Annotated in this window: 52 protein-coding genes and 1 tRNA gene; 23 read left to right on the top strand and 30 right to left on the bottom strand. The window is 73.7% G+C overall.

Annotated elements, in window-relative coordinates:
* Nucleotides 1-25: 25 nt before the first annotated feature.
* The 3 genes from hutI to ACZDWJ_RS12650 form a co-directional block, all read right to left on the bottom strand.
* The gene (hutI, locus tag ACZDWJ_RS12660; RefSeq protein ID WP_463521319.1) at nucleotides 26-1216 is read right to left on the bottom strand and encodes an imidazolonepropionase; all 1191 of its coding nucleotides are present in this window, start codon (nucleotides 1214-1216) and stop codon (nucleotides 26-28) included.
* On the bottom strand, nucleotides 1213-2502 hold the full coding sequence (locus ACZDWJ_RS12655; RefSeq protein ID WP_463521323.1) for a formimidoylglutamate deiminase: 1290 nt from the start codon (nucleotides 2500-2502) through the stop codon (nucleotides 1213-1215). The genes hutI and ACZDWJ_RS12655 overlap by 4 nt, the downstream gene beginning before the upstream one ends.
* Nucleotides 2503-2642: 140 nt before the next feature.
* Entirely contained in the window at nucleotides 2643-3833 is a 1191-nt protein-coding gene (locus ACZDWJ_RS12650) for an allantoate amidohydrolase (protein WP_463521318.1), read from the bottom strand.
* A 10-nt stretch (nucleotides 3834-3843) separates the two neighbouring features.
* Between ACZDWJ_RS12650 and ACZDWJ_RS12645 the strand changes: the two genes are divergently transcribed.
* From ACZDWJ_RS12645 to ACZDWJ_RS12625, 5 genes are all read left to right on the top strand, one after another.
* A complete protein-coding gene (locus tag ACZDWJ_RS12645; RefSeq protein WP_463521317.1) occupies nucleotides 3844-4476 on the top strand; it encodes a nitroreductase family protein in 633 nt (210 codons plus the stop codon).
* 91 nt (nucleotides 4477-4567) lie between these two features.
* Nucleotides 4568-5119, top strand: coding sequence for a DnaJ family domain-containing protein (locus ACZDWJ_RS12640; RefSeq protein WP_463521316.1), 552 nt, complete (start codon nucleotides 4568-4570; stop codon nucleotides 5117-5119).
* Between the two features lie 225 nt (nucleotides 5120-5344).
* Nucleotides 5345-6418, top strand: coding sequence for an HpcH/HpaI aldolase/citrate lyase family protein (locus tag ACZDWJ_RS12635; protein WP_463521315.1), 1074 nt, complete (start codon nucleotides 5345-5347; stop codon nucleotides 6416-6418).
* Nucleotides 6418-7281 carry an HpcH/HpaI aldolase/citrate lyase family protein gene (locus ACZDWJ_RS12630; RefSeq protein ID WP_463521314.1) on the top strand — a complete coding sequence of 288 codons (864 nt, stop codon included), beginning with the start codon at nucleotides 6418-6420 and terminating at the stop codon, nucleotides 7279-7281. Before ACZDWJ_RS12635 ends, ACZDWJ_RS12630 begins: the two co-directional genes overlap by 1 nt.
* Before the next feature lie 12 nt (nucleotides 7282-7293).
* Nucleotides 7294-8079 (top strand): GNAT family N-acetyltransferase, encoded by a 786-nt coding sequence (locus ACZDWJ_RS12625; RefSeq protein WP_463521313.1) that lies wholly within the window; start codon nucleotides 7294-7296, stop codon nucleotides 8077-8079.
* A gap of 37 nt (nucleotides 8080-8116) precedes the next feature.
* Here ACZDWJ_RS12625 and ACZDWJ_RS12620 read toward each other — a convergent pair whose 3' ends face one another.
* Complete coding sequence (locus tag ACZDWJ_RS12620; RefSeq protein WP_463521312.1) at nucleotides 8117-8515, bottom strand: MmcQ/YjbR family DNA-binding protein; 399 nt, start codon at nucleotides 8513-8515, stop codon at nucleotides 8117-8119.
* 62 nt (nucleotides 8516-8577) lie between these two features.
* Here ACZDWJ_RS12620 and dtd point away from each other — a divergent pair, with 62 nt between their 5' ends.
* Nucleotides 8578-9009, top strand: a complete 432-nt coding sequence (dtd, locus tag ACZDWJ_RS12615; protein WP_463521311.1) for a D-aminoacyl-tRNA deacylase — start codon at nucleotides 8578-8580, stop codon at nucleotides 9007-9009.
* 7 nt (nucleotides 9010-9016) lie between these two features.
* On the opposite strand, the gene ACZDWJ_RS12610 is transcribed toward dtd, so the two are convergent.
* The 4 genes from ACZDWJ_RS12610 to hutH form a co-directional block, all read right to left on the bottom strand.
* The gene (locus ACZDWJ_RS12610; RefSeq protein WP_463521310.1) at nucleotides 9017-9754 is read right to left on the bottom strand and encodes a hypothetical protein; all 738 of its coding nucleotides are present in this window, start codon (nucleotides 9752-9754) and stop codon (nucleotides 9017-9019) included.
* 143 nt (nucleotides 9755-9897) lie between these two features.
* The gene (locus ACZDWJ_RS12605; protein WP_463521309.1) at nucleotides 9898-10500 is read right to left on the bottom strand and encodes a hypothetical protein; all 603 of its coding nucleotides are present in this window, start codon (nucleotides 10498-10500) and stop codon (nucleotides 9898-9900) included.
* Nucleotides 10501-10646: 146 nt separating this feature from the next.
* Nucleotides 10647-12305 carry a urocanate hydratase gene (gene hutU / locus ACZDWJ_RS12600; RefSeq protein ID WP_463521308.1) on the bottom strand — a complete coding sequence of 553 codons (1659 nt, stop codon included), beginning with the start codon at nucleotides 12303-12305 and terminating at the stop codon, nucleotides 10647-10649.
* On the bottom strand, nucleotides 12302-13921 hold the full coding sequence (gene hutH / locus ACZDWJ_RS12595; protein ID WP_463521307.1) for a histidine ammonia-lyase: 1620 nt from the start codon (nucleotides 13919-13921) through the stop codon (nucleotides 12302-12304). The genes hutU and hutH overlap by 4 nt, the downstream gene beginning before the upstream one ends.
* Nucleotides 13922-14181: 260 nt before the next feature.
* Here hutH and ACZDWJ_RS12590 point away from each other — a divergent pair, with 260 nt between their 5' ends.
* From ACZDWJ_RS12590 to ACZDWJ_RS12565, 6 genes are all read left to right on the top strand, one after another.
* Nucleotides 14182-15393 carry an MFS transporter gene (locus ACZDWJ_RS12590; protein WP_463521306.1) on the top strand — a complete coding sequence of 404 codons (1212 nt, stop codon included), beginning with the start codon at nucleotides 14182-14184 and terminating at the stop codon, nucleotides 15391-15393.
* Between the two features lie 12 nt (nucleotides 15394-15405).
* Nucleotides 15406-16194: an IclR family transcriptional regulator gene (locus ACZDWJ_RS12585; protein ID WP_463521305.1), complete on the top strand. Its 789-nt coding sequence runs from the start codon at nucleotides 15406-15408 to the stop codon at nucleotides 16192-16194.
* A gap of 41 nt (nucleotides 16195-16235) precedes the next feature.
* Entirely contained in the window at nucleotides 16236-17090 is an 855-nt protein-coding gene (locus tag ACZDWJ_RS12580) for an NAD-dependent epimerase/dehydratase family protein (protein ID WP_463521304.1), read from the top strand.
* A 108-nt stretch (nucleotides 17091-17198) separates the two neighbouring features.
* Nucleotides 17199-19718, top strand: a complete 2520-nt coding sequence (locus tag ACZDWJ_RS12575) for a hypothetical protein (protein ID WP_463521303.1) — start codon at nucleotides 17199-17201, stop codon at nucleotides 19716-19718.
* Nucleotides 19719-19901: 183 nt separating this feature from the next.
* Nucleotides 19902-23204 (top strand): (Fe-S)-binding protein, encoded by a 3303-nt coding sequence (locus ACZDWJ_RS12570; protein WP_463521302.1) that lies wholly within the window; start codon nucleotides 19902-19904, stop codon nucleotides 23202-23204.
* A 141-nt stretch (nucleotides 23205-23345) separates the two neighbouring features.
* Nucleotides 23346-25337, top strand: a complete 1992-nt coding sequence (locus ACZDWJ_RS12565; protein WP_463521301.1) for a CocE/NonD family hydrolase — start codon at nucleotides 23346-23348, stop codon at nucleotides 25335-25337.
* Nucleotides 25338-25400: 63 nt separating this feature from the next.
* Here the strand turns inward: ACZDWJ_RS12565 and ACZDWJ_RS12560 are convergent, their stop codons facing one another.
* The 5 genes from ACZDWJ_RS12560 to dcd all read right to left on the bottom strand — a co-directional run bounded on the left by ACZDWJ_RS12560 (nucleotide 25401) and on the right by dcd (nucleotide 30149).
* Nucleotides 25401-26135 carry an aquaporin gene (locus ACZDWJ_RS12560; protein ID WP_463521300.1) on the bottom strand — a complete coding sequence of 245 codons (735 nt, stop codon included), beginning with the start codon at nucleotides 26133-26135 and terminating at the stop codon, nucleotides 25401-25403.
* Nucleotides 26136-26418: 283 nt separating this feature from the next.
* Nucleotides 26419-26658 carry a hypothetical protein gene (locus ACZDWJ_RS12555; protein ID WP_463521299.1) on the bottom strand — a complete coding sequence of 80 codons (240 nt, stop codon included), beginning with the start codon at nucleotides 26656-26658 and terminating at the stop codon, nucleotides 26419-26421.
* A gap of 27 nt (nucleotides 26659-26685) precedes the next feature.
* Nucleotides 26686-28419, bottom strand: coding sequence for a sodium:solute symporter family protein (locus ACZDWJ_RS12550; protein ID WP_463521322.1), 1734 nt, complete (start codon nucleotides 28417-28419; stop codon nucleotides 26686-26688).
* Between the two features lie 121 nt (nucleotides 28420-28540).
* Nucleotides 28541-29497: a siderophore-interacting protein gene (locus ACZDWJ_RS12545; RefSeq protein WP_463521298.1), complete on the bottom strand. Its 957-nt coding sequence runs from the start codon at nucleotides 29495-29497 to the stop codon at nucleotides 28541-28543.
* A gap of 76 nt (nucleotides 29498-29573) precedes the next feature.
* Nucleotides 29574-30149 carry a dCTP deaminase gene (gene dcd, locus ACZDWJ_RS12540; protein ID WP_463521297.1) on the bottom strand — a complete coding sequence of 192 codons (576 nt, stop codon included), beginning with the start codon at nucleotides 30147-30149 and terminating at the stop codon, nucleotides 29574-29576.
* 68 nt (nucleotides 30150-30217) lie between these two features.
* Here dcd and ACZDWJ_RS12535 point away from each other — a divergent pair, with 68 nt between their 5' ends.
* The gene (locus tag ACZDWJ_RS12535; protein ID WP_463521296.1) at nucleotides 30218-30994 is read left to right on the top strand and encodes an SGNH/GDSL hydrolase family protein; all 777 of its coding nucleotides are present in this window, start codon (nucleotides 30218-30220) and stop codon (nucleotides 30992-30994) included.
* A 26-nt stretch (nucleotides 30995-31020) separates the two neighbouring features.
* Nucleotides 31021-31096, top strand: a tRNA-Gly gene (locus ACZDWJ_RS12530).
* Nucleotides 31097-31101: 5 nt separating this feature from the next.
* On the opposite strand, the gene ACZDWJ_RS12525 is transcribed toward ACZDWJ_RS12530, so the two are convergent.
* A complete protein-coding gene (locus tag ACZDWJ_RS12525) occupies nucleotides 31102-31656 on the bottom strand; it encodes a hypothetical protein (protein WP_463521295.1) in 555 nt (184 codons plus the stop codon).
* 149 nt (nucleotides 31657-31805) lie between these two features.
* On the opposite strand from ACZDWJ_RS12525, the gene ACZDWJ_RS12520 reads away from it, so the two are divergent.
* The 4 genes from ACZDWJ_RS12520 to ACZDWJ_RS12505 all read left to right on the top strand — a co-directional run bounded on the left by ACZDWJ_RS12520 (nucleotide 31806) and on the right by ACZDWJ_RS12505 (nucleotide 35590).
* Entirely contained in the window at nucleotides 31806-32102 is a 297-nt protein-coding gene (locus ACZDWJ_RS12520) for an excalibur calcium-binding domain-containing protein (protein WP_463521294.1), read from the top strand.
* 368 nt (nucleotides 32103-32470) lie between these two features.
* Nucleotides 32471-33805 (top strand): C39 family peptidase, encoded by a 1335-nt coding sequence (locus ACZDWJ_RS12515; RefSeq protein WP_463521293.1) that lies wholly within the window; start codon nucleotides 32471-32473, stop codon nucleotides 33803-33805.
* On the top strand, nucleotides 33805-34896 hold the full coding sequence (locus tag ACZDWJ_RS12510; protein ID WP_463521292.1) for a hypothetical protein: 1092 nt from the start codon (nucleotides 33805-33807) through the stop codon (nucleotides 34894-34896). Before ACZDWJ_RS12515 ends, ACZDWJ_RS12510 begins: the two co-directional genes overlap by 1 nt.
* 61 nt (nucleotides 34897-34957) lie before the next feature.
* Nucleotides 34958-35590, top strand: a complete 633-nt coding sequence (locus ACZDWJ_RS12505) for a DUF2461 domain-containing protein (RefSeq protein ID WP_463521291.1) — start codon at nucleotides 34958-34960, stop codon at nucleotides 35588-35590.
* 19 nt (nucleotides 35591-35609) lie between these two features.
* On the opposite strand, the gene ACZDWJ_RS12500 is transcribed toward ACZDWJ_RS12505, so the two are convergent.
* Nucleotides 35610-35798: a hypothetical protein gene (locus ACZDWJ_RS12500; protein ID WP_463521290.1), complete on the bottom strand. Its 189-nt coding sequence runs from the start codon at nucleotides 35796-35798 to the stop codon at nucleotides 35610-35612.
* Nucleotides 35799-35894: 96 nt separating this feature from the next.
* Entirely contained in the window at nucleotides 35895-36398 is a 504-nt protein-coding gene (locus ACZDWJ_RS12495; protein WP_463521289.1) for an FBP domain-containing protein, read from the bottom strand.
* A 61-nt stretch (nucleotides 36399-36459) separates the two neighbouring features.
* Between ACZDWJ_RS12495 and ACZDWJ_RS12490 the strand changes: the two genes are divergently transcribed.
* A complete protein-coding gene (locus ACZDWJ_RS12490) occupies nucleotides 36460-37053 on the top strand; it encodes a TetR/AcrR family transcriptional regulator (RefSeq protein WP_463521288.1) in 594 nt (197 codons plus the stop codon).
* Here ACZDWJ_RS12490 and ACZDWJ_RS12485 read toward each other — a convergent pair.
* Entirely contained in the window at nucleotides 37037-37507 is a 471-nt protein-coding gene (locus tag ACZDWJ_RS12485; RefSeq protein WP_463521287.1) for a nuclear transport factor 2 family protein, read from the bottom strand. The two genes, ACZDWJ_RS12490 and ACZDWJ_RS12485, sit on opposite strands and share 17 nt — an antisense overlap.
* Before the next feature lie 69 nt (nucleotides 37508-37576).
* Nucleotides 37577-38035 carry an RrF2 family transcriptional regulator gene (locus ACZDWJ_RS12480; protein ID WP_463521286.1) on the bottom strand — a complete coding sequence of 153 codons (459 nt, stop codon included), beginning with the start codon at nucleotides 38033-38035 and terminating at the stop codon, nucleotides 37577-37579.
* Between the two features lie 262 nt (nucleotides 38036-38297).
* Here ACZDWJ_RS12480 and ACZDWJ_RS12475 point away from each other — a divergent pair, with 262 nt between their 5' ends.
* Entirely contained in the window at nucleotides 38298-40157 is a 1860-nt protein-coding gene (locus tag ACZDWJ_RS12475; protein WP_463521285.1) for an acyl-CoA dehydrogenase, read from the top strand.
* 265 nt (nucleotides 40158-40422) lie between these two features.
* On the opposite strand, the gene ACZDWJ_RS12470 is transcribed toward ACZDWJ_RS12475, so the two are convergent.
* The 12 genes from ACZDWJ_RS12470 to ACZDWJ_RS12415 form a co-directional block, all read right to left on the bottom strand.
* Entirely contained in the window at nucleotides 40423-41085 is a 663-nt protein-coding gene (locus ACZDWJ_RS12470) for a hypothetical protein (RefSeq protein ID WP_463521284.1), read from the bottom strand.
* A gap of 22 nt (nucleotides 41086-41107) precedes the next feature.
* Nucleotides 41108-41980: an alpha/beta fold hydrolase gene (locus ACZDWJ_RS12465; RefSeq protein ID WP_463521283.1), complete on the bottom strand. Its 873-nt coding sequence runs from the start codon at nucleotides 41978-41980 to the stop codon at nucleotides 41108-41110.
* Between the two features lie 61 nt (nucleotides 41981-42041).
* Nucleotides 42042-43376, bottom strand: coding sequence for a hypothetical protein (locus tag ACZDWJ_RS12460; protein ID WP_463521282.1), 1335 nt, complete (start codon nucleotides 43374-43376; stop codon nucleotides 42042-42044).
* A gap of 181 nt (nucleotides 43377-43557) precedes the next feature.
* On the bottom strand, nucleotides 43558-44505 hold the full coding sequence (locus ACZDWJ_RS12455) for an ABC transporter substrate-binding protein (RefSeq protein WP_463521281.1): 948 nt from the start codon (nucleotides 44503-44505) through the stop codon (nucleotides 43558-43560).
* Entirely contained in the window at nucleotides 44502-45260 is a 759-nt protein-coding gene (locus ACZDWJ_RS12450) for an ABC transporter permease (RefSeq protein ID WP_463521280.1), read from the bottom strand. Before ACZDWJ_RS12450 ends, ACZDWJ_RS12455 begins: the two co-directional genes overlap by 4 nt.
* A 7-nt stretch (nucleotides 45261-45267) precedes the next feature.
* Nucleotides 45268-45933, bottom strand: coding sequence for an ABC transporter permease (locus ACZDWJ_RS12445; RefSeq protein ID WP_463521279.1), 666 nt, complete (start codon nucleotides 45931-45933; stop codon nucleotides 45268-45270).
* Complete coding sequence (locus ACZDWJ_RS12440; protein WP_463521278.1) at nucleotides 45930-46997, bottom strand: ABC transporter ATP-binding protein; 1068 nt, start codon at nucleotides 46995-46997, stop codon at nucleotides 45930-45932. Before ACZDWJ_RS12440 ends, ACZDWJ_RS12445 begins: the two co-directional genes overlap by 4 nt.
* Before the next feature lie 97 nt (nucleotides 46998-47094).
* On the bottom strand, nucleotides 47095-47643 hold the full coding sequence (locus ACZDWJ_RS12435) for a cysteine dioxygenase (protein WP_463521277.1): 549 nt from the start codon (nucleotides 47641-47643) through the stop codon (nucleotides 47095-47097).
* A complete protein-coding gene (locus ACZDWJ_RS12430; protein WP_463521276.1) occupies nucleotides 47640-48551 on the bottom strand; it encodes an amidohydrolase family protein in 912 nt (303 codons plus the stop codon). The genes ACZDWJ_RS12435 and ACZDWJ_RS12430 overlap by 4 nt, the downstream gene beginning before the upstream one ends.
* On the bottom strand, nucleotides 48548-49984 hold the full coding sequence (locus ACZDWJ_RS12425) for an aromatic amino acid lyase (RefSeq protein WP_463521275.1): 1437 nt from the start codon (nucleotides 49982-49984) through the stop codon (nucleotides 48548-48550). Before ACZDWJ_RS12425 ends, ACZDWJ_RS12430 begins: the two co-directional genes overlap by 4 nt.
* Entirely contained in the window at nucleotides 49981-50997 is a 1017-nt protein-coding gene (locus ACZDWJ_RS12420; protein ID WP_463521274.1) for an ornithine cyclodeaminase family protein, read from the bottom strand. Before ACZDWJ_RS12420 ends, ACZDWJ_RS12425 begins: the two co-directional genes overlap by 4 nt.
* On the bottom strand, nucleotides 50997-52769 hold the full coding sequence (locus ACZDWJ_RS12415; protein WP_463521273.1) for a thioredoxin-like domain-containing protein: 1773 nt from the start codon (nucleotides 52767-52769) through the stop codon (nucleotides 50997-50999). The genes ACZDWJ_RS12420 and ACZDWJ_RS12415 overlap by 1 nt, the downstream gene beginning before the upstream one ends.
* Nucleotides 52770-52856: 87 nt before the next feature.
* Here ACZDWJ_RS12415 and ACZDWJ_RS12410 point away from each other — a divergent pair, with 87 nt between their 5' ends.
* The 3 genes from ACZDWJ_RS12410 to ACZDWJ_RS12400 all read left to right on the top strand — a co-directional run bounded on the left by ACZDWJ_RS12410 (nucleotide 52857) and on the right by ACZDWJ_RS12400 (nucleotide 56379).
* Nucleotides 52857-54536 (top strand): PP2C family protein-serine/threonine phosphatase, encoded by a 1680-nt coding sequence (locus tag ACZDWJ_RS12410; RefSeq protein ID WP_463521272.1) that lies wholly within the window; start codon nucleotides 52857-52859, stop codon nucleotides 54534-54536.
* A 107-nt stretch (nucleotides 54537-54643) separates the two neighbouring features.
* Nucleotides 54644-55459, top strand: coding sequence for a maleylpyruvate isomerase family mycothiol-dependent enzyme (locus ACZDWJ_RS12405; RefSeq protein WP_463521271.1), 816 nt, complete (start codon nucleotides 54644-54646; stop codon nucleotides 55457-55459).
* Entirely contained in the window at nucleotides 55456-56379 is a 924-nt protein-coding gene (locus ACZDWJ_RS12400) for an oxidoreductase (RefSeq protein WP_463521270.1), read from the top strand. The genes ACZDWJ_RS12405 and ACZDWJ_RS12400 overlap by 4 nt, the downstream gene beginning before the upstream one ends.
* Nucleotides 56380-56415: the final 36 nt, after the last annotated feature.

The following is a 56415-nucleotide window of genomic DNA, read 5'->3' as shown; positions in this document are numbered from 1 at the left end:
AGGTCCATGGACCGCCTACCTCAGATCACACCGGCACCCCGTCGACGACGACCGGCCGGCCGCCGCGCCAGACCCCGGCCACCAGCGGCACGCCGGGCCGGTAGGCCAGGTGCAGGTGGCTGGGGGCGTCGAGGAGCACGAGGTCGGCGCGGGCGCCGACGGTGAGACGTCCGACGTCGTGCCGGTCGAGGGCGTCGGCGCCGCCGGCGGTGGCGGCCCGGACGGCCTCCGCGGGCGTCAGGCCCATCTCGCGCACCGCCAGCGCGATGGCCAGCGGCAGGCTGGAGGTGAAGCAGGAGCCGGGGTTGCAGTCGCTGGCCAGGGCGATCCGGACGCCGGCGTCGAGCAGGGCGCGGGCGTCGGGGTAGGGCTGCCGGGTGGAGAACTCCACGCCCGGCAGCAGGGTGGCGACGGTGCCCGACTCGCGCAGCGCGTCGACGTCGGCGGGCTCGAGGTGGGTGCAGTGGTCGACCGCGACGAGCCCGAGCTCGCAGGCCAGCCGGACGCCGGGCCCCGGGCCGAGCTGGTTGGCGTGGAGGCGTCCGCGCAGACCGGCCGCGATGCCGGCCTGCAGCACCGCGCGGGCCTGGTCGGCGTCGAAGGCGCCGCGCTCGCAGAAGGCGTCGATCCAGCGGGCGTGCGGGCGGGCGGCCTCGAGCATCGGGCCGGTGACCAGCGCGACGTAGGCGGCGGGGTCGTCGGCATGCTCGGGCGGGACGACGTGCGCGCCGAGGAAGGTCGTCTCCTCGGTGAGGGTGCGGGCGACCGCGAGGCTGCGGGCCTCGTCGCGCACGCTGAGGCCGTAGCCGCTCTTGATCTCGACGGTCGTCGTGCCCTGGCGCAGCATCTCGCGCACCAGCCGGCCGGCGTTCGCGGCGAGCTGCTCGTCGGTGGCGGCACGGGTGGCGCGCACCGTCGTCGCGATGCCGCCGGCGGAGTAGGAGCGGCCGGCCATCCGGGCGGCGAACTCCTCGCCGCGGTCGCCGGCGAAGACGAGGTGGCTGTGGGAGTCGACGAAGCCGGGCAGGACCGCCCGGCCCCCGGCGTCGACGACGACGTCCGCGGCGGGCGCGTGGGCGGCGTCCCCGACCCACGCGACGCGGCCGGCGTCGAGGATGACGGCGGCGTCGCGCCGCAGCGCGAGGGGGTCGGCCGCCGTGGCCCGCTCGGGGTCGTTGGTGGCGAGCTCGCCGATGCCGGTGATCAGGGTGCTCATGCGTGGATCCCGTCCGCGCACAGGCGCTCGATGGTGGCGGCCAGCGCGGCGCCGGTGGCGGCGGGGTCGAGGGTGCGCCAGGTGCCGTCGACCATGACGGCGCGGACGTCGGCGGCTCCCGCGGCGAAGACCGCCATCTGCTCGTCGGCGCCCGCCCCGGCGGTGCGCGGGCTGGCGGGGTCGAGGACGACGAGGTCGGCGCGGCGTCCGACGGCGATGGCGCCGGCGTCGTCCCAGCCGAGGCTGGCGTGCCCGGTGGCGGTGGCGGCGCGCAGCAGCTCGGAGGCCGTCCAGTGCCCGCGGGACTGCGCGGCCAGCCGCTCGTGCATCTCGACCGCGCGCATCTCCTCGAAGAGGTCGACGACCGCGTGGCTGTCCGAGCCGAGCGTCAGCGGGGATCCGGCGTCGTGGAGCCGCCGGGCCGGGCCGATGCCGTCGCCGAGGTCGCGCTCGGTGGTGGGGCACAGGCAGGCGTGGGTGCGGCTCGCGCCGAGCAGGGCGACGTCGTCGTCGGTGAGGTGGGTGGCGTGCACGGCGCTGGTGAGCGGTCCGAGCGCACCCGCCTCGGCCAGCAGCGCGGTGGGCGTGAGCCCGGTGGCCGCCCGGCAGGCGTCGTTCTCGGCGCGCTGCTCGCTGAGATGCACGTGCAGCGGACGCCCGGCCGCGGCCTGCGCCACCGTCGGCAGCTGCGCGCGCGGCACCGCCCGCACCGAGTGCGCCGCCGCCCCGATCCGCGCGTGGGGACGCTCCCGCAGCCCGGCCACCCGCTGCGCCCACGCGTCGGCGTCGCCGTCGTCGTAGCGACGCTGGACGCCCTCGGGCGGCGTCCCGAAGCCCGAGGCGAGGTAGCAGGCGTCGAGCAGCGTGATCCGCAGCCCGGCCTCGGCCGCCGCCGCGATCACCGCCTCCCCCATGGCGTTGGGGTCGTCGTAGGGCCGGCCGTCGGGCCCGTGGTGGAGGTAGTGGAACTCCCCGACGCAGGTGATCCCGGTGCCCACCATCTCCGCGTACGCCGCCCGCGCCAGCGCGAACAGCCCGTCCGGGTCCAGCCGCCCCGCCACCGCGTACATCTGCTCCCGCCACGTCCAGAAGCTCCCGCTCCCACGCTGGGTGCGCCCCCGCAGCGCCCGGTGGAACACGTGGCTGTGGCAGTTGGCGAGGCCGGGGATGGTCAGGCCGGGGACGTCGAGAAGTTCCCCGGCTGACCGGGGAACTTCTGCGTCTCGGGTGTCAGATGACCCCTCTGACGCCCAAGTTCCCCTGACCAATCCCCCCAATCCGTCCACAGGCCGACGGGTCTCTCCACCGGTTCGTCCACCGATCTCGACGCGGGCGAACCGCCCGTCGACGACCTCCACCACGACGTCCTCGGCGACGACAGCGGTCCCCGGCTCGCCCACCAGCGCCCGCTCGAGGCGGTAGCGGCTCACGAGGGCTCCTCGACGAGCCGCTCGAGCGCGTCGGCGAGCGCCACGACGCCGGCCTCGCAGTCGGCCATGCCCGCGTGCTCGAGCGGCGAGTGCGAGACCCCGCTGGGGTTGCGGACGAACAGCATCGCCGTCGGCACGCCGGCCTCGGCCAGCACCCCCGCGTCGTGGCCGGCCTGGGTCGGCAGCGACGGCAGACCGGGGGCGATGCGCGCGGCGAGCGCGGGCGGGAAGTGGATCGCTGGGCTCACCGACTCCGGCGTGACGACGACACTCGTGCCGTCGCGCTCGGCACGTGCCAGGGCCTGCGCGGTGATGGCGTCGACGAGGTGCTCCAAGGCGGCGACGTGCTCGCCGCGGGCGTCGAGCCAGGCCGTGACGCGGGCGGCGATGCCGTTGGTGGCGTTGGGCTCCACCGCCACCCGGCCGAAGGTCGCCCGCTGACCCGCGAGCCGCGCGGCCTTGGCGGCGGCCAGCGCGGTGACGGCGTAGGTGAGCATCGGGTCGGCGCGGTCCTCCATGCGCGTGGTGCCGGCGTGGTCGGGGGTGCCGTCGAAGGCGAAGCGCCAGCGTCCGTGCGGCCAGATGCCGGCCGCGACGCCGACGGGAGCGTCGAGGTCGACGAGCCCGCGGCCCTGCTCGACGTGCAGCTCGACGAACGCCTCCACCCGCTCCAGGCTCAGCCGCGGGGCGTCCAGGCCTGCCAGGCCGGCGGCCTCCAGGACGTCGGGCAGGCGGCGGCCCTCGGCGTCGCGCAGATCGCGAGCACGGACGTCGTCGAGGGCGCCGGTGACCAGGCGCGAGCCCAGGCAGGCAAGCCCGAACCGCGAGCCCTCCTCCTCGACGAACACCGAGATCCCGAGCCGCCGGGCCGGCCGCACCCCGCGCGAGCGCAGGGCGTCGAGCGCCGCGAGCGCGGAGACCACGCCGAGCGGGCCGTCGAAGGCGCCGCCGTCGGGCACGGAGTCCAGGTGCGAGCCGGTGAGCACGGCAGGCGCGTCGGCCGGGCCCCACCAGGCGACGACGTTGCCGAGGCCGTCGATCTCGACGTCGAGGTCGCGGGCGGCGCACTCCTCGACGAACCACGCGGCGAGCTCGCGCTCGGCGGCGTCGAAGGGACGACGCCGGTAGCCGGCGGGCGTCCGTCCGACGGGCTCGAGGGCTCGCCACATCGAGGCGAGGTCAGCCACAGTGACCCCCGTGGAGTTCGCTGAGGTCGTGCGCCGGCGCCGCATGGTGCGCCGCTACGCCGACACCCCCGTCGACCCCGCGATCGTCGACCGCGCGATCCGGAACGCCACCCACGCGCCGAGCGCCGGCTTCAGCCAGGGCTGGGGGTTCCTCGTGCTCGACCAGCCCGACGACGTGCGTCGCTACTGGGCGACGACCACCGACGACGTCGAGCGTCCCGGCGCCTGGCTGTCGGGCCTGATGACCGCGCCGGTGGTGATCCTGCCGTGCAGCAGCCGCGCCGCGTACCTCGAGCGCTACGTCGAGCCCGACAAGGGCTGGGACGACCGCGCGGAGTCGCGCTGGGCCAAGCCGTACTGGGATCTCGACACCGCGATGGCCAGCCTGCTGATCCTGCTGACGGCCGTGGACGAGGGCCTCGGCGCCTGCTTCTTCGGCATTCCGCCGGCCCGCGTCGACGCCGTGCGTGACGCGTTCGGCGTGCCCGACGACCACGAGCCGATCGGTGCGATCACGCTCGGCCACCGCCTGCCGGACCCGCAGGCCACCGGCAGCCCCGGCTCGGCGGCCCGTCGTCGACGCCGTCCGCTCGAGGAGGTGCTGCACCGGGGTCGCTGGCATGGGTCCAGTCCATCGGCCTGAGCCGACCCGGTCAACGAGGTCGGACGCCCGCGGCGTCTGGGATCCCAGACAGCGCGCGGTCTCCGGCTAGACGCCGACGTAGGCTCGGGGCATGGCCGAGGCCTCCCGTCCCGATCCCGACCGGCTCCCCCGCGGGCCGCAGGACGGCCGTGCCGCCGCCCGCGCCCGCATCGAGCAGCAGCACACCTGGGTCGACCAGCAGATCCGCATCGCGATGGCCCGCGGCGACTTCGACGACCTGCCCGGCGCCGGCAAGCCCCTGCAGGGTCTCGACGGCCGCGACGATCCCGACTGGTGGCTGCGGCGCCTCGTCGAGCGCGAGCAGATCACCGGCGTCCTCCCGCCCGCCCTGCAGCTGCGCAAGGACGACGCCGAGCTCGACGCCCGCCTCGACGCCCTCACCGCCGAGAGCGAGGTGCGCCGCGAGGTCGAGGAGTTCAACGCCCGCGTCATCCACGCCCGCTACACCCCCGTCGACGGCCCCCCGCTCATCACGATGCCCCGCGACGTCGAGCCCACCGTCGAGGCCTGGCGCGAGCGTCGCGCCGAGCTCCGCCGCCGGGCCCTGGCCGACGCCCCACCGCCCGCTCCCGCCCCCACTGGCCTGCGCCGACTGACCCGATTCCTGCGCCGGGGTCGGTGACGGCGCGCCGTGCAGCTTCATCGGCTGACCGATGAAGCTGGCGCCTGCACGGTGAAGCCTCATCGTCCAAGCGCCAGTTTCGTGCGCGTGCGGCTCTGAAAGCTTCGGCGGCTGGCCGCCGAACCTTTCATCCCTGACGCCGGACAGCGCCGCGGTCGCGTCCGAGGACCGGACCTGTCGAGTAGGTCATACCGACCAGTAACCGCCCGTTGCTAGGTTGCGCCCATGCGAACCAGCAAGGACTTCTTCCGCCCTCTGGCCGTCGGCGCCCCGGCCCCGCTGCGGGAGGTCCCGGCCCGCCCCAGCCGCGCGATCCACTTCTTCGATCCCAGCAACGAGAAGATGGCCGCGAAGATCCCGGGCATGGTCGGCACCGTCGACGTGCTGCTCGGCAACCTCGAGGACGCCGTCAAGGCCGACAACAAGGTCGCCGCCCGCGAGGGCCTGGTGCGCATCGCGCAGTCCACGGACTTCGGGCCCACCCAGCTGTGGACCCGCATCAACTCCCTCGACAGCCCCTGGGTGCTCGACGACCTGACGACGCTCGTGCCCGCCATCGGCGAGAAGCTCGACGTCATCATGGTCCCGAAGGTGCAGGGCGCCGAGGACATCCACTACGTCGACCGCCTCCTGGCTCAGCTCGAGGCGAAGGCCGGCATCTCCCGCCCGATCCTCATCCACGCGATCCTCGAGACCGCGCGCGGCGTGGCGAACATCGAGGAGATCTGCGGCGCGTCCCCGCGCATGCAGGGCCTCTCGCTCGGCCCGGCCGACCTCGCCGCGGACCGTCGCATGAAGACCACCCGCGTCGGCGGCGGCCACCCGGGCTACCTCGTCCGGCAGGACCCCGCGTCCTCCAGCGAGGAGGACATCAACGCCCCGCGCAGCATCTTCCAGCAGGACCTGTGGCACTACACGATCGCCCGCATGGTCGACGCCTGCGCCATGCACGGCATCTACCCCTACTACGGCCCCTTCGGCGACATCGCCGACGTCGTGGCCTGCGAGGACCAGTTCCGCAACGCCTTCCTGCTCGGCTGCGTCGGCACCTGGAGCCTGCACCCCAAGCAGATCGCGATCGCCAACCGCGTCTTCAGCCCCAGCGTCGAGGACATCAAGCACGCCCGACGCGTCGTCGCGGCCATGGGCGACGGCACCGGCGCGGTGATGATCGACGGCAAGATGGAGGACGACGCCTCCCTCAAGCAGTGCCTGGTCATGGTCGAGCTCGCCGAGCAGCTCGCCGCGATCGACCCGGCCCTCAAGGAGCAGTACGACGCGATCGACGTGGAGGCCTGATGTCCGAGTTCACCCCGCTCCGCTCGGTCCTCTACATGCCGAGCTCCAACGCCAAGGCGCTGGAGAAGGCCAAGACCCTGCCGATCGACGGCGTCATCCTCGATCTCGAGGACGCCGTCGCCCCCGACGCCAAGCCCGCCGCCCGTGAGGCTGCGGCCGCTGCCGCCGCGTCCGGCGAGTACGGCCGCCGGACCCTGACGATCCGCGTCAACGGCATCGGCACTCAGTGGCACGACGACGACATCCGCGCCGCCGCCCAGGCCGGCCCGAACGCCGTCGTCGTCCCGAAGGTCAACAGCGCGGCCGAGGTCGGCCAGCTCGTCGACGCCCTCGAGAAGGCCGGCGCCCCCGACCACACGACGCTGTGGGCGATGGTCGAGACCCCCGTCGCGATCCTCGACGCGCTGTCGATCGCCCGCGCCTCCGAGCGCCTCTCGGTGCTGGTCCTGGGCACCAACGACCTCGTCAAGGAGCTCTACGCCGAGCACGTGCCCGGCCGCGCCCCGATCCTGCCGAGCCTGCACACCGCGCTCCTGGCCGCCCGCGCCGCCGGCATCGCGATCCTCGACGGCGTCTACAACGACGTGAAGGACGTCGACGGCTTCCTCGCCGAGTGCGAGCAGGGCCGCCAGATGGGCTTCGACGGCAAGACGCTCATCCACCCCGGCCAGATCGAGGGCGCCAACGCCGCCTTCGCCCCGTCCGAGCAGGCCGTCGAGAACGCCCGCGGCATCCTCGAGGCGTGGGAGGCCGGCGCCGGCTCCGGCGTCGTCACCTACAACGGCCGCATGGTGGAGAACCTCCACGTCGAGTCCGCCACCCGCACCCTGAGAATCCATGAGGCGATCACGGCCCTGCAGTGATGTGATGCGGGCGTGAGCATCCTCGAGGAGTTCCACGCCCAGATCCGTCTCGCAGGCCGCGAGGACGAGCCGGCCCCCGGCATCGTCCTCGACTCCGACGGCCCGGTGCGTCGCCGCTACCCCGCGACGCCCGGGTCGTCGTACTGCATGGTGGAGTGCCCCGACGGGCTCGGCGACGACCCCGACCACTGGATCGCCCGCCAGGTCGCCTTCTTCACCGAGCGCGGCGAGAAGGTCGAGTGGAAGACCTACTCCTACGACCAGCCGGCCGACCTCACCGCGCGACTGACCGATGCCGGCTTCGTCGCCGAGGACGACGAGACCCTGCTGCTCGGCGACGTCGCGGGCCTGGTGCACGATGTCGCCCTGCCCGACGGCGTCTCCCTGCGTCAGGTCTCCTCCGACGCCGACCTCGCTCGCATCGACGAGCTGATGGTCGCCATCTGGGGCAGCGGGCGCGGCGAGGGGTCGCTGGCCGCGGAGATGCGCGCCAACCCTGACGCCCTCGACGTCGTCGTCGTCGAGGAGTCGCCCGACGGCCCGGCGCTGTGCGCGGCCTGGCTGCGCTACACCTCGGGCAGCGACTTCGCGAGCATGTGGGGCGGCTCGACGCTGCCCGACTGGCGCCGCCGCGGGCTCTACCGCGCCACCGTCTCCTACCGTGCGTCGCTCGCGCAGCAGCGCGGCTACCGGTACATGCGCCTGGACACCAGCGCCGACTCCCGTCCCATCCTGGAGCGACTCGGCCTGCAGGCCGTCGCCACCACGACGCCGTACGTCCTCGACGCGCGGGGCTGACGCCGCCGCTCGACTCTCCGCTGCTCGACTCGGGGGCTCAGCCGTCGAGCAGGCGTACCAGCCGCGCCGGTGCGGTGAGCCGGTAGGAGGTCTCGAGCAGCTCGACGACCTCGACCCAGTCGATCCCGGCGGGGTCGGCTCCGAGGTCCAGCCCGAGCCAGCCGGACGGGCCCAGGTAGGCCGGCACCCACACGCGCGGGTCCTCCAGCAGCGCCGGACGCTCCCCCGGGTCGGGCCGCACCATCATCGCGTGGTCGTGGGAGATCCACTCCCCGTCGACGCGCTGCGATCCGCCGTAGTAGGCGAAGATCTTGGTGGTGAAGAACGCGGGACGCCCGTGCGAGATCTTGAGGTCGGCCTCGGGCAGGGCCAGCGCGCGTTCGCGGACACCGGCGAGCACGGGGTCGTCGTCCTCGAACATCTGCGGATGGGCCACCCGGGCAGCCTCTCCCGGGCGCCGCGTCCGCGTCCAGGGCCGCGGACCTGCAGGATGGGCGCATGCGAGCCGTCGTCCAGCGCACCGTCTCCGCCCGGGTCGTCGTCGACGGTGCCGTGGTCGGGGAGACCACCGAGCCGGGACTGCTGGTCTACCTCGGCGTCACCCATGACGACGGCGACGCCGACGTCGCCTGGATGGCGCGGAAGGTCTGGGAGCTGCGGATCATGCGCCAGGAGCTCAGCGCCAGCGACCTCGCCGCCCCGGTGCTGGTGGTCAGCCAGTTCACGCTCTACGGCGACGCCCGCAAGGGTCGACGCCCCGGCTGGAGCGCCGCCGCCCCCGGCCTCGTCAGCGAGCCGCTGTACGACGCGTTCTGCAGCGAGCTGGAGCGGCTCGGCGCCCGGGTGTCGCGCGGGGTGTTCGGCGCGGACATGGCGGTGGAGGCGATCAACGACGGGCCGATCACGCTGATCCTCGACTCGCCCCGCTGACGCCGACCTAGTCGCCGCCGGTGAGGTGCGGCGTCGCCGTGCGCACCGTCAACGGCGTCACCGGACCGTCGATCGTCCGCGGCTGCGGGATGTCGACCCACGGCCGGTTCCCCACCCGGTACCGACCCGTGTAGACCGTGTCGACGCTCAACCGCATCCCCCGCGACGCCCGCAGGTAGGTGTGCGTGACGTCCCGATACCCCGCTCCCGGGTACGCGTGCCCCGGACTCGACGTCTCCTGCGACGTCCCATCGCCGTGATGCCACACGTACGAGGTCGGCCTCGCCTCGATCGTGATCCGCTGCCCCAGCAACGTGACCACCCGCGTCGACGCCTTCGTGTTCGTCGTCCGCAGGATCGTCGGCAGGTTCACCAACGTCGCCCCGTTCGGCGGCTGCGTCAGCAACCGCGACGCCGGCCAGTCCAGTCGCTCGAACGCCCGCTGCACCATGCCACGCGTCAACACCGGCCGGTTGCGCCGGTCGCGCGCTTGATTGGGAGGAATGCACACCTGGGCTAGAGGAACCGCTACCTCCCAGAACATCTTGTCATCAGGCACCCCGTTTCGGGGCAAGCGAAAGATCGTCGCCCTCACGTAATTCGGCGGCGAATAGCACTCGATCGGCTGGACGCAGAACCCACCGTCTTCGAAGCGACACTGGATGATCGTCTGATACGAGTACTTGGATGATGGGGCGACGACCGTCGTGGTTCCACTACTTTCGTCGTCGACTTCCTCGCTCATACTAATCCCGCTCAGATTGATCTGAGAGCCCTCATCGTCATCTGAGCGGGAAGAGCCAGAGTCAGCTGATGCGGTCAGAGCAAGCGAGCAGACCGACAAGATGATGGCGAGCAGGGCTGCGAGGGACCGAACTGCGAGCCTCATCATTTGACCGACTTCACCAGTCTGGTGATCTCCAAGACCCTCCATTGCAGAGAGTTCTCGGGCTCGGCGATAGAGACCTTGTAGGTCGGCGACCCACCAGTGAACTTGCTTTCAGGCGCGGAGGACGAGCGCCGATATGTGGTGGGAAGGATCTTCATCGAGGCCCGATAGGTACGTGTTCCTTCGGAACTTGGCACTTCACGAAGCCCCACCACCGTGACGCCTCCGGGCCGAAGATATCCGCCGGCGGCGTAGATCCGCTTGACCGACGCCACCGTCTCCATGCAACTGTCACATGCCCGACTCAGCGCTGCGTACGCTGCTGTGTCACCCGTCCGCTCCATCTGCACCTCAAGCGCGAACCACCGCTTGATGAACTCCTCCGCCGTCTCCCCGGCAGGAGCCTTCGTCGGCACCGGAGACGCCGAAGGATCAGCGACGTCGGAGGCGGACGGCGACCCAGACGGGGATCCGGACGGAGACGAAGCGGACGAGCCCGACGGCGTCGGATCAGCCTCCGCCTTCGGCGAGTCGTCCGAGCCGCACGCGCCCAGCAGCAGCGTCAGGCCGAGGACGGGCGCGAGGAAGCGCAGACGTCGCATGAGGAACCTCCCGAGATGAGGAGCCCGGTTTCGAGCGTGCCCAGCAGGCTACCCACGCCCACCCGGGTCATGCACCCCTCGAGATCCGCCCTGTGGAGAACCCGGGCCGACGTCGAGAAGGCGCCCTGTGACGCGTCACAGCCGCCTCAGCGCAGCGGCACTCGCACGTCCCGCTCCTCGGCGACCTCCACCGCGCGGTGGTAGCCGGCGTCGACGTGGCGGACGACGCCCATGCCGGGGTCGTTGGTGAGCACGCGCTCGATCTTCTCCGCGGCGAGGGCGGTGCCGTCCGCGACGATCACCTGGCCGGCGTGGATCGAGCGGCCGATGCCGACGCCGCCGCCGTGGTGCAGCGAGACCCAGGTGGCGCCGGAGGCGGTGTTGACGAGGGCGTTGAGGAGCGGCCAGTCGGCGATGGCGTCGGAGCCGTCGGCCATCGCCTCGGTCTCGCGGTAGGGGGAGGCCACCGAGCCGCAGTCGAGGTGGTCGCGGCCGATGACGATGGGAGCGGAGAGCTCGCCGGAGGCGACCATCTCGTTGAACCGCAGACCGGCGCGGTGACGCTCTCCGTAGCCGAGCCAGCAGATGCGGGCGGGCAGGCCCTGGAAGGCGACGCGCTCGCCGGCCATCGTGATCCAGCGACGCAGCCGCTCGTCGTCGGGGAAGAGCTCGAGGATGGCGCGGTCGGTGGCGGCGATGTCGGCGGGGTCGCCGGAGAGGGCGGCCCAGCGGAACGGGCCGCGGCCCTCGCAGAACTGCGGGCGGATGTAGGCGGGGACGAAGCCGGGGAAGTCGAAGGCGCGGTCGTAGCCGCCCTTGCGGGCCTCGTCGCGGATGGAGTTGCCGTAGTCGAAGACCTCGGCACCGCGGTCGGCGAACTCCACCATCGCGCGCACGTGGGCGGCCATCGAGGCCTGCGCCTCCTTGGTGAAGCCGGCCGGGTCGGCGTCACGGCGGGCCTCCCACTCCTCGAACGGGACGCCGACGGGCAGGTAGGCGAGCGGATCGTGCGCGGAGGTCTGGTCGGTGACGACGTCGATGGGGGCGTCGATCTCCAGCAGGCGCGGCAGCGCCTCGGCCGCGTTGGCGAGCACGCCGATGGAGAGCGGGCGACGCTCGTCGCGGGCGGCGACGGCCAGCTCGAGGGCGTGCTCGAGGGAGTCGGCGCGGACGTCGAGGTAGCGGTGCTCGATGCGGCGCTCGATGCGGGCGGGGTCGACGTCGAGGCAGATCGCGACGCCGTCGTTCATCGTCACGGCGAGCGGCTGCGCGCCGCCCATGCCGCCGAGGCCGGCGGTGAGGGTGATCGTGCCGGCGAGCGTGCCGCCGAAGCGCTTCTCGGCGACGGCGGCGAAGGTCTCGTAGGTGCCCTGGAGGATGCCCTGGGTGCCGATGTAGATCCAGGAGCCGGCCGTCATCTGGCCGTACATGGTCAGGCCCAGCTCCTCCAGGCGTCGGAACTCCTCCCAGGTGGCCCAGTCGCCCACCAGGTTGGAGTTGGCGATGAGCACGCGCGGCGCCCAGGCGTGGGTGCGGAAGACCGCGACGGGCTTGCCGGACTGCACGAGCATCGTCTCGTCGTCACGCAGGTCGCGCAGGGTGGCGACGAGGGCGTCGTAGGCCTCCCACGAGCGGGCGGCGCGGCCGGTGCCGCCGTAGACGACGAGGTCGGCGGGGTTCTCCGCGTTCTCCGGGTCGAGGTTGTTCATGAGCATCCGCAGCGCGGCCTCGGTCTGCCACGAGCGCGCGGTGAGCTCGGTGCCGCGCGCAGCGCGGATGGGCAGGCGGGGGTTGACGTCGGTCACTGGAGGTCTCCGATCACGGCCTGGACGGCGTCGAGGACGGCTCCCGAGGCGACCAGGCCGACGGCCGCCTCGAGGTCGGGGGCGAGGTGACGGTCGGGGCCGGGGCCGCCGACGCCTCCCGCGCGGAGGGTCGCGACGACGGCCGCGGTGGCCGGCGACGGCGTCAGGGGTGCGCGCAGCTCGAGCGCGCGAGCGCCGGCGACGAGCTCGACGGCGACGACGCGCGTCAGCCCGTCGACGGCGCGGCGGAGCTTGCGGGCGGCCGACCAGCCCATCGAGACGTGGTCCTCCTGCATCGCCGAGGACGGGATGGAGTCGACGGAGGCGGGGACGGCGAGGCGCTTGAGCTCGGAGACGATCGCGGCCTGGGTGTACTGGGCGATCATCAGGCCGGAGTCGACGCCGGGGTCGTGCGCCAGGAACGGCGGCAGGCCGTGGCTGCGGGCGACGTCGAGGAACCGGTCGGTGCGTCGCTCGGCGATGCTGGCGAGGTCGGCGGTGGCGATGGCGAGGAAGTCGAGCACGTAGGCCACCGGCGCCCCGTGGAAGTTGCCGTTGGACTCCACCCGTCCGCCCTCGACGTCGTGGAGCACGACGGGGTTGTCGACGGCCGAGGCGAGCTCGCGGCCGGCGACGGCGGCGGCGTGGTCGAGGGTGTCGCGGACGGCGCCGTGCACCTGCGGCGAGCAGCGCAGCGAGTAGGCGTCCTGGACGCGCGTGCAGTCCTCGCCGCGGTGGGAGGCGACGACGCCGGAGCCGGCGAGCAGCGCGACGAGGTTGGCCGCGGACGCCGCCTGGCCGGGGTGCGGCCGCAGCGCCTGCAGGGCGGCGTCGAAGACGCGGTCGGTGCCGAGCTGGCCCTCCACCGACATCGCGGCGGAGACGTCGGCGGTGCGCACGAGCCGGCGCAGGTCGTGCAGCGCGAGGACGAGCATGCCGAGCATCCCGTCGGTGCCGTTGATGAGCGCCAGGCCCTCCTTCGGACCGAGCTCGACGGGGGTCAGCCCGGCCGCCGTGAGCGCCTGCGCGGCGGACATGAGGACGCCGTCGGCGTCACGCACCTCGCCCTCGCCGAGCAGCGCCAGCGCGCAGTGCGAGAGCGGCGCGAGGTCCCCGGAGCAGCCGAGCGAGCCGTACTCGTGGACGACCGGCGTGATGCCGTGGGACAGCAGGTCGGCGAGGAGCCGCGCGGTCTGCGGGCGGACGCCGGTGTGGCCGGTGGCGAGGGTCGAGAGGCGCAGCAGCATCAGCGCGCGGACGACCTCGCGCTCGACCTCCGGGCCGGAGCCGGCGGCGTGGGAGCGCACGAGCGAGCGCTGCAGGGTGGCGCGCAGATCGGCGGGGATGTGACGCGTGGCGAGGGCTCCGAAGCCCGTCGAGACGCCGTAGGCCGGCGTCGGCGCCTGGGCGAGGCGGTCGATCACCGCGCGTCCGGCCTCGAGGGCGGCCAGGGCCCCCTCGGAGAGGACGACCGCGGCGCCGTGGCGGGCGACGCGGACGACGTCGTCGGGGCTCACGGGTCCGGTGCCGACGACGACCGTGCCGGCCTCGGGTCCGGCGCCGGGGTCGACGTCGGGGTCGACGTCGGGGCTGGTGGCGGGCGCGGTGGTCGTCATGCCTCCATGACACGTCCGCGACGGGGTGGCGAGCCAGGGGCGCGGGGCCGGTCGCGTCTCGGATCCGAGATCGTCGAGGGGCTCGGACGGGCTCCAACCGGGGCATCAGGTCAGGGAGAGCTGGACGTTGTCGGGGGAAGCCTCCCCTGACGACGTCCAGTCTCCCCGGATATCCGGGGAAGCTGCCTGTGCCCGATTCCACACACCACAGAGCAAGACGAGGAAGGACCGAGCCAGGCGACAGGCGTCTACTGGGGCAGGTGACGACGACGCGCAGCCCGGAGACGAGCCCAGGAGAGCTCTCGGACGCGCGACGCTGGGGGATCCTCGCGGCGTCGACGCTCGCGCAGGCGGCGGCCGCGGTGACGATCCACGGACCGGCGTTCCTCATCCCGGCGCTGCACGACCGGGCCGGGCTGAGCCTGGCCGAGGCGGGCGCGGTGGCGGCGGCGCCGACGGTCGGCGTCATGCTCTCGCTGGTGGCGTGGGGCGCGCTGGTCGATCGCGCCGGCGAGCGGCTGGTGCTGCTCCTCGGGCTGGTGGCGACGACGGCCGCGGGCGCGCTGGCGCTGTCGGTGGCCGACGCGAGCGTGGTCGCGCTGGGCGCGGCGCTGCTGGTGGCGGGAGCCGCGGCGGCGAGCACCTCCTCGGCGAGCGGACGCGTGGTGGTGGGCTGGTTCCCGCCGCACCGGCGCGGCCTGGCGATGGGCATCCGGCAGATGGCCCAGCCGGTGGGCGTCGGCATCGCGGCGGTGACCATCGCGGCCACCGCGGAGACCATGGGCCTGCGCGCCGCGCTGATCATCCCGACGGCGGCCGCCGCGGTGGCCGCGCTGCTCGTGGCGGTCACGGTGATCGATCCGCCGCGCACCGCGGGCGCCCACTCCGAGGGCGTCAACCCCTACCGCGCCGACGGCTTCCTCGCGCGCATCCACGGCGTCTCGATGCTGCTGGTGGTGCCGCAGTTCCTGGTGTGGACCTTCACGCTGGTCTGGCTGGTGCAGGAGCGCGGCTGGTCGCCCGGCGCCGCGGGCGCGCTGGTGGGCGCCGCGCAGGTCGCGGGCGCGCTGGGACGCATCGTGGCAGGCCAGCTCAGCGACGTCGTGTCCAGCCGGCTGCGACCGCTGCGCTGGGTGTCGATCGCGGCCGCGCTGACGATGGGCGCACTCGGCCTGGCGGCAGGGCTCGACGTCGCCGTCGCGGTGCCGCTGGCCGTGCTCGCCACCGTGGTCACGGTGGCCGACAACGGGCTGGCCTTCACCGCCGTCGCCGAGCGCGCCGGGGCCGGGTGGTCGGGCCGGGCGCTGGGCGTCCAGAACACCGCGCAGTTCCTCACCGCCTCGGTCGTGCCGCCGGTGGCGGGCCTGGCCGTCGACGGCGTCGGGTACGCCGCAACCTTCGCGCTGGCGGCCCTCTTCCCCGTGCTCGCGATCCCGCTGGTGCCGGTGCGCGAGGAACGTCCCCTGTCCTGAGAGGGTGGCGCCATGAGCCAGGTGCCCGCCGCGACCCGCACGCTGCGGGTGCTGCGCTTCCTGGCCAGCCAGCCCGACCCGGTGCCGCTCGAGCGCATCGCGCGCGCCTGCGAGCTGCCCCGCTCGACGGCCTACCACCTGCTCGGCGTCATGGTCGCGGAGGGCTTCGTGACGCACCTGGCCGAGGACGCCCGCTACGGCCTGGGCGTGGCGGCCTTCGAGGTCGGCTCGGGCTACTCGCGCCAGGAGCCGCTCGCGCGGATCGCGCGGCGTCCGCTGGCCGAGCTGGTCGATCGCACCGGCCAGTCGGCGCACCTCGCGGTGCTCCACGGCCGCGACGTCCTCTACGTCCTGGAGGAGCGGGCGCCAGGGCGTCCGCCGCTGGTCTCCGACGTCGGCGTCCGCCTGCCCGCCCATCTCACCGCGAGCGGTCGCGCGCTGCTGGCCGGCCAGTCGGCCGCGCAGGTCCGCGCCCTCTACCCCTCGGCGGCGGCGTTCTCCGATCGCACCGGCACCGGCCCGCGGACGCCGACCGCGCTGCGGGGCGTCCTCACCGAGACCCGCCGCCGCGGCTGGGCCACCGAGGACGGCGAGGTCACCGCCGGCTTCGCCAGCGTCGCGGCCGCCGTGCTCGACCACAACGCGCTGCCGGTGGCGGGCGTCGCGCTGACCTTCGAGTCGCGCGGACGCGTGGAGGTCGACGTGGAGGCGCTGGCCGAGGCCGCGTGCCGCACCGCGGCCGTGCTCACCCGCCGGCTCGGCGGGCAGCCGCCGCGTGCGGGCGTCCGACCACCCTCGTAGGTGAGCGGAAGCCCGGCACGGAGGCGAGCGTTCTAGATGCCATGAGGATTCTGCTGACCGGAGGAACCGGCCTGATCGGGCATGCCGTCCTGAAGCGTCTGCGGGCCGCCGACCACGAGGTCGTCGCGGTCGTGCGCAGTGCCGCCGCGGCGGAGAAGGTGTCCGACGCGGGCGCCACCGCGCTCGAGGGCGACCTGTTCGACGCCGCCTGGCTCGCCGACCGACTGCGCGAGGTCGACGGCCTCGTCCACACCGCCGCGGGTGGCGACGCCGACGACGCCCGCCTCAACGACACCGTCATCGAGGCGGCGCTCACCGCGTTCGCCGGCACGGACAAGCCGTTCGTGCACACCGGCGGCATCTGGACCCACGGCTCGGGCGAGGCGCTCACCGAGGACTCCCCGGCGAACCCGCCGACGATCACCGCCTGGCGCATCGCCGGCGAGGAGCGGGTGCTCGGCTCGGGCCTGCGCACGAGCGTCATCCGCCCCGGCATCGTCTACGGCCGCGGCCAGGGCATCCCGGCGAGCGTGCTCGCCGAGGCCCCCACCGACGAGTCCGGCGCCCGGATCCTGCCCGGCGACGGCGCCCAGCACTGGACCACCGTCCACGTCGACGACCTCGCCGAGCTCTACCTGCTCGTGCTCGAGCAGGGCCGCGGCGCCTACCTCGGCGTCACCTCCGCGAACCCGACGGTCGAGCAGCTGGGCCGCGCGCTCGGACCGGTGGTCGCGGGCTCGGCGGAGGAGGCGTCCGCTCGCCTGGGCGCCCCGTTCGCCGAGGCGCTCCTGCTCGACCAGCAGGCGGCGGGCAGCCGCGGCGCCGAGCTCGGCTGGAAGCCCACCCGACCGTCGCTGGCCGCGCTCCTGGCCGACGGGTACCGCCAGCGCGGCTGAGGCCGCACCCCGCTCACGGCACCGAGGCTCTGCGGGGGTCTTCGGCGGAACCGCTCGACAGGAACCTGAAAGTGTGTCAGGTTCTGCGGGATCCCCCCGGAGGCCCCCGTGAAGCACTCGTCCCCTGCCCCCCTGCGTCGCCTGCTCGGCTCGGCCGTGCTGGCGGCCGCCGTCGTCGTCACCGTCCTCGCCCTGCCCGATGACGACGCCGGCCCGCGCGTCGCCTCGAGCGCCGGCGGCCTGCAGGGCTACGGCGATCTCGAGCGGCAGGTCCGCGGCCTGCCCCACCACCGGGTGGCCGGGGCGCCTCCGACCCAGTACGAGGACGAGCGCACCCGCAACGCCCTCTCCCGCGCGTCCGCCTCGGCGCAGGCCGCCGCCGACGCCGACCCCTCGACGCCGTCCACCCGCGCCCGCGCCCGGTCCTACGTCGAGCGCGAGCGGGCGATGGCCGACCCCGTGCTGCGGCCGGTGCCGATCCGCGAGCCCCGCCTGCTGCACCCGCAGACCCGCTACGCCCTGGCGGGGGGCTGCTACCGCCTCGCCGCAGGGCAGCGTCCGCTCTACTTCCGGGCCACCGCGCTGGGCCAGTACCTCCTCTACACCGCCGATCGTCGGTTCGTCGGCGCTGGCGGCGCGATCGTCGCGAAGCCGTCGGACGCCACGGTCTGGGTCGTGCGCCCGGCCGGCGGCGGACGCCTCACCTTCACCAACCAGGCCAGCGCCCAGCGCCTGACGATCGGCGGCGCCACCGCGCTGCTGCCCACCCGCACGACCGGGTGCACGGCCTACCCCGAGTCGCAGGTCGACGTCAGCGGCGACCCCACCGGCGGCGTCACGTCGTTCCAGGAGGTGCGCGGCTACGTCGACGCGCACACCCACGGCATGGCCTTCGAGTTCCTGGGCGGTCACGCGCACTGCGGCAAGCCCTGGGACCGCTTCGGTGCCCCGTACGCGCTCGTCGACTGCCCCGACCACCGCAACACCCGGGGCTACGGCGCCGTCCTCGAGGCGCTGCTCTCCGGCAAGCCGAGCCACGACCCCGTCGGCTGGCCGACGTTCAAGGACTGGCCGGCCGCGGCATCCCTGACCCACGAGGGCACGTACTACAAGTGGATGGAGCGCTCCTGGCGCGGCGGCCTGCGGCTGTTCACCAACCTCCTGGTCGAGAACAACCAGCTCTGCCAGATCTACAGCACGCTCTACGCGCCGCTGAAGCACAACTCCTGCGACGACATGGACTCCGTGCGCCTGCAGGCCAAGGACATGTACGCCTTCCAGGACTACGTCGACGCGCAGTGGGGCGGGCCCGGCAAGGGCTGGTACCGCATCGTGAAGGACCCCTTCGAGGCCCGACGCGTCATCAACGCCGGCAAGATGGCGGTGATCATGGGCATCGAGACCTCGGTGCCGTTCGGCTGCACGTTCAAGAACGTGCCGCTCAAGGGCGACGTCCCCGCCTGCTCGGCGGCCGACATCGACCGCCAGGTCGCCGAGGTGCACCGCATGGGCGTGCGCCAGATGGAGCTGGTCAACAAGTTCGACAACGCGCTGTCGGGCATCGCCGGCGACGAGGGCTCCACGGGCGTGCTCGTCAACGGGGCGAACTTCCTCGAGACCGGCACCTTCTGGGACATGCGGCACTGCGAGCCCGCCGACGGCGAGAGCCACGACCACGACCAGTACGCCGCGCCGTCGGTGCTCGGCCAGCAGCAGGACGCCCTCTTCGGGGCCGTCGCGCAGGTCGCCGGCCTCGCAAGCCTGCCCGCCCTGCCCTTCTACCCGCCGGCCCCGCATTGCAACGATCGCGGTCTGACGACGCTCGGCACCCACACCATCGACCAGCTGATCAAGCGGAAGGTGGTCTTCGACCCCGACCACATGAGCGTCAAGGCCCGCAACACCGCGCTCGACCACGTCGCGTCCACCGGCTATCACGGCGTGGTCTCCAGCCACTCCTGGTCGACGCCGGACGCCTACCCGCGGATCTACCAGATGGGCGGGTTCATCACCCCCTACGCCGGCGACTCCACCGGCTTCGTGGAGAAGTGGCGCCGTCACGTCGGCTGGGCCGACCCGCGCTACTACTTCTCGATCGGCTACGGCGCCGACATCAACGGGCTCGGAGCGCAGGGGAACCCGCGCGGTGCGGACGCCAAGAACCCCGTCACCTACCCCTTCACCGGGCTCGGCGGCGTGCGCATCGACCGCCAGCGCAGCGGCGAGCGGGTCTTCGACGTCAACGTCGACGGCGTCGCGCAGTACGGCCTCTACCCCGACTGGATCGAGGACATCGCCCACGTAGCCGACACCGAGGACGGCGACGGCGCGGACCTCACCGCCGACATGCAGCGCGGCGCCGAGGGCTACCTGCAGATGTGGGAGCGCGCCTACGGCGTCGCGCCCGACTCCTGCCGCAACCCCGGCAACCGCAAGGCGGTCACGACCGTGCGCGGCCTGCTGCGTCCGGGCATGACGACGCGTCAGGTGATGGCCGCGGTGGGTCAGCCCTACACCCGTCTGGGCGATCGCTTCGGCTTCTGCGCCCGCAGCGCGAGCTCCTCGCGGGTGCTGATGACCGCACGCTTCGACGCCGCCGGGCGCCTGCGATCGGTCAGCGCGTCCTGAGTCAGGAGCGCCGGGAACGGGCCCTGTGACGGTGATCCCTCCCGCGCAGAAGTTACCTGCGGGTAGGATCAGCGTCGTCCCACGGACGGGCCTGCCGGCCGGTCCCGCGGATCACTAGGCTCACACCCTGCTCGTGCGCGACTGCGCGCACGGGTCGTTCGACGACGAGGAGCGCACCCCAGCATGCTGCAGACCTTCGCCATCATCGTGTCGTTGGCCGTGACCGTGGTCGCGGTCGCGCTCACGACCCAGGCCGTGCGCCGGATGGTCGGCGTCATCAAGCTGGGGCAGCCCTCGACGCCCCGCACCGACGCCCCGGTGTCCCGCACGATCACCATGGTCAAGGAGACCTTCGGCCACACGCGCATGTTCCAGCTGCGCTGGGTCGGCGTCATGCACTGGTTCGTCTACCTGGCGTTCCTCATCCTGTCCTCGGCGGTCTTCACCGGCTACTTCCAGCTCTTCGACCCCGAGTTCGCGCTGCCGATCATCGGCCACTGGTTCGTCTTCGAGTGGGTCTGCGAGTTCATCGGCCTGCTGAGCACCGTCGGCATCGTCTTCCTGATCGTCTACCGCCAGCTCAACCACCCGCGCTCGAAGGGCCGCCAGAGCCGCTTCTACGGCTCGCGCCAGTGGATGGCCTACTTCGTCGAGGCCATGGCGCTGCTCGAGGGCGCGGCGATCCTCTTCATCCGCGGCGCGGAGTACAACCTGGGCCTGGCCCACGGCGAGCACGCCGAGAAGTACACCCGCTTCCACTTCCCGCTGAGCTCCTACACCGCGCAGATCTTCGGCTACCCCACCGGCGCCGACTCCATCTCCTCGCTGGAGAACCTGATCTTCGCGATCGCCACCTTCAAGATCCTGCTGGCGATGATCTGGCTGATCGTCATCTCCACCAACCTCACGATGGGCATCGCCTGGCACCGCTTCACCGCGTGGCCCAACATCTGGTTCAAGCGCGAGTCCTCGGGCCGCACCGCCCTCGGCGCCGCGAAGCCGCTCACCTCGGCCGGCAAGGCCATCACCCTCGAGGACGTCGACGACCTCGACGAGGACGCCAAGCTCGGCGTCGGGGCCATCGAGGACTTCTCCTGGAAGGGCATCCTCGACTTCACGACCTGCACCGAGTGCGGTCGCTGCCAGTCGCAGTGCCCCGCCTGGAACACCGAGAAGCCGCTCTCCCCGAAGTTGCTCATGATGGGCCTGCGCGAGGCCGCGTACGCCAAGGCGCCCTACCTGCAGACCCCCGAGGACCAGCGCGACGCGCTGCCCGAGGAGGTCCGCCGCGAGGGCGAGCGTCCGCTGGTCGGCGACACCGGCGACTCCTGGTTCTACATGCCCGAGGACGCCTCGGCCGTCATCGACCCCGACGTCCTGTGGTCGTGCACCTCGTGCGGCGCCTGCGTGCAGCAGTGCCCCGTCGACATCGAGCACGTCGACCACATCGTCGACATGCGCCGCTACCAGGTGCTGGTGGAGTCGAACTTCCCCGCCGAGCTCAACGGCCTGTTCAAGCGCATGGAGCAGAAGGGCAACCCGTGGGGCATGTCGCCCAACGACCGCCTCGACTGGGCCAAGGGCCTGCCGTTCGAGGTCAAGGTCGTCGGTGACGACATCGAGTCGCTCGACGAGGTCGACTGGCTGTTCTGGGTCGGCTGCGCCGGCGCCTACGAGGACCGCGCGAAGAAGACCACCCGCGCCGTCGCCGAGCTGCTCGACATGGCCGGCGTCTCCTTCGGCGTCCTGGGCAACGGCGAGACCTGCACCGGCGACTCCGCCCGCCGCGCGGGCAACGAGTTCCTCTTCCAGGGCCTCGCGCAGCAGAACGTGGAGACCTTCAAGGAGTACAAGGTCAAGAAGGTCGTCTCGACCTGCGCCCACTGCTTCAACACCCTGCGCAACGAGTACAAGGAGTTCGGCATCGAGCTGGAGGTCGTGCACCACACCCAGCTGCTGAACCGCCTCGTGCGCGAGGGGAGGCTGACCCCGGTCACCGAGGGCCAGGGCGCCCACAAGCGCTCCATCACCTACCACGACCCCTGCTACATCGGCCGTCACAACGGCGTCTACACCCCGCCCCGCGAGCTCCTCCAGGTGCTCCCGGGCGCGGAGTACGTCGAGGTCGAGCGCAGCGCCGAGAAGTCCTTCTGCTGCGGCGCCGGTGGCGCGCGCATGTGGATGGAGGAGAACCTCGGCGAGCGGATCAACATGAACCGCACCGACGAGCTCGTGGAGTCCAAGGCCGACCAGATCGCCGTCGGCTGCCCGTTCTGCCGCGTCATGATCTCCGACGGCCTGACGATGAAGCAGAGCCGTGGCGAGGCCGCCGAGGCCGTCGAGGTGCTCGACGTCGCGCAGATGCTGCTGGCCTCGGTGAAGGGCGAGCAGGCCACCAAGCTGCTGCCCGGCGAGGGCGCCCCGGTCACCGCGACCAAGGCCCCGAAGCAGGCTGCGACCCCGGCCGAGGCCGCTCCGGCCGCCGAGGCCGCCGCTCCGGCCGGTGCCACCGCCACCCTGGTGGCCGAGCCCGAGGTGGAGGCCGAGCCCGAGCCCACCCCCGCGCAGCCTGCGGGCGGCTCGGGCGACTCCGGCGGCTCCTCGCTCTTCGGCGACGCCCCGGCCGAGGCCAAGGCCGCTCCCGCCTCCGGTGGTGGCTCGTCGCTCTTCGACGACGCCCCGGCGGAGAAGCCCGCCTCCGGCGGCTCGCTCTTCGACGACGCCCCGGCCGAGAAGCCCGCAGAGAAGCCCTCCTCCGGCGGTTCGCTGTTCGACACCCCGGCAGCGGAGCCTGCGGAGAAGCCCGCGGCGCCCGCATCGGGCGGCTCGCTCTTCGACACCCCGGCTCCCGCCGAGGAGAAGCCGGCCGCCCCGGCACCGAAGGCCGACCTCGGCGGCGGCTCGCTCTTCGACGTCGAGGCCCCGGCCGAGACGACGCCGGCGGCTCCCGCCGCGGAGCCGGCTGCGGAGAAGCCCGCCGAGCCGGTGGTCGAGAAGGCTGCCGAGAAGCCCGCGGAGGAGCCGGCCCCGGTGGCCGACCTCAACGCCGGCGGATCGCTCTTCGACGTCGCCGCTCCGGAGCCGGCCGCCCCGGCTGCTCCGGCGGCCGCCCCCGCTGCCGAGGCCGCTGCGGCCCCGGCGGAGGAGAAGGCTCCGCAGGCCCCGGCCGCCGACCTCAACGCCGGCGGCTCGCTCTTCGACATCGCCGCCCCGGCCGCTGCTCCGGCAGCCCCGAAGGCCGAGTCGGCGCCCGTCGCGGAGCCGGTCGAGGAGCCGGTCGTCGAGGCGGAGCCCGCCGCGGAGCCTGCTCCCGACGAGCCCGCCGCCGAGGAGGCTCCGGCCGAGGAGAGCACCGAGGAGACCGTCGAGGAGAAGCCGGCCGAGAAGCCGGCCGAGAAGCCGGCCCCGCCGACCTCGAGCGGTGCCGCGCACACCCCGCGCACCGACGTCGACGTCAACCAGGGCGGGTCGCTGTTCGACCTGTGACCCCACCCTGATCCGCTCGCGGATCGCCCGCGCGAGGGCCGTCGTCCCGGACGGCGGCCCTCGCCGCATCCCGGACCTCCCTGTCGCCCGTGACCGCGGTCACCTAGGGTCGTTGAACACGTGTCAACAGGAGGTCCCATCGTGCGCGTGCTCCCCCGGCTGTCCGCCCTCGCGGCCGCCGTCCTCGTCCCCTCCGCCCTCGGCCTGAGCGCCGTCGCGCCCGCCCGGGCCGACACCGGAGGCGATCCCGTCGGCTCGCTGCTCGGCTCGGTGGCCACGGCCCTGACCCCCGGACGGGCCAGCACGACGCCGTCCCCGGCCGCGTCCCCGTCCGCGAGCGGCTCCGCCTCGACCGCCCCGAGCGCCCGCACCGACTCCTGGCGCCCGCGCCCCGAGACGTACCCGAAGACCGTGCTGCGCCGCGACCTGGCCATCCCGATGTCGGACGGCACGATCCTGCGCGGCGACCTGCTGCTGCCGGCCCGGGCCGACGGCACCGCGGTGGCCGGCCGGTTTCCGGTGGTCGTCACGATCACCGCCTACAACAAGACCGTCCTGGGCAGCGTGCCCCTGGGCGGCGGCGACGGCAGCTACCTCGTCAAGCGCGGCTACGCCCAGCTCACCGTCGATGCCCGCGGCACCGGCAGCAGCGAGGGCTCGTGGGGTGCGTTCAGCGCCCGGGAGAACCGCGACGCCGCCGAGGTCATGACCTGGGCCCACGAGCAGTCCTGGAGCGACGGCCGCACCGCGATGACCGGCCCCTCCTACATGGGCATCAGCCAGATCTTCGCCGCCGCCGGGCGTCCGCCGGGCCTCAAGGCGATCTTCCCGCAGGTGCCGGGCGCCGACGTCTACCGCGACATCGTCGCCACCGGCGGGCAGGTCGACGTCGCGTTCATGCCGCTGTGGCTCGGCCTGGTCACCGGCGCCGGCATCGTGCCGCCGGCCGTCACGGCCACCGACCCGACCTCGGGCTTCAAGGCCTTCTTCGACCACCTGCTCGGCGCGCTCACCTTCACCGCTCCGCTCATCCCGCAGGCGCTGCTCAGCGGCGAGCCCGCCTACGACGGCGCGTTCTACGCCGAGCGCAGCCCGATCAACGTGGTCGACAAGGTGCAGGTGCCGACCTTCCTCATCAGCGGCGAGTACGACCTCTTCCAGCGCGGAACCCCGCTGCTCTTCGAGCGGCTGCAGCGCCAGGGCGTGCCGGTGAAGATGATCATCGGACCCTGGGACCACCTGCAGGGCTCCTCGGGCGCAGGCCTCGACCAGGCCGGCCACGGCACCCTGCAGGAGCTGCAGCTGCGCTGGTTCGACCACTACGTCCTCGGGCGGGCCGACGCCACGCTCGACTCCGACATCGCGCCGCTCACCTACTACGAGCAGGGCAGCGGCGTGTGGCGCGAGGGCCGGCGCTGGGTCGACTCCCGCCAGCGCGCGACGCGGCTGCTGCTCTCGGGCTCCTCCACGACCGCGCTCAAGGCCGGCGGGCTGACGACGTCGGCGTCGGCCGCGAGGCCCGGGCGCTCCTCCGTGCTGCCGATCCCGCTGGCGGGCCTGTGCAGCCGGTCCACGAACCAGTGGACGGCCGGCATCCCGAACCAGATCCCGCTGCCGAACCCGTGCCTGAAGGACAACCGGCTCAACGACCTGGCCGGCGTCACCTTCGAGACCGCACCCCTGACGAAGCCGGTGTCGATCCAGGGACCGATCAACGCCCGGCTCTACGTCTCCAGCACCAGCGGCGACGGCCTGCTCTCGGTGGCCGTCGAGGACGTCGCCCCCGACGGCACCGTCTCCCGGCTCACCGGCGGCTGGCAGACGATCGCCTTCCGGGCCCTCGACCGGTCCCGCTCGCGCTACCTCGACGGCCGGCTGATCCAGCCCTTCCACCCGTTCACGAAGGCGTCGAAGGCGAAGCTGGGCGCGGGTCAGATCGCGCCCGTCGACGTCGAGGTGTTCCCGACCGCGGCGCAGATCGCGCCGGGCCACCGGCTGCGGCTGGCGGTGCAGGCCTTCGACACCCCGCACCTGCTGGCGCCGCTCACCGACCTGCTCTCGCAGCTGACGATCATCAGCGTGCACGCGGGCGGCACGACGCCCTCGGAGCTGGTGATCCCGACGCTGCGCTGACGCACCACGACGAGGGGCCCCGGGACTCACGTCCCGGGGCCCCTCGTCGTCAGCGTCGCCAGATCACTCCTCGGTGGCCGCGTGCCAGGCCCGGGCGATGAGGCCGGCGATCGCGCCGCCGAGCAGCGGCGCGAGCACGAAGACCCACTGCTCGCCCATCGCGTCGGGCACGAAGAAGGCGGGCGCCAGGGAGCGCACCGGGTTGAGCGAGGCGTTCGTGACGGGTGCCGCCACGAGGATGAGGGAGGTCAGCGTCAGGCCGATCACCAGCGGCGTCAGGGCCGTGGGGTGGTCGCTGGCGGTGACCAGGGCGATCACGAGCACGAAGACGCCGGTGAGGACGAGCTCGGTGAGCAGCGCCGAGGTCATGCTGAAGCCGCCCGGCGACTGGGAGCCGTAGCCGTTGGTCGCGAAGCCGCCCTGCGTGGCACCGCCGGGCCGTCCCGAGGCGATCTCGTAGAGGACGCCCGCGCCGGCGGCACCGCCGACCAGCTGAGCGAGCATGTAGGGGGCGACCTTGATGGCCGGGAGGCGGCCCGCGACGGCCATGCCGAGCGTCACCGCGGGGTTGAAGTGGCCACCGGAGAGGTGACCGAGCGCGGAGCCCATCGCCGTGACGACGAGTCCGAAGACGAGGGCGACGCCGACGACGCCGATGGTGTCGCCTGCCAGGACGGCGGCGCCGACGCCGCCGAGCACGAGCACGAAGGTGCCGAGCGCCTCGGCCGCGAGAGCGCTGACCTCGGTCGAACGCACCTGCGGGCGGGTGATCGGGGTGGAGCTGGTGGTGGTTGCCATGGAGCACTCCTTGAGCTCTCGGGCAGGCCCCCGAAGGCCTGCCGACCGCTCTCCATGCTGCGCCCGCCCGAGCGCTCGATCGGCGCCGAAGGGAGGGGAATGTGATGTGGAGCACATCACGCAGGACAGGCTCGCCAACGCAAGGCCAGCCTGGGCTCACCGACGGTGGTCGAGCGCCCTGACGACGGTGGTCGAGCCTGTCGAGACCCCCGCACCGCCAGTACGACGAACGCCCCGCCGGAGCCTCGCGAGGAGGCTCCGACGGGGCGTCGACGATGGGCGGTCAGTCGGCGTCGGGCGAGGCCGGCACCCGCACCGGACGCAGGCGCGCCCAGGTGAGGAACACGACCCCGACGACGAGCAGGCCGAGCCCGGCCCACAGGTTGGCGTTGACGCCGCCGGTCTTGGCCTCCTCGGTGTCGCCGAAGAGGCCCATGAGCGTGAGCAGGACGCCGTAGGCGCCCAGGAGTCCGCCGATGATCGTGCGGATGTCGAAGAGGCCGGCGGTGCGCTGGTTGGCCATCGGATTCACCTTTCGCTGCAGGGCGCGTCAGAACGCGACGTTGAGGACGACGACGAGGGCCAGCGCGATGCCGGCGAGCGGCAGCGTCCGGCGGTACCACGGGTAGGACGCCTCGTGGGGGTCGACGAGGTCCTCGCGTCGGGTCTCGGAGTAGACCAGGCCGCGGAGCTCCTCGGCGGGCTTGGGCTTGGTCACCAGCGAGACGACGACGCTGAGCACGATGTCGACGACGAACGCCGCACCGGCCGCGACGAACGACGCGCCCTGGCCGCCCACCGGGATGACGCCGACGCTCAGCGAGCCGAAGGCGTCCTTGGACAGGAAGGCCACCACGACGGCCGCGATCGTGCCGGCGGAGAGGCCCACCCAGCCCGCCGTGGCCGTCATCCGCTTCCAGAACATGCCGAGGATGAAGGTGGCGAACAGCGGTGCGTTGAAGAACCCGAACAGCGTCTGCAGGTAGGTCATGATGTTGCTGAAGTTCGAGGCCAGCGTGGCGGTGAAGATCGCCACGACGGTGGCCGCGACGGTGGCCAGCCGACCCACCCGCAGGTAGTAGTCGTCCGCGCGGTCCTTGACGACGTACTGCTGCCACAGGTCGTAGCTGAGCACGGTGTTGAAGGCGGAGATGTTGGCCGCCATGCCGGCCATGAAGGCCGCCAGCAGACCGGTGATCGCCAGGCCCAGCAGGCCGTTGGGCAGCAGGTCGCGCATCAGGTAGATGAGCGCGTCGTTGTAGGTGACGCCGTCGCCCGACGCTCCGCCGGCGACCGACTCCCCAGCCTTGAGCTGGGCGATCTCGGTGACGTAGACCGCCGCGATCATGCCCGGCAGGATCGTGATGAACGGGACGAAGATCTTCGGGAAGGCGCCGATGATGGGCGTCTTGCGGGCCGAGGAGATGGAGTCGGTGGCCATCGCGCGCTGGACCTCGACGAAGTTCGTCGTCCAGTAGCCGAAGGAGAGCACGAAGCCCAGACCGAGCACGATGCCGACGACGGAGAGGAAGTCGGAGGAGAAGCCGGTGAGGGCGTTGCCGGGCCAGGAGTTGAGCTGCTGGTCGACGGTGGCCGCGACGTCGCCGGTCTTGGGGTCGATGCCCTCGGCGATCTTGTCCTTCAGTCCGTCCCAGCCGCCGACGCGGTGCAGGCCCAGCAGCGTCAGCGGCAGCAGCGCCGCGACGATGACGAAGAACTGCAGCACCTCGTTGTAGATGGCCGCGGAGAGGCCGCCGAGGGTGATGTAGGAGAGCACGATGACGGCCGCGACGATGAGCGCGACCCACAGCGGCCAGCCCAGCAGGGCGTGGACGATGCTGCCCAGCAGGTAGAGGTTGACGCCCGCGATCAGCAGCTGGGCGATCGCGAAGGACAGCGCGTTGACCAGGTGGGCGCCGGTGCCGAAGCGGCGCCGCATGAACTCCGGCACCGAGCGGACCTTCGAGCCGTAGTAGAACGGCATCATCACGACGCCGAGGAACAGCATCGCGGGGATCGCGCCGATCCAGAAGTAGTGCACGGCGGGCAGGCCGAACTGGGCGCCGTTGGCCGACATGCCCATGATCTCGACCGCGCCGAGGTTGGCCGAGACGAAGGCCAGACCGGTCACCCAGGCCGGCAGCGACCGGCCGCTGAGGAAGAAGTCGACGGAGTCCGACACCTGGCGCCGGGCGACGACGCCGATGCCGAGGACGACGGCGAAGTACATCGCGACGATCACGTAGTCGATCGCGTGGGCGTCGATGAGCGTGCTGCTCGCCAACGGTGCGGGGACCATGGGGCTCCTTCTCGGTCGGGCCGACCCGAGAGCGGCCGCAGGGCTCAAACCTCCGAGACGCTAGCCCCGCCTGTCTGGACCAGGCCTCACCCGAGGGGGCACGGGGTCACCCCCGCACGGCCACGCCCTCGCGCCAGTAGCCCATGAACGCCACGTGGGTGCGCGGCAGGCCGTGCTCGCGCACCAGCGTGCGCCGCAGGCCGGTGACGACGCGCGACTCCCCCGCGATCCAGACGTAGGGCTGGTCCGCCGTCGGGTCCTCGGCCGGCAACGCCGTCGCCTCGCCGGAGGAGGAGTAGCCGGGGGTCTCCCAGAGGTCGGGGTCGACCTCCTCGGGCGCGACCTCGACGGCCTCGCCGTCCAGCCCGAGGAGCGCCAGCACCGCCGACTGCAGGGCCGCCCCGCGCGCGCCGCCCTCCCGGGCCAGCCAGAGCACCTCGACGCCGGAGGGCGCGGCGAGCACCTGGACGTCGTCGCGGTGCGGCACCTCGACCACCGCGTGGCCGCGAGCGTCGTCGGGGAGGTCGGCGAGCACGGCGGCGATGGCCGGCAGGGCGGTCTCGTCGCCGACCAGCAGCACGGGTGCGCCGCCGAGCCCGCCGGGCGGGAGGAACTCGATGCCGCCGAAGGGGTGCCCACGACGCGGCGCGATCAGCCCGACGACGTCGCCGGGCCGGGCGGTGAGCGCCCACCGGCAGCCGGGGCCCTGCGGCGTCTGCGCGGTGTGCTCGTGGACGACGACGTCGACCACGAGCCGGGTGTCGACGCCCGTGCCCCGCACCTCGCGGATCGTGTACGTGCGCAGGTGGCCGCGCTCGCCCTCGGGCCAGGCGCGCCACTCGGCGTACCAGTCGGGGCCGAGGTCGGTGACCGGACGCCGGGGGGCCTCCCCCGCGGGCAGCAGCAGCTTGATGCGCTGATCGAGGAACGGGCCGTCGACGCCGAGCTCGGCGAGCCCGGGACCGGCCAGCTCGAGGCGGACGAAGGAGCGCGAGAGCCGCGCGACGGAGGCGACCGCGACCTCCTCGAGCAGGATCGGTCGGCTGGGCGCGGCGACGGTCATGGGGGGTCTCCGTTGCGAGTGAGGGTTGCCTAACTTAGGCAGACCTTACTCGATGACCCCCGAGGCCGCATCCGGCTCAGATCGAGGTGCGGTGGAAGCTCAGGTAGGAGCGCGACGGCGTCGGGCCGCGCTGGCCCTGGTAGCGCGAGCCGTACTTCTCCGAGCCGTAGGGGTGCTGCGAGGGCGAGGTGAGCCGGAAGAAGCAGAACTGCCCGATCTTCATGCCCGGGTAGAGCTTGATCGGCAGGGTCGCGACGTTGGCCAGCTCGAGCGTGACGTGGCCGGAGAAGCCGGGGTCGACGAAGCCGGCCGTGGCGTGGGTGAGCAGCCCCAGGCGGCCCAGCGACGACTTGCCCTCGACGCGCGCGGCGATGTCGTCGGGCAGCGTCACGGTCTCGTAGGTGGAGCCGAGCACGAACTCGCCGGGGTGCAGGATGAACGGCTCGTCGCCCTCCGGCTCGACCTCGCGCGTGAGGTCCGACTGGTCGGCCGCGGGGTCGATCGAGGGGTACTTGTGGTTGTCGAACACCCGGAAGAACCGGTCGAGGCGCACGTCGATCGACGACGGCTGGAGCATCGCGGGATCCCACGGGTCGAGCCCGATGCGTCCGGCGTCGATCTCGGCCACGATGTCGGTGTCTGAGAGCAGCACCCCGCGAGCCTAGTGCGTACGCGACGCCGGTGCCGGGGACGCCCGGACGGCGACCTAGGCTCGACGCCGTGACTCACCCGTACCGTCGCTTCGTCGCCCTCGGCGACTCCTTCACCGAGGGCGTCGGCGACCCCGACGCCGCCCGTCCCAACGGCGTGCGCGGCTGGGCCGACCGCGTCGCCGAGGCCCTGGCAGCCACCAGTCCCGAGCTCGGCTACGCCAACCTCGCCATCCGCGGCCGCAAGCTCGGCCCGATCCTCGCCGAGCAGCTCGAGCCGGCCCTGGCCCTGCAGCCGGACCTCGTCACCATCTACGCCGGGGCCAACGACATCCTGCGCCCGCGCGTCGACGTCGACGGCCTCGGCGAGCAGCTCGACGGCGCCGTCGCCCGCCTGCGTGCCACCGGCGCGCGCGTGCTCGTGTGGACGCCCTTCGACCCGGGCGGCTCGGCCACCTACCGCCTGCTGCGCGGGCGCTTCGCCCTCTACGCCGAGCTGGTGCGCGAGACCGCGGCCCGCCACGGCGCCGACGTCGTCGACTTCTGGCGCCTGCGGGAGTACCGCGACTGGCGCTACTGGGACGCCGACCGCATGCACATGGGCCCCGCCGGGCATCAGCGGATGGCCATCGAGGTGCTCGACGTCCTCGGCGTCGCCCACGACCTCGAGCCCCTGCCCCTGGTCGACGTCGCGACCCCGAGCCGGCGCGAGCAGGCCGTCGAGAACCTGGCCTGGCTGCGCGGCGAGGCGCTGCCGTGGGTGCAGCGCCGCCTCACCGGACGCTCCTCCGGCGACGGTCTCGACCCGCGTCATCCCACGCTCATCCACCCGGGCCCCGTGGGGTAGCATCCAACCCGCCGGAGCCCCGGCATGCGGACGTAGCTCAGTTGGTAGAGCGCGACCTTCCCAAGGTCGATGTCGCGAGTTCGAGTCTCGTCGTCCGCTCCACGTCCTCAGACCGTCCTGCGCTCCCCCACGGGCGTCAGCCCGAGCGAGCGCGCGTACTCCTCGACGTCGCGCGTCAGCCGGCTGCCGCGGCGACGCGCGTCCGCGGACTCCTCGGCGACCTCATCCAGGAAGTCCTCGCTCCCGCTGCTCACGGCGGCGGCGAGCTTCGACTCGCCGACCTGGGCGGCGCGCACCTGAGCGATGAGTCGCTCGTGGAGGTCCTCCAGGGGCCCCGGCGGCACGTCGACAGCCGCGAGGTCGACGAGCACGTCGACGATCCGGGTGGAGCCGGCATTGGCCGCGTCGACGAACTCCTGCAGGGTCGGCGAGCGCTCCGCGAGCGCGGCGATCCCCTTCACGATGCGGGCGACGGAGGACCGCAGCGGGTCGACGGCACGGGTCCACTCCTGGAAGTCCTTGGTGCGCTGCTCGAGCCCGAGACCCGGCACGGGCCGCGCGCGGGGACCGTCGGTCGTCGCATCGCAGCCGGCGAGGGCGGGACCCAGCCCGAGGGCGGCCAGGAGCACCAGTGGCAGGGCGCATCGCCGAGAACCGATCACCGCCGCATCCTCGCGCATCCGAGATCGGCGCGGGGCCGATACCGCGGGACGCACCTCGCCGTTCGCCGGACAGGCCGCCGGCGCCGGACTAGCGTCGGGCGTCCTCGGGTCGATCCCGGCATCCGAGGCCCCTCGGACGAAGGACCCCCATGACCACCTCGATCTCCAGCCTCGCCGCGGCCGTCTGCGCCTCGGCCGCGCTCGCCGTCGGCGGCTCGCTCGCCGTCGCCGCACCGGCCCACGCCGGCGCCACGGGCATCTACAAGAACTGCGACGCCCTGCACTCGAAGTACCAGCACGGAGTCGGCAAGGCGGGCGCGCGCGATCGCACCAGCGGCACCCCGGTGACGACGTTCACCCGCTCGACGAAGGCCTACAACGCGGCCATGAGCAACAACAAGCGCCTCGACGCCGACAAGGACGGCATCGCCTGCGAGCGTCGCTGATCCCGGCCGTGGCCACCGGCCCTGAGACGAGCGCCTGAGGCCAGCGCACGAGACCACCGTCACCCGTCGCACCTCACCCAGGGGTGGGTCGTCGGTTCGTCGCGCGACACGGCGTCCGCGTACCGTCAGTACGTCCGCCCTCATCTCCGGCGGACGCTCGGACGCCGGCCTCCCTGCCGGCGCTCCGCGAGGCGGTCCGCGGCACCACCGATCCGCCCGGACCGCCTCGCCCGAGCCCTCTCGCGCGTACGCGCGGCCCGACCGCCGTCCCAGCAGGCGGTCCGGACCCGTTCGCGCGGGGGCCGCTGTGACGGATGTGACGTATGGTGCAAGAACGGTCCTTCCTCGCCGCACTCTCGGAGTCCCTCATGTCCCAGACCCCCCGACGCCGACCCCGTCCCCGCACCGTCGCCATCGGCGCGCTGGTCGCCCTGCTCGCCGCCGCGCCCTTCGTCCCGCGCGACTTCGGCGACGACGGCGCCCTGAGCCCCTCGGGCGACGCCGCTCCGGGCGCGGGCGTCGACTACGGCGCGGTCAGCGCCTCCGCCCAGGGGCAGATCGAGCGCACGCTCGCGCGCGGCGAGACGTCGTCCACCTCCCTGCAGCGCCGGCTCGCCCCGGCCCGTGCCGGCTCCACGACGGCCCGCGCCGCCGCACCCCTGAGCGCCCGCGCAGCTCTCGCCGCCGGACGGGTCTCAGCGCGCCAGGTCGCCGACACCGTCGTGCGCTGCCTCGACCTCGAGGGCCAGCGCTACTGCCTGGGCCGCGGCTGGACCGACGAGTCGGAGAGCACGGTGCAGGCCGAGTCGGCCGCGTCCGCCGAGCGCGTGCTCGGCCGTCGCGCCGCCTCCGCGCCGGAGTCCACCGGCGACCTCGACGCCGCCGGCTACCTCGCCCAGGCCGCGTCCCTGACCCCGAGCCAGCGCACCGAGCAGGAGCGTCGCGAGCTCACCGAGGCCGCCCGCTCGGTGGCCAAGGTCGTCGTGCTGCGCCACCAGCTGCTCGGCGAGCCGCTGCCGGCAGGCTTCCTCGCCCGTCACCCCGAGGCGCGCGCCGCCCTGAGCACGACGACGAAGGGCTCCGGCGACGCCGCCCGGCTCACCGCGTCCACCACGGCGAAGACGCTCGAGCAGTACCCGCACAAGGACGTCATCCTCGATCCCACCCACGTCGCCGAGCAGGTGCGCACCTACTGGTGCGGCCCGACCGCGATGCAGATGATCGGCTGGGGCTGGAGCGGCACGAACAAGGGCGCCGCCTACTGGGCCAGCCGCCTGGGCACCACCACCAGCGGCACCTCGATCACCGCGATGGTCAAGCAGGTCAACGCCGCCACCGGCTACGACGGCTCGAAGTACGCCGGCCCCTACATCACCCTCGACGTGGGCGACTGGACCTACAAGCAGTGGCTGACGCTCATCGCGCGCCACGTCACCGACTACAACGCGCCGGTGGTGCTGCACCCGATCCTGCTCAAGCGCTACTACCCCTACCTCGACGACGACGCCTCCGGCCACTTCCAGGTCGGCCGCGGCTACCAGCGTCCGAAGAGCAAGGGCGCGAACCTGATCAGCTACTTCGAGCCGTGGAACCAGGCCCGCTTCGACCCCTCGGAGCCGAAGATCGCGCGCGTCCAGTGGCAGCAGGCCTACCGCTCCTACCGGGCCAACCTCGCGCACTTCCAGCACAACATCGGCGTGTGATGCGGCGAGCCCTCCCCCTGGCGGCGGCCGCTGCGCTGCTCCTCGGCGCGTGCTCGAGCGATCCCGCCGCGGACGTCCGGCCGCGACCCTCCACCTCGCCGTCGGCCTCGGCGACGCAGCCGACCGGCACGCCGAGCCGGCCGACCACCACCACGGCGGAGGTCGACCTGCTCGACTGGTCGCGGCTGCCCGGCCAGTCCAGCGAGACGGTCACCACCAACGGCACCTGGCGCCTGACGATCTCCCAGGAGGGCGACCGCGCCGAGCTCACCGACGGCAGCCGCACCGTCACCGTCCCCGCGGGCCAGGGGCGTCGCGTCGACGACGCGCTCCTCGACGACGAGTGGGCGCTCGTCGTCGCGCAGGACACCAAGGAGGAGCGCCCGACCGTCGCGACCGCCGTGCGCCTCTCCGATCAGCGTCGCACCACCCTCGACGCCCGCAGCGACGTGCCCACGGTCTCCGGCGGCGCGTGGACGATGGCCGACGGCCACGTCCTCCACGCGACGCGCTCGCAGGGCGCCTACTGCCTGGCCGACGTCGACCTCGCCTCCGGACGCGGCAGCGTCGGCTACTGCGCACCCGAGGGCGAGGGCTTCAACTCCCCGCTCGTCTCCGACGCCGGCGTCGGCCTGCTCACCTTCGACGACGCCTCCCCCAGCTGCCGCACGGTCGCCACCCTCGACGGCGGCATGGCCGCCCGCGAGGCCTCCGCCCTGAGCGGCGTCGAGCGCTGCCAGGGCTGGCAGGCCCTGCCCACCGACGACGGCGCCGTCTGGTCGAGCGTCCCCGACGCCGAGCGGGTCGAGCGCGCACAGTACTTCGCCCACGCCGGCGACTCCTGGCTCGCGCTGGGCCCCGGCACCTCGGGCACCCTCACCTGGTGCGCGGGCTCGGCCTTCTGGACCCGCGACGCCGAGCGCGGCGACCCCGCCCGCCTGCTGCGCTGGGACGGCTCCCGCCTCACCGTCGCCTACGCCGCCCCGGAGGGCCAGGGCTTCATCGCCCCGCCCCGCTGCGCCGGCTCCCACCTCAGCATCACCGCCCTCACCGAGGGCGGCGACGAGCAGGTCAGCGCGAAGGTCGGCTGACCGGCCGGACCGCGTCCCGACCGGTGCGGGCCGGGATCCGGGCGCGACCTAGGCTCGTCGGGTGACCTTCGAAGGCTTCCCCGTCGCCGCGCTCGACTTCTACGACGACCTCGAGGTCGACAACACCAAGTCGTTCTGGGAGGCCCACAAGCACGTCTACGCGGAGTCGGTGAAGGCGCCGTTCGAGGCGCTGGCGCAGGCGCTGGAGCCCGAGTTCGGCACCATGAAGATCTTCCGGCCCTACCGGGACGTGCGGTTCAGCAAGGACAAGACGCCCTACAAGACCCACCAGGGCGGCTTCGTGGGCGTCGCGCCGTCGACGGGCTGGTACGTGCAGCTCGCACCCCAGGGGCTGATGACCGGGGGCGGGTTCTACGAGGCGTCGGGCGGGCGCCTGGCGGCCTACCGCGAGGCGGTCGCGCACGACCTCCACGGCTCCGAGCTCGAGGGCATCCTCGCAGCGCTCACCGCGGAGGGACGCGAGGTCGGCGGCGACCGGCTCAAGACCAGTCCGCGCGGCTACGACGCCGACCACCCGCGCATCGAGCTGCTGCGGCACCGCTCGCTGGTGGTGCGGCGCGACCACGGCTTCGCGCCGGTGATCCACACCCCCGAGGCGCTGGAGCTGGTGCGCGAGGACTGGCGGGCGCTGCGCCCCCTCATCGAGTGGGCGCAGCGCCATTGCCAGGACTGAGCCAGGACTGAGCCGGGGATCAGCCGCGACGGGCCGTGGGCACCTCGAAGGCGGCGGCCAGACCGAGACAGCGCTGGTGCTCGCGGTAGGCCTCGGCCTCCACCGCCCCTCCGGCCAGTCCTCCGCGCAGGCTCGCCGCGGGAAGCGGCGGAAGTCCGCGGTCGACGGCGATGAGCGCTCGGGCGATCCGACGCGACCAGCGACCCATTCTCACTCCTAAAGTCGATTGATTTTGTGGAGTTTAGGCGACGTTCGGTCGGCCGTCACCCCCGGAGCCGCCAGGCGGACGACTCGGGCGGACGACTCAGCCGGCCGGCACCTCTCGCAGCACCCGGCCGACCAGGGCGTCGACGTTGTCGACCAGGCGTGCGACGCGGTCCTCGAGGCTGAGGGTCTCGTGCATGCCGACCGAGCCGGTCGAGAGGCGCCCGCGCAGGTAGAGCGAGCACTGGAGATCGGCGCAGATGTAGGTGCCGACGGAGTTGCCGCGTCCTCCCGCCTTGCCGGCGCGCGGCGCGACGAGCAGCGAGACGCCGCCGGTGCGCGCGGTCAGGCACAGGTTGCACATGCTGCGCCGTCCGACGCCGGCCACGGAGTCCGACGAGCGCAGCACCAGGCCGCACCAGCGGTCGTCGTGACGGCCGACGAGGTAGCCGCGCTGCGGCGCCTGCGGGTCGCGCCAGCCGAGGTAGTCGAGGTCGCCCCAGGGAAGCTCCCCGAGGTGCCGCGGGACGGGCAGCCGCTGGGACTCGCCCTTGCTGCAGTTGACGAAGGAGGAGCGGATCTGTCGCTCGGTGAGTGGCTCCATGACGACGACGCTAGGTTGCTTAAAGGCTTTAAGCAAATGCCTTATGGCCTAAGATGAGCGCATGCCCCGCGTCGGACTCACCCCGGACCTCATCGTCGCCTCGGCCGCCGAGCTCGTCGACGAGGCCGGCCTCGAGGCCCTCACGCTCTCGGCCCTGGGGCGTCGGCTGGGCGTCACCACCGCCGCTCTCTATGCGCACCTCGGCGGCGCGGACGATCTCCTCGCCCGCCTGAGCGCCCGCTGCCTGACCGAGTCCGCCGACCTCGTCGCCGACGCCGTCGCCGGACGCGCGGGCCGCGACGCGCTGGCCGCCTACGCCGGTGCGCTGCGCGACTACGCCCGCCGACACCCGGGCCGCTACGCCGCCAGCCGCCTCCCGGTCGCCCCCGACTCCCCCGCGCTCGCCGCCGGACGACGCCACTCCGACCTCGCCCGCGCGGTGCTGCGCGGCTACGGCCTCGACCGCACCGGGGAGGTGCACGCCACCCGCCTGCTGGGCAGCACGATCCACGGCTTCACCAGCCTGGAGCTCGGCGGCTCCTTCGCCCACTCCCGGCCGTCGGCGGCCACCAGCTGGGCGGAGATCCTCGACGCCCTGCACGCCACCCTCGAGGCCTGGGGCGCACGGCGCCCCGTCGTCACGGCGCGGGCGTGAAGCTCGCCATCGTCCGCTCGGGCTCCCAGAAGGCGCGCATGGAGACGACCCGACCCTCGTCGTCGACGACGTAGACCATGATCAGCTCGGTCGTGGTGTGGGAGCCGTCGGGGAAGGCGGTGCGGATCCGCCCGATGTTCGCGCAGGTGCCGCTGCCGGGGTTGGCGAAGGACTCGTCGATCTCGAACTCGAAGGTGCCGATCGGCGCGATCGCCAGCTCCCAGAACGCGCGGATGCCATCGTGCCCGCGGTGGCCGCGACCCTCGGGGTCGAACATCGAGGGCCCGACGGGGTCCTCGAGCAGCGCGTCGGGCGCGTAGACGGTGAGCCACTCCTCGAGGTCACCCCGGGCGACGGCGGAGTAGGAGCGCATCGAGGCGACGCGGGCGGGGTGGTCGTCGAGCGCCGCGTGCCAGTGGACGGCCTCGGAGGTGATCGCCGGATGCGTGGGCATGCGCGGATCCTAGGCCCGATCGGCCCAGAAATGGAACAGGTTCTAGTTGCGCGAGGGGCAGGCCAGGGATCAGTGCGAGACCCAGGCGTCCTCGCGCGCCGTGCGCTCGGTGACGACCTCGGGCAGCTCGGAGTCGGCGAGCTGGCGGATGCTGACCTGCTCGAAGACGCTGCGCAGCGCGTCGCGCGCCGCGATCCAGACGTGCTGGAGGACGTCGGCGGAGTCGTTGTAGCTCACCGACTCCGGGCGCAGGCCGTAGACGGAGACCAGCGGGCCGTCGACGGCGCGGATGACGTCGGCCACCGAGATCGCCTCGGGGTCGCGCGCCAGGCGCCAGCCGCCGGCCTGACCGCGCTGGCTCATCACCAGGCCGGCCCGACGCAGATCGGCGAGGATCGCCTGGAGGAAGCCGTGCGGGATCTCCTGGAGACGTCCGAGCTCCTCGGCGCTGACCGGCTTCGCGTCGCCGCGGGCGGCCATCTCGATGAGCGCCCGCAGGGCGTAGTCGGACTTGGCGGAGACGCGCATGGGGCCAGTGTGTCAGACGACTCGATCGACTCACTGCACTCCGCGCCGACCCCGGGCCCCCGTCCGAGTCCCCGCCCGGTCCCACGTGAGCCGCCCCACCTCTCCCCGAGTGGCTTGCGCGGGTGGTGAGGCACGCCTACCATTAAGTTACCGGTCAGTAGGCATCTGCCTCGAGCCCCACGCGCTCCACCGGCGTCGCCCCGCCCACGGGAGTCGCGACCACACCAAGCGAAATTCGAACCAGCACGAGAAGGTGGAAGCGTTGAGCCACTACAAGTCCAACCTGCGCGACATCGAGTTCAACCTGTTCGAGGTCCTGGGCCGCGACGAGGTCCTCGGCACCGGTCCCTTCGCCGAGGTCGACGCCGACACCGCCCGCGAGGTGCTCGCCGAGGTCGACCGCATGTCGCGCGAGGAGCTCGCCGACTCCTTCGTCGACTCCGACCGCAACCCGCCGGTCTTCGACGCCGCCACGAACACCGCGCCCGTCACCGAGTCGTTCAAGCGCTCCTACGAGGCCTGGATGGCCTCGGAGTTCTGGCGCCTGCAGATCCCGGAGAGCATCGGCGGCCAGTCCGCCCCCTCCACCCTGAACTGGGCGATCGGCGAGCTGGTCCTCGGCTCCAACGCCCCGATCTGGATGTACGCCGCCGGCCCGTCGTTCGCCGGCGTCGTCGACCGCAACGGCACCGACCGCGACAAGCGCATCGCCCAGATCATGGTCGAGCGCCAGTGGGGCGCCACGATGGTGCTCACCGAGCCCGACGCCGGCTCCGACGTCGGCGCCGGCCGCACCAAGGCCACCCTGCAGGACGACGGCTCCTGGCACATCGAGGGCGTGAAGCGCTTCATCACCTCGGCCGAGTCGGACCTGCAGGAGAACATCATGCACCTCGTCCTCGCGCGCCCCGTGGGCGTCGAGGGCGTCGGCGGCCCGGGCACCAAGGGCCTCTCGCTGTTCCTCGTCCCGAAGATCCACTTCGACCACGAGACCGGCGAGCTCACCGGCGAGCGCAACGGCGTCTACGTCACCAACGTCGAGCACAAGATGGGCCTGAAGGTCTCCAACACCTGCGAGGTCACCTTCGGCGACCCGTCCGTCGGCGGCGGCGAGCCCGCCAAGGGCTGGCTGCTCGGCGAGGTGCACAACGGCATCGCCCAGATGTTCCAGGTCATCGAGAACGCCCGCATGATGGTGGGCACCAAGGCCATCGCGACGCTCTCGACCGGCTACCTCAACGCGCTCGAGTTCGCCAAGAGCCGCGTCCAGGGCGCCGACCTCACCCGCTCCGGCGACAAGACCGCCCCGCGCGTGACGATCACCCACCACCCCGACGTCCGTCGCTCGCTGATGGTGCAGAAGTCCTTCGCCGAGGCCATGCGCGCGCTGGTGCTCTACACCGCCACCTGGCAGGACCAGGTCATGATCGCCTCCCACGAGGGTCGCGAGGACAAGCTCGCCGAGGCCGTCAACGACCTGCTGCTCCCGATCGTCAAGGGCTACGGCTCGGAGCGCTCGTGGGTGCTGCTGGGCACCGAGTCCCTGCAGACCTTCGGCGGCTCCGGCTTCCTCCAGGAGTACCCGATCGAGCAGTACGTCCGCGACGCCAAGATCGACACCCTCTACGAGGGCACCACCGCGATCCAGGGCCAGGACTTCTTCTTCCGCAAGATCGTCAAGGACCAGGGCACCGCGCTGGGCCACCTCGCCGGCGAGATCACGAAGTTCATCGAGTCCGAGGCCGGCAACGGTCGCCTGAAGAACGAGCGCGAGCTGCTCGCCAAGGCCCTCGAGGACGCGCAGGCGATGGTCGGCCACATGATCAACGACCTGATGTCCGCCCAGGACCAGATCACCAACATCTACAAGGTCGGCCTCAACACCAGCCGCCTGCTGATGGCCCTCGGCGACGTCGTCTGCGGCTGGCTGCTGCTGCGTCAGGCCGAGGTCGCGCTGCAGAAGCTCGGCGGCGACCCGGGCAAGGACCGCGCCTTCTACGAGGGCAAGATCGCCGCGGCCCAGTTCTTCGCGCAGTACAACCTGCCGAAGATCAGCGCCGAGCTCGCCATCGCCCAGGCCACCGGCCTGGACCTCATGGAGCTCGACGAGGCCGCCTTCTGAGGCTGAGCCTCCCGCACGACCCAGCACCACACGAAGCCCCGCCGGGATCTCCCGGCGGGGCTTCGTCGTTCCTGGCCTGAGGATCCGGCTCGACCGAGGTCAGGACGACAGCGGGGCCGGGTACGACGCGGACGCGACGGGTGCCAGGGCAGCGTCGACGTGCCGCACCGAGCCCCCCTGCCTTCCCGAGATCCTGGGACGAGTCGACGCTACGGAGGCCGGACGGCGGTCAGGGGGCGTCCAGGTGAACAGCGGGGGCGGCGCCTCAGGCGTCCGGGAGCACGGGGCGGTCCAGCGGGCTGTCGCAGCCGAGGAAGGACCACGGCTGGCAGGGGAGGTCGATCGCGGGCAGTGGAGACGTCGTGCTCACCACCACCCAGACCGGGCTGCCCGCCAGTGAGGTCGGTCGGCGCCCGGACAGCACCCGCGTGGCGGCGTCGGGGTCAGGAGCCAGGAGCCCCGTGGGGCAGCCGTCCGCCGAGCCCGACCACGAGCGCAGCGTCCCGGCCCGGCCCGCGACGGCGGGAGCGCCGCCGAGCGGCACGACCCGGCAGCCGCCGGGATACGTCGCGGACCAGGCGTTCGCAGGGGTGCGGGCCACCGCGAAGAGGGCCACCCGCCGTACCGCGCAGCCCTCGGAGCCGGCGGTGGCGCCCAGGCCCACCTCGACGCCGTCGAGCCGGCAGGTGAGGTCCTCGAAGACCGCGCGCGCCGGCCCCCACCGACGCGCGGCGAGGGCCTCCTGACGGGGTGCCTGACGAGCGACGTCGCCGCGGGCCGCCGGCAGGCCTGCGGCGACCTGACGGCGCGTGTCCTCGGCCGCGGCGTGGCGGGAGTGGGCACGCTGGACCAGCGCCACCACCGGGGTCAGGGCCGCGAGGACGACCAGCACGAGCAGGCCGATGCCGAGGGCTCGCAGGATCCGCACGAGGAGACCCTGCCCCGTCGGGTCAGGCCTCGAACATCGCCCGCAGGTGCTCGGCGACCTCGGCCGGCGCCTCGGTGGCCGTCCAGTGCCCGACGTCCTCGAGCAGGTGCAGCGACGCCTGCGGGAGCCGCTCGGCGAACGCGCGGGCGGAGGCCGGCAGGCAGTAGGGGTCGCGGGCGCCGAACACGACGCGGGCCGGGACGTCCATGGCCCACAGGCCGCGCCGGGCCGCCCGCAGGCCCGGGGCGCTGCGCGGGTAGGCCGCCCAGACGCCGGCGGCGGCCCAGCGGGCGTCGGCCCGCGCGTAGGGCGCCTGCAGGTCGGCGACGACGGCGTCGTCGAGGCGGCGCCCGGCCGCCTTCTGCACGGTGGCCGCGAGCCGGGCCGGACTGCCCAGCATCGCGGCGACCAGGCGGCGTCCGACCACGGGCACCGCGGCCAGGACCGCAGGCAGCGGCGGCTTGAAGTGCTCGACGAAGAGCGTCGTGTTGAGCACCGTCAGCGAGGCGACCCGCTCGGGATGCGCCTGCGCCCACAGGATGCCGATCGGGCCGCCGATGTCGTGCACGGCCAGGTGGACGCGGACGTCGTGGCCCAGGTGGGCGTCGAGGTCCTCGCCGAGCCACACCGCCAGGCTCGGCAGGCTGAGGTCGAGGCCGCGCGGCTTGTCGGACTCCCCGAACCCGGGCAGGTCGACGACGACCACCCGCGCCTCGCCGTCGAGCTCGGCCATGAGGTCCTGCCAGACCGCCGAGCTCTCCGGGATGCCGTGCACCCCGACGACGATCGGCAGGTCGGTGCGGCCGGGGGCGGAGTCGCGCAGGGCCAGGGTGATCGAGCGGCAGGTCAGGCGCTGGACCTCGTAGCGGGGACGGGCGGCCGGGGAGGGGGTCATCGGGGAAGTGTGACGACCCTGGTGGGCGGCGACCAGGTGGTCTCGACCGGTGGGGACGGTCTCATCGACAGGTCAGCGCCCGATCCGCGGCTGCGGCGGAGGGGTAGTAGCGCCCCCGGGGCAGGTACTGACCGAGGTCGGCCCGCTCGTGCCCCGGGCGAGCGCGCTGGATCGACCGGGCGAACCCCGACGAGGGCAGCATGTTGCGCAGGATGAGGGCGGCCTGTGGAAGCGGGCCCCAGGGCAGCCAGGCCACGCCGCAGCGCGCGGTGGCGTCGGCGGGCCGGGCCGCCGCCGTCGACACGACGATCGTGAACCGGCGCCGGGAGTCGAGCGGGACGTCGTCGTCGGTGAGGCAGCCGTAGTAGGCCGTGGTGGCGTTGTTCGTGCACAGCGACCAGTAGCGCAGCTGGCCGCGGCCCATCACCCGCTGGCCCTCGCGGGTGCGCGGCACCGTCGGCAGGGTCCCGCGCAGCACGAGCACCGGGCCGTGGTCGGGCGAGGTGAGGGCGTAGACGTACTTGTTGTCGACGTTCTCGCCGAACCCGCCGGCCGGGAAGCGCTCCTCGCCCAGCGAGCGCAGCGGGCCGTTCAGCGCCGCCCCGACCTCGTTCTCGGTGAGCTGGTCGGCGAGCACGGCCTCGAGGTTGACGTACTTGTGCCAGGTCAGCGCGGCGGGCGCGGTGACGCTCGGCAGGCCCAGCGCCGCCGAGAGCGACGTCGCCGGCCCTGCAGACGCCAGCGCGGGCGTCACGCCGAGGTCCGGCAGCGAGGTGTCGGGGCAGGAGGGGAAGCGCGCCAGCGCGGTGCCGTCGGCGGCGAGGATCGTGACGGCCGGCAGACCGGCGTCGCCGGTGCGGCTGCGGCCGCGGTCGGGCTCGTAGACGCGCAGGGCCACGGTGGCCACCACCGAGCGCTTCGAGCCGTCGAGGTTCGCGGTGTAGATCGTGTTCCTCGCCGCGTCGCGGGCCGGACGCTGCGCGTTGCGCACCCACACCGTGTAGGACCGGCGCCCCACGTCGCGGCGAGCACCGGCGCGGAACGGGTTCGCGGACCCCGCGTCGGGGCGGATCTGCGCGTCGTGGATCGCGTCGATCGCCTGGGTCTGAGGCGTGTAGGTGTTGAAGGAGAGGTAGCGCGCGTGCGGGAAGACGCCGCTCAGGCGCGCCGCCCCGCCGGGCGGGAGGGGCACCGTGGCCACCCAGTAGCGCGCCGCCTGATCGGGGTAGAGGGCGTTGACCTGGTCACCGGCGATCTGCAGCGTCCAGGCGCACGAGCGCTCCTCGGCCGCCTCGGCGGACGTCCGGAGCGGGCCGGGCGCGAGGAGGGCGAGCAGTCCGGCCAGGAGCGCGACGAGCGCGAGGGCGGTCGGGAGCGGGCGGGGACGACGCGGCATGGGGGCTCCGGCGTTCTGGGGAGGGGCTGGGGGAGGGCTCTGCGTGGGGCGCTGGGGGGACGCAGGGCCCGGACGGGTGGTCCGGGCCCTGCGCGGGTGCGGGGATCTCGACAGGCTCGATCACCGCGGAGCGGCTCGATCACCGCCGGGCGGCTCGATCACCGCCGCGGGTGGTGCGGGGTCAGTCGAGGTCCTCGTCGGCGAGGAACTCCTTGGCGACGACCTTGGGGTCGGTCTTGTCCGTGACGACCTTGGCCATCATCTCGGTGAGGTTCTCGGTGGTGAGCGCCTTGGAGACGCCGGCGAGGGCCTCCTTGACCTCGGGGGTCACGGCGTCGGAGGAGATCAGCGGGACGATGTTCTCGGCGAGGAAGAGGTTCTTGGGGTCCTCGAGGGCGACCCAGTCGTTCTCGGAGATGTTGGGGTCGGTGGAGAAGACGTTGGCGACGTCGACGTCGCCCTTCTTCAACGCCGAGATCACCAGCGGGCCGCCGGCGTCGAGGGGCTTGAACTCCTTGAAGGTCAGGCCGTACTCGCTCTTGAGGCCCTTGAGGCCCTGGACGCGCTCGCGGAACTCCGGGCCGGCGCCGATCGTGAGCTTCGAGGCCACCGGCGCGAGGTCGGCGATCGACTCGAGGTCGTACTTCTCGGCGGTGGCCTCGGTGACGGTGAGGGTGTCCTTGTCCTCGGCGTCGGACTGCGGGAGGGTCTCCGAGCCCTTCGGCAGCACCTTCTGGAGGGCGTCGTAGACCTGCTCGGGCGAGGTGACGCCGGCGGGGGCGCCGGCCGAGCCGGAGAGGTAGGAGAGCAGGGCTCCGTTGTACTCGGGCAGGAGGTCGATGTCGCCGTCCTCGAAGGCCTTGAGGTAGACCTCGCGGGCGCCGATGTTGGGCTTGGTCTCGACCTTGACGCCCTTGGCCTCCAGGGCGCCGGCGTAGATCTCCATGAGGAGCTCGTTCTCGGGGAAGTTCGCCGAGCCGATCGTGATGGAGCCGGCGTCGTTGGAGCCGTCGGAGAAGGTGCTGCCGGAGTCGGAGCCGCCGCAGGCGCTGAGGGCCAGGACGCCGGCGACGGCGAGGCCCAGCACGGGGCGGAGCGGGCGCAGGGAGGAGCGGGTCATGGTGGTCATCTCTCGTTCGTGACGGGGACTGCGGTGGGGTCGGTGCTGAGGTCGGTGCTGAGGTCGGGGGCGGGGTCGGGGGTGGCGTCGATCCTCGCGCGTCGGGCGCGGACCGGGCGGGCGCGCACGCCGGGCGAGACGAGCGTGCGCTGGAGCAGGCCGAGCAGGAGGTCCAGGAGCACCGCCAGCACGGCCAGCACGATGGCGCCGGCGACGATGCGCGGGTAGTCGCGCAGCGCCAGGCCGTCGAAGAGGTAGCGGCCCAGGCCGCCCTGGGCGACGTAGGCGGCGATGGTGGCGGTGGAGACCACCTGGAGCGCCGCGGAGCGGACGCCGCCGATGATGACCGGCAGCGCCATCGGCACCTCGACGCCGAGCGCGATCTGCCGCTCGCGCAGCCCGATGCCACGGGCGGCGTCGACGACGCCGCGGTCGACGGCGGCGACGCCAGCGTAGGTGGCGGTGAGCAGCGGCGGCACCGCGAGCACGACGAGCGCGCCGATGACCGGCCACAGCCCGATGCCCGTGGCGGCCAGGATGAGCATGAGGACGCCGAGGGTCGGCAGCGCGCGGCCGGCGTTGCCGAGGCTGATGACGAGGAACGCGCCGCGGCCGGTGTGGCCGATGAGGATGCCCAGCGGCACGGCGATGATCAGCGCGATCAGCAGCGCGAGGCCGGAGTAGCCCAGGTGCTGGAGGATGCGGTGCGGGAAGCCCTCGGAGCCCGACCACTGGGCGCCGTCGAGGAGGAAGTCGAGGCTCATCGTCGGCTCACCGCGCTCCGGCCCGGGTCCAGGGCGTCACGACGCGCTGGGCGAGGACGACGACGACGTCGAGGAGCAGCGCCAGCGCCACCGAGAGCACCAGCCCGATGATGATCGGCGGGGCGTAGAAGCCGAGCTGGAAGCCGCGGGTGAACAGCTGCCCGAGACCGCCGATGCCGATGAGGGCCGCGACGCTGACCATCGAGACGTTCGTGACGACCGCGACCCGCAGCCCGGCCAGCACCACCGGCAGCGAGAGCGGGAGGTCGACGGTGAGCCAGCGGCGCAGCGGCCGGTAGCCCATGGCGGTGGCGGCCGCGACGACGCCGGCGTCGATGGAGGCCAGGCCGTCGGCGGTGCTGCGCACCAGCAGCGCGAGGCTGTAGAGCGTGAGGGCGACGACGACGTTGGTCTCGTCGAGGATCGAGGTGCCGAGGATGCCCGGCAGCAGCAGGAACAGCGCCAGCGACGGGATCGTGTAGACGATCGAGCTGAGCGTGAGCAGCGGGTGGCGCACCCAGCCGAAGGACACCACCGCCCAGCCCAGCGGGAGCGAGAGCACGAAGGCGATCGCCACCGGCACGAGCGCCAGGTAGAGGTGCTGGACGAGCGCCTCGCGGACGTCGTCGCCGTTGACCTCGAGGTAGGTGGAGATCTCGGAGAGCAGGCTCATCCGGCCGCTCCCGCACCGGGGGCGTCGGCGGCCAGCCGCGCGCGCTGGCGCTCGCGGACGGCGTCGGCGACCACGCCGTGACGCACCAGGCCGACGGCGCGGCCGTCGTCGTCGACGCGCACGGCGGCGCCGGCGGGCGAGAGCAGGGCGAGGTCGGCCACCACGCGCAGGGTGTCGGTGGCGGTGTGGACGCCCTCGGTGGAGAGCAGGCGTCCGGACGCGTCGCGCCAGCCGGTGGGGCGGCCGTCGTCGAGCACGAGGGAGAGGCCCTCGACGGTGGTGTCGACCGGCTCGAGCGGGAGGTCGGCCGCGGTGGCGAAGGAGAGGCCGCGGAAGCCGCGGTCGCGGCCGACGAAGCCGGCGACGAACGGGTCGGCCGGGGCCGCGAGGAGCTCCTCGGGCGAGGCCAGCTGGGCCAGCCGACCGCCCTCGGCGAACACGGCGACGTGGTCGCCGACGCGCACCGCCTCGTCGATGTCGTGGGTGACCAGGACGATGGTCTTGTGCAGGTCGGCCTGCAGCCGCAGGAGCTCCTGCTGGAGGTCGTCGCGGACGACGGGGTCGACGGCCGAGAACGGCTCGTCCATGAGCATGATCGGCGGGTCGGCCGCGAGCGCCCGGGCGACGCCGACGCGCTGCTGCTGACCGCCCGAGAGCTGCGCGGGGTAGCGGTCGCCCATGGCGGCGGTGAGGCCGACGCGCTCAAGGAGCTCGTAGGCGGCGGACCGGGCCTGCTTGCGGCTGGCGCCGGCGAGCACGGGCACCGTGGCGACGTTGTCGACGACGGTGCGGTGCGGGAAGAGACCGGCGTGCTGGATGACGTACCCGATGCCCCGGCGCAGGAGGGCGGGGTCCTGGCCGGCGACGTCCTGGTCGTCGATGAGGACCCGCCCGCCGGTGGGGTCGATCATCCGGTTGATCATGCGCAGCGAGGTGGTCTTGCCGCAGCCCGAGGGGCCGACGAACACCGTGATGGCCCGGCTCGGGATCTCGAGGTCGAGATCGGCGACGGCGGTGGTGCCGTCGGGGTACTGCTTGGAGACCTGCTCGAACCGGATCACCATCGTGCCTGCTCCTTCGTCCGGGCGTGGCCGCCCGGGGTTCGTGACATCCAAGCAGGTGCCACCCCCGGGAGCGCTTCACCCGCAGGCGCGACCGGCCTCAGGACGGGTCGTCGATCGGTCGGAGCTCGTCGGCGTAGGACACCGAGAACCGGCGCATCGTGCCGGACGCGCTGATGGCGTACTGGCCCATGCGCCACAGCGGCGGGCTGTAGGCATGGATGGAGACCGCGCCGTCGACCGCGCCGGCCATCCGGTGGATGTGCTCGGGGCCGAAGGAGAAGGTGCTGCCGGCCTCGATGCGGCTGGTCTCCGGCTCGCCGCCCAGCCGGGGGCGGTGCTCCAGGACGGCGCCCTGCGTGACGGCCACCGCGCCCGAGGAGGAGTCGTGGTCGTGCCAGCCGGTGTCGTCCTCGGTGTTCCAGCACAGCAGCCACACGTCGATGTCGGAGTCGCGGTGCAGGGAGACGTAGTAGCGGCCCTCGGCGTCGTGGCGCACCAGGTGCGCCCAGGAGTCGGGGTCGGCGGCGAGCTCGGCCACCCAGGCGGCGAGCTCGTCGGGGGCCAGGGTGCGGCCGGGGAGCGCGGGCAGGCGGAGTGGGCGGGTCGGGTGCGAGACGTGCGTGGCGTCCGGCGCGAGAGCGGTCATCGGAGGCCTCCTTCGAGGAAGTGCGTGGGGTTGGCGACGAACAGGGCATGGGCGAACGCGTCCCCCAGACAGGGATCCGTCGGTTGCGCGTAGGGCCGGTCCGAGCCGTGCACGAGGGGGTCGACGCCGACGACGCGCACCAGGGCGTCGATGGCGCGCGGCCCGAAGGAGGAGGTCTCGTAGTAGACGCCGGGGTCGAGTGCGCCGAGGGCGCCGCCGCGCTGGGCGAGCCGCTCGTGGAGCAGCGGGGCGAGCCCGGCCAGCGCCACGAAGCCGACGCGCAGCCGCGGGAGGAGCGTGCGGCCGGCCACGTGCCAGGCGAACCAGGCGGCCTGCAGCTGGGCGACGTAGTCGGTGAGCGCGGGCCACCAGGACGGGACGCCGGCCTCGGGGCCCAGGGGCGCGGCCGGGCCGGGGTGGATCAGCAGCGGCCGGTCGGCCTCCTCCACGACCCGCAGCACCGGCGCGAGCGCCTCGAGCGCCTGGGGCGTGGCCAGCGCGGTGGCCGGCACCTGCAGGCCGCGGACGCCGGGGCGCGCGAGGTCGTCCTTCAGCCCGGCGAGGTCGGGCTCGACGAGGCCGACCCCGGCCCACAGGCCGGTGCCCTCGGGCAGCGCGGCGGCGCCGGCGTGCCAGGCGTCGAGCACGCGGCGGGCGACGTCGGGCTCGCGGTGCTCGAGACCGAGCGGGCTGGAGAGGGAGTAGAGGGTGAGCGCGACGCCGTCGGCGGCGTCCTGGGCCCGGCGGGCGGCGAGATCGTGGGCGGCAGGGTCGATCTCGAACGGCGGCTCGCCGTCGAGGTGCAGGGTGGTGCCGCGCAGCAGGCCGAGGGAGGCGAGGACGTCACGCAGCTCGGACGACCACCAGTGCTGGTGTAAGTCGATCGAATTGGTGGGGAAAGACGTCACGGCGCAGACACTAGGTCGAGATCCGGGCCGTCGCAACCTGAACGGGAGAAGTCCAGCAGTCGGACGAGAGCGTCGACGTCGGGTCCGCGGGGGCGGTCGTGGGCGCCCTCGGGGAGCACCGCGGCGGCCTGCGTCAGCAGCGCGTCCAGGCTCGGCGGAGTGGTTCCGCCGAGCAGCCGGGCCTGGTGGACGGCGAGCAGCTCGCAGGCCACGACGACCCGCCAGGCGGCGATCGCCGCGCGCAGCCGCTCGGCGGCCTCGAGCGCGAAGGACTGGACGTCCTCCTGGCCGCCGGAGGTCTCGACGGGGAGCAGCACGGGCGCGGCCGCCACCGCCTGCACCTCGGCCACGGCGCGCTTGTGCAGCGGCGTCAGCCCGGCCTCGGGGCCGGGGTCGGCGCTCAGCTGGGGCGGCAGGCCGGTGACGTCGGCGTCCAGGAGCCGGTGCAGGCGGCTGGCGCCCACCGCCGCGGCGTGCACGACCGCCTGACGCAGCGCCTCGAGCGCGCCGGCGAGGTCGACGCCGTGGAAGCCGGCGGTGCCGAGGAACCGCGGCGCACCGTCGGCGTCGAGCAGCGCCGGGGAGTCGGTGACGCCGTCGAGCGCCCGCTCGGCGGCGGCCTCCAGCGCCCCGGCGGCCCGGCGCACGTGCGCGCCGACGGGGCCGAGCACGCGCAGCGAGATCGGCGCCTGCCGGTGCCGCGGCGCGGCCGGTGGCTCGCCCAGAAGGACGCCCAGGTCGGCGAGCACGGCCGCCTGCTCGGCGTCGCCGCGGGCCAGGGCGGGATGGAACGGGTCGTGCGGGGCGCCGGAGACCGCCACCGAGCCGGACGCGACGGCCAGCGCGTGGCGTTCGAGGGCGCGCACCTCCTCGCTGCGCAGGATCGCCAGCGCCGTGGCCACCGGGACGCCGGCCAGCAGCGCGATGCCCTCCTTGACGCCCAGGCCACCCTCCGCGAGGTCGGCCCAGGCGTGGGCGAGCGGGATGATCTCGCCGGCTGACCCGGCGCCCGTGCGCGGCACCGGCGGCAGCGGGTCGTCGTCGTCGAGCAGCGCAGCCAGGCGCTCGCAGAGCTCGGCGGAGACCGCCGCCTCGGGCGCCAGCAGCGTCCGCAGCCGCACCGCCACCACCGCCCGCGCCTCGGCCGGATCGAGCCACGGCGCCGAGCCGACGGCCCGCGCGGCCATCAGCCGCACCGAGTGCCCGGCCTGCTCCTGCGGAGTGAGCACGCGGTCGGCCAGCGCCCCCATGCCGGAGGTGACGCCGTACGCCGGCACCCCCGCCTCCAGGACCCGCATCGCCCGCTCGCGCGAGGTGCGCACCTGCGCGAGGAGGTCGTCGTCGAGGCGGACGCCGGCGCCGGCGGCGATCGCGCGGACGGCGTCGAGATCGAGCTGCTCGACCCCGGCGACCTCCAGCGCGGCGCGGCTCATCGCATCCGCACCATCGTGCCGAGCCCGGCGGCCTCGGCACGCTCGAGGATCAGGTGCCCGAGGGCGACGTCGAGGATCGAGAGGCCGCGGTGCCAGAAGAGGATGCGCTCGTCCGCGTCCTCCCGGCCGGGGGCCTGTCCGGTGACGACGTCGCCGATCTCGGCGTGCACCCGCTCGCGGGTCAGGGCGCCGCTGCGCAGGTGCGGGCGCAGGGCGCCGAGGTGGCCCGACTGCGACTCGCGCCAGTCGTCGACGACGACCTTGTCGATGCCGTCGAGCAGGTCCGGGGCGAGCGCGGAGATCGTGCCGTAGGGCACCAGGAGGGAGCCGGGGGCGAGGATGTCGCGGGTGACCAGCGGCTCCGGCTCCACCAGGCGGGTGGCCTCGATGCCGACGTCGACGCCGTCGAGGGCCTCGGCGGCCGAGCCGACCACCACGACGGGCGTCGTCACCGCGGCGCGCAGGCGCTCGGCGAACGCCTCGCGCGACTCCGGACGCCGGCTGGTCACGCGGATCTCCTCGAGGTCGAGGAGGTGATCGAGCATGACGACGTTGCTGAACGCGGTGCCGCGCGCGCCGACGTGACCGAGCACGCGGGCGTCGCGACGGGCCAGGTGGCGGGCGCCGACGGCGGTCATCGCGCCGGTGCGCACCTCGGTGATGAGCGTGGCGTCGAGGATCGCGCGCGGGATGCCGGTGGTGGGGTCGAGCAGGGTGAGCAGCGCCAGCTCGGACGGCAGGCCCTGGCGGTAGTTGTCGACGAAGTCGCCGACGACCTTGACGCCCGCGACGCCGTGCTCGCCGAGCGAGCCGATGTGGCCGCGCAGGATGTTGAAGTGGCCGCGCCCCGAGGCGTCCGGGGTGAGGTGGACGCGCGGCTCGAAGGCGGTCTCACCGCGTCCGTGGGCCGCGACCGCGCCCTCGACGGCGTCGAGGACGTCGGGGATCGTCAGGCCGAGCGCGTCGACGTCGGGCCCGGAGACGAACCTCAGCCACAGGCCTGCGTCGTCCATCAGGCGTCCTGACCCGGCTCGTCGGCGACGCCGCCCAGCGGCAGCACGAGCTCGTGGACGCCCTCGGCGACCAGGCGCACCGGGATGCCCCAGTCCTGCTGGTGCATGCGGCAGGCCGCGCCCTCGCCGCCGTCGGCGTCGCAGGAGGCGGCGCGGGCGGCGATGTGGAGGACGCCGTCGCCGACCGCGGGGTCGAGCCGCAGGATGCGGGTGAGGTCGGTGCCGCGGCCGCCGCCCTCGCGGATCAGCGCCGGCGGCGTGGCCTCGACGAGCAGCTGACTGGCGGGGCCGAAGCGGTCGTCGACCTTCTGGCCCGGCGGCGGGGCGAAGGTGATGACGAGCTCGAGGTCGGCGCCGACGTCGGTGACCGGCCGCTGGGTGGAGTGCGCGAAGCCGTCGACCTGCGCGGCCGCGCCCAGCGGCACCCGCTCGAGGCGATGGGCGGCGGACTCGACGACGACGAGCACGCCGGCGTCGTCGGGGTCGACGAAGGCGGCGGACGGCTCGGCGAGGTCGACGGCGAGGGTGGTGACCTCGTCGGCGGCGGGGTCGTAGCGGCGGACGGCGCCGTTGTAGGTGTCGCAGACCGCCACCGAGCCGTCGGGCAGCAGGGTGACGCCGAGCGGATGCTGGAGCAGCGCCTGGTCGGCGGCGCCGTCGCGCAGGCCGAAGTCGAAGAGGCCGGTGCCGACGACCGTGCGGACGACGCGGGCCTCGGCCGGGCCCTCGATCACGCGCAGCGCGGAGGTCTCGGAGTCGGCGATCCACAGCCGCTCCCCGTCGGGCGCCAGGCGCGAGGTCTGGGCGAACCAGGCCTCGACGAGCGGGCCGTCGAGCAGCCCCTCGTTGGTGGTGCCGGCGGCGACAGCCACCTCGCCGGTGCGCGGGTCGAGCGTCCACAGCTGGTGGAGGCCGGCCATCGCGATCCAGACGCGGCCGTCCCACCAGGCGACGTCCCAGGGCGAGGAGAGCCGCTCGACGCCGTCGCCCTGCATCCACTGGGTGCCGTCACCGGCCAGCACGCGGGTGACGCCGGTGGCGACGTCGAGACCCCAGACGCGGTGGCCGACGGTGTCGGCGACGACGGCGTCGTACCCGAGCTCGGCGGCGACGTCGGACGGCAGCAGGCACACGCCGTTGGGCTCGCGGAAGCCGTCGACGCGACGCACCACGGCGCCCTCGGCGTCGAGCACGACCACCTCGTCGTGGCCGGCGTCGGCCACCAGCGTGCCGCCGTCGGGCAGCGGCACCGCGGAGGCGGGGAAGCGCAGGTTGGTGGGCTCGACGACCGGCGCGACGTAGGGCGAGTCGCCCGGCTGGAGGGTGCCGCGCTCGCGGTGCTGGGCGACGAGCTCCTCGAGCAGCGCCTCGATGGCGTGGGCGTGGCCCTCTCCGGCGTAGTGCGCGACGACGTAGCCCTCGGGGTCGACGAGCACGAGCGTCGGCCAGGCGCGGGCGGTGTAGGCCTGCCAGGTGACGAGGTCGGGGTCGTCGAGCACCGGGTGGTGGACGCCGTAGCGGTCGACGGCCGCCGCCAGGGCGACCGGGTCGGCCTCGTGCACGAACTTCGGCGAGTGGACGCCGACGACCACGAGCTCCTCGGAGAAGCGCTCCTCCACCGGCCGCAGCTCGTCGAGGACGTGCAGGCAGTTGATGCAGCAGAAGGTCCAGAAGTCGAGGAGCACGAACCGGCCGCGCAGCTCGCGCAGGGTGAGGGGACCGTCGGTGTTGAGCCAGCCTCGGCCGGCGAGCTCGGGGGCACGCACGCGCATGACGCCATCCTGCCCCGCGACGCGAGCCGACCCACGATCGCCCCGGATGCCGCCCGGAGCCGACGTGACCTCGGCTACGGTCTTCCTGTGCCGACCGGGAGCACGACAGGCGAGCAGCGTGCCGGCTCCGCGACGCAGGAGAGCCGAGCGCGCTACGTCCGCCTGTCCCGACGCCTGCTGCGATGCGCCGGCGCCACCGTGATCGTCACCCACCCCGCGGCCTCGCCGCTGGTCTCGGCGGTCTCCGCGCGCGGCGTCGTCGCGGTGCCCGACGCCGCCCGCGCCCCCGAGCTCGCCGAGGAGGCCGCCGCGCTGGTGAGCCGCCCCGTCGGCGCACTCCTGGCCGTCCCGCTCTCCCACGCCTCCGGGCCGGTCGTCGGCGCGCTCGTCGTCACCGAGACCGAGGAGCGCGCCTGGGACGACACCGCCGTCGCGATGCTGCGCGACCTCGCCGCCGGCTGCGCCGCCGAGATCGCCGCCGCGGACCTGCGCGCCCAGCACGACCGCGCGCTCACCGAGGCCGAGGAGGTCACCCAGCTCAGCCGGGTCCTGCTCGACCTCAGCGAGGGCCTGGCCGCCACCCGCACCGTCCCCGACGTCGCCCATGTGGTGGAGATGGTGGGGCTGATCCAGCTCGGCTGCTCGGACGTGGCGCTGTGGCTGCGCGACGGCGACGAGCTCGTCCGCGCCGCGCCCCGCGGGCCCCACGCCCCGCCGGAGCAGCGCCTGCCGCTCGACCCCGACCACCCGCTCGGCGCCGTCGCCCTCTCGCCGCACCCCGTCGCCGTGCGCCGGCGCAGCGAGCTCGACCGGCTCTTCGGCAGCACCGACGACGTGCGGTGCGGCCCCGGCCGCGGCGCCCGGCTGTTCCTGCCGCTCGCGCAGGGCCAGACGGTGGCCGGGACGCTGCTGCTGGTCTGGGACTCCGCCCGCGACGTGCACCCCGACGAGCGACCCGTGCTCGACGCCCTCGCGTCCTACACCGCCCAGGCCCTCCAGCGCGCCGAGCTCGTCCAGGAGCGGCAGGCCGCGATGCTCACCCTGCAGCGCTCCCTGCTGCCCACCATCCCGCAGCTGCCCGGCCTCCCCGGTCTCGAGGTGTGCGCGCGGTACCGGCCGGCCGCCACCTACGACCAGGTCGGCGGCGACTGGTACGACGCCGTGCCCCTGCGCGACGGCGGCGCGGTGGCCGTCGTCGGCGACGTCATCGGGCACGACATCCGGGCCGCGGCCACCATGGGCCAGCTGCGCACGATGCTGCGCACCCTCGCCTGGGCCGAGGACACCACCCCGGCCCGCACCCTCGAGCGGCTCGACGACGCCCTCGCCCAGCTCGACCTGCCGGCCCTGGCCACCCTCGTCCTGGCCCGCATCGGGCAGCTCGACGCCGGCCGGCTCGAGGTGGTGTGGAGCAACGCCGGCCACCCGCCGCCGATCCTCGTCGGCGCCGACGGCCTCGCGGGCGTCCTCGAGGTCGGTGAGCCCGACCTGCTCCTCGGCGTGCAGACCGGGCTCCCCCGGCTCGACCACCGCACCGTCCTCGAGCCCGGCTCGCTGCTCGTCCTCTACACCGACGGGCTCGTCGAGCACTCCGGCGAGCACATCGACGTCGGCACCGAGCGGCTGCGCGGCGTGGTCGCGGCCCAGGCCGCCGCGCACGTCGACGCCAAGCTCGACGAGCTCGTCGACGCCGTGCTCGACGAGCTCCTCGGCGCCCGGCAGCGCGACGACGTCGCCGTGCTGGCCGTGCGGCTGCCGTCCACCTGATCCCGGTCCCTGATCCCGGTCCCTGATCCCGGTCCCTGATCCCGGTCCCTGATCCCTCTCCCGGACGCCCCTCCCGGGGCCGATGGAGCCGCCCTACAGTGGCGAGCATGAGCGACGAGCAGCTGCTCGCCGGCCACGTCGAGACGTGGTGGCGCAGCGTCGAGGACCTGCTGACCGTGCTGGAGGGCCTCTCCCCCGAGGAGTGGGACCTGCCCACCGACCTGCCCGGCTGGGACGTGCGGGCCGTGGTGTCGCACACCGCGCACCTGGAGTCGGTGCTGGCCACCGGCGTCGAGGAGCACGCCGAGGTCGGCGAGGCCCCGCACGTCGTCTCGCCGATGGGCCAGTACACCGAGATCGGCGTGGTGAACCGGCGCGACGCCTCGCCCGCGGACCTCGTCGCCGAGATCCGCTCGGCCACCCGACGGCGTCACGAGACCCTGCTGGCGGCGATGCCCGCCGACGCCTCCGCGCCGGCCGACCCGGTCTTCGGCGGGATCCCGTGGGACTGGGGGACGCTGCTGCGCAACCGCCCGCTCGACGTGTGGATGCACGAGCAGGACGTCCGCCGCGCCGTCGGCCGCCCCGGCGGCACCGACTCCCCCGGCGCCGCCCACACCGTCGCCCAGCTCGGCTCGACGATCGGCTACGTCCTCGGCAAGCGCGTCGGCGCCCCGGCCGGCACGAGCGCCGTGCTCGAGGTCGTCGACCACGGCTCGTTCGCCGTCGCGGTCGGCGACGACGGCCGCGCCCGGCCCCTGGCCGACCCGCCCGCCGATCCCACGGTGCGGCTGCGCATGGACGCCGCCACCCTCGCCGCGCTCGCCGGCGGACGTCGGAGTGCGGAGCAGGTGGAGGTGGCGGTGCACGGCGACGCCGACCTCGCCACCGCGATCCTCGCGCAGATGGCGACCACGCCGTGAGCGCCTGGAGCCTCGCCGACATCGGCGACCAGACCGGCCGCACCGTCGTCGTCACCGGCCCGAGCAGCGGGGGACTCGGGTGGCACACCGCCCTCGAGCTCGCCCGGCGCGGCGCCCGCGTGGTGCTCGCCGGCCGCAACCCCGCCAAGATCGCCGAGGCCGCCGTCGGCATCCGCGCCGAGGTGCCCGATGCCGACCTGCCCGAGCTCGTCGTCGACCTCTCCTCGCTGGCCTCGGTGCGCGAGGCCGCCGGCCGCGCGGCCGACCTCGGCCCCATCGACGTGCTCGTCAACAACGCCGGCGTGATGGCCACGCCCTACCGGCGCACGCCCGAGGGCCTCGAGCAGCAGATGGCCACCAACCACTTCGGGCCGTTCCTGCTCACCGGGCTGCTCTGGCCGCAGCTCGTCGACGGCGGCGGGCGCGTGGTGAACCTGGCCTCGACCATGCACCGGATCGCGCGCTCCGCACCGCTCGGCGACCCGCTGCGCCAGGAGGGCCGCTACGTCCGCTGGACCGTCTACGGCCAGACCAAGCTGGCCAACCTGCTCTTCGCCTACGAGCTCGACCGCCGAGCCCGCGCGGCCGACGTCCCGGTGCTCGCGCTCGCCGCCCATCCCGGCTTCGCCGGCACCCACCTGGCCGCCAACGGCCAGTACGGCCGCTCCCGCGGCGGGCTCGCCTCGATCGTCGACGGCGCCGTCCGCGCGGTCTCCCAGAGCGCCGCCGCCGGCGCCTGGCCGACGCTCATGGCCGCCACCGCCGACCTGCCCGGCGGCACGTACTGCGGCCCGTCCGGGCTCGGCGAGATGTCCGGCCCGGCGCAGATCGTCACCTCCACCCGGCTCAGCCACGACCCCGCCGCCCAGCGTCGGCTGTGGGAGATCAGCGAGGAGACCACCGGCGTCCGGTTCCCCTGACGTCGGGGACCTGGCACGTGACTTGTCTGCTTGGCA

It is taken from the genome of Nocardioides sp. B129/18 (assembly GCF_055282735.1).
The sequence above is the reverse complement of the archived record's forward strand: the minus strand, read 5'-3'. Positions and strand labels throughout refer to the sequence as shown.

Bases quoted from the DNA above. Each gene is read 5' to 3' on its own strand.
- ACZDWJ_RS12580 (WP_463521304.1), top strand. From the start codon at position 16,236: ATGAGGATTCTGCTGACCGGAGGAACCGGCCTGATCGGGCATGCCGTC.
- ACZDWJ_RS12510 (WP_463521292.1), top strand. From the start codon at position 33,805: ATGCGGCGAGCCCTCCCCCTGGCGGCGGCCGCTGCGCTGCTCCTCGGC.
- ACZDWJ_RS12425 (WP_463521275.1), bottom strand. From the start codon at position 49,984: ATGAGCCGCGCCGCGCTGGAGGTCGCCGGGGTCGAGCAGCTCGATCTC.
- ACZDWJ_RS12630 (WP_463521314.1), top strand. From the start codon at position 6,418: ATGTCCGAGTTCACCCCGCTCCGCTCGGTCCTCTACATGCCGAGCTCC.
- ACZDWJ_RS12435 (WP_463521277.1), bottom strand. From the start codon at position 47,643: ATGACCGCTCTCGCGCCGGACGCCACGCACGTCTCGCACCCGACCCGC.
- ACZDWJ_RS12485 (WP_463521287.1), bottom strand. From the start codon at position 37,507: ATGCCCACGCATCCGGCGATCACCTCCGAGGCCGTCCACTGGCACGCG.
- ACZDWJ_RS12560 (WP_463521300.1), bottom strand. From the start codon at position 26,135: ATGGCAACCACCACCAGCTCCACCCCGATCACCCGCCCGCAGGTGCGT.
- ACZDWJ_RS12450 (WP_463521280.1), bottom strand. From the start codon at position 45,260: ATGAGCCTCGACTTCCTCCTCGACGGCGCCCAGTGGTCGGGCTCCGAG.
- dtd (WP_463521311.1), top strand. From the start codon at position 8,578: ATGCGAGCCGTCGTCCAGCGCACCGTCTCCGCCCGGGTCGTCGTCGAC.
- ACZDWJ_RS12605 (WP_463521309.1), bottom strand. From the start codon at position 10,500: ATGCGACGTCTGCGCTTCCTCGCGCCCGTCCTCGGCCTGACGCTGCTG.
- ACZDWJ_RS12635 (WP_463521315.1), top strand. From the start codon at position 5,345: ATGCGAACCAGCAAGGACTTCTTCCGCCCTCTGGCCGTCGGCGCCCCG.
- ACZDWJ_RS12585 (WP_463521305.1), top strand. From the start codon at position 15,406: ATGAGCCAGGTGCCCGCCGCGACCCGCACGCTGCGGGTGCTGCGCTTC.
- ACZDWJ_RS12405 (WP_463521271.1), top strand. From the start codon at position 54,644: ATGAGCGACGAGCAGCTGCTCGCCGGCCACGTCGAGACGTGGTGGCGC.
- ACZDWJ_RS12610 (WP_463521310.1), bottom strand. From the start codon at position 9,754: ATGAGCGAGGAAGTCGACGACGAAAGTAGTGGAACCACGACGGTCGTC.
- ACZDWJ_RS12570 (WP_463521302.1), top strand. From the start codon at position 19,902: ATGCTGCAGACCTTCGCCATCATCGTGTCGTTGGCCGTGACCGTGGTC.
- ACZDWJ_RS12490 (WP_463521288.1), top strand. From the start codon at position 36,460: ATGCCCCGCGTCGGACTCACCCCGGACCTCATCGTCGCCTCGGCCGCC.
- ACZDWJ_RS12640 (WP_463521316.1), top strand. From the start codon at position 4,568: ATGGCCGAGGCCTCCCGTCCCGATCCCGACCGGCTCCCCCGCGGGCCG.
- ACZDWJ_RS12420 (WP_463521274.1), bottom strand. From the start codon at position 50,997: ATGGACGACGCAGGCCTGTGGCTGAGGTTCGTCTCCGGGCCCGACGTC.
- hutH (WP_463521307.1), bottom strand. From the start codon at position 13,921: ATGACGACCACCGCGCCCGCCACCAGCCCCGACGTCGACCCCGACGTC.
- ACZDWJ_RS12460 (WP_463521282.1), bottom strand. From the start codon at position 43,376: ATGCCGCGTCGTCCCCGCCCGCTCCCGACCGCCCTCGCGCTCGTCGCG.
- ACZDWJ_RS12545 (WP_463521298.1), bottom strand. From the start codon at position 29,497: ATGACCGTCGCCGCGCCCAGCCGACCGATCCTGCTCGAGGAGGTCGCG.
- ACZDWJ_RS12455 (WP_463521281.1), bottom strand. From the start codon at position 44,505: ATGACCACCATGACCCGCTCCTCCCTGCGCCCGCTCCGCCCCGTGCTG.
- ACZDWJ_RS12480 (WP_463521286.1), bottom strand. From the start codon at position 38,035: ATGCGCGTCTCCGCCAAGTCCGACTACGCCCTGCGGGCGCTCATCGAG.
- ACZDWJ_RS12445 (WP_463521279.1), bottom strand. From the start codon at position 45,933: ATGAGCCTGCTCTCCGAGATCTCCACCTACCTCGAGGTCAACGGCGAC.
- hutI (WP_463521319.1), bottom strand. From the start codon at position 1,216: ATGAGCACCCTGATCACCGGCATCGGCGAGCTCGCCACCAACGACCCC.
- ACZDWJ_RS12520 (WP_463521294.1), top strand. From the start codon at position 31,806: ATGACCACCTCGATCTCCAGCCTCGCCGCGGCCGTCTGCGCCTCGGCC.
- ACZDWJ_RS12465 (WP_463521283.1), bottom strand. From the start codon at position 41,980: ATGACCCCCTCCCCGGCCGCCCGTCCCCGCTACGAGGTCCAGCGCCTG.
- ACZDWJ_RS12440 (WP_463521278.1), bottom strand. From the start codon at position 46,997: ATGGTGATCCGGTTCGAGCAGGTCTCCAAGCAGTACCCCGACGGCACC.
- ACZDWJ_RS12500 (WP_463521290.1), bottom strand. From the start codon at position 35,798: ATGGGTCGCTGGTCGCGTCGGATCGCCCGAGCGCTCATCGCCGTCGAC.
- ACZDWJ_RS12415 (WP_463521273.1), bottom strand. From the start codon at position 52,769: ATGCGCGTGCGTGCCCCCGAGCTCGCCGGCCGAGGCTGGCTCAACACC.
- ACZDWJ_RS12495 (WP_463521289.1), bottom strand. From the start codon at position 36,398: ATGGAGCCACTCACCGAGCGACAGATCCGCTCCTCCTTCGTCAACTGC.
- ACZDWJ_RS12555 (WP_463521299.1), bottom strand. From the start codon at position 26,658: ATGGCCAACCAGCGCACCGCCGGCCTCTTCGACATCCGCACGATCATC.
- ACZDWJ_RS12515 (WP_463521293.1), top strand. From the start codon at position 32,471: ATGTCCCAGACCCCCCGACGCCGACCCCGTCCCCGCACCGTCGCCATC.